The organism is Novosphingobium sp. fls2-241-R2A-195 (assembly GCF_030209485.1).
Taxonomy (GTDB): domain Bacteria; phylum Pseudomonadota; class Alphaproteobacteria; order Sphingomonadales; family Sphingomonadaceae; genus Novosphingobium; species Novosphingobium resinovorum.
Map to the genome: position 1 here is coordinate 54,935 of NZ_JARVRY010000013.1, position 54,873 is coordinate 109,807.

A 54,873-nucleotide genomic window follows, 5' to 3' on the forward strand; every position below is an offset into this window, starting at 1 on the left:
CGGGGCCGAGATCACCGTCGACACGCAACTCATCGGGCCGATGCTTCGCATCACCGTCTCGGACACCGGGCCGGGCTTGCAAAGTCCCACGACCGACAACAGGCTATCGGGCATGACCTACGATGGAGGGGAGCCGGTTTCCACCGGCGTGGGATTGTCCAACATCCGCGACCGCCTGTCGCAGGCCTATGGCGAGAACCACCGTTTTGAAACGATCGAACCGCTGGAAGGCGGCTTCGCAGTCGTGATAGAACTCCCTTTCGAGCGCCGCGAAACCACCGAGGACATGTCCGAACCAGCGCGTCAGCCCGTTCAGATGGCGCGATGAAACAATCTGGCCCCGTGCGCGTTAGCCGCACCGGAGAAAAGCACCTATGACAATCCGCACGATTCTTGTCGACGACGAGAAACTCGCAATCCAGGGTCTGCAACTGCGGCTCGAGAAGTACCCCGACGTCGAGATCATCGACACTTGCGCGAACGGGCGCGAGGCGATCCGCAAGATCAAGACCGAGAAGCCAGACCTCGTCTTCCTCGACATCCAGATGCCCGGCTTCGACGGTTTCTCCGTCGTGAAGGGCGTGATGGAGATCGAACCGCCGCTGTTCGTCTTCGTCACCGCCTACCAGGAACACGCCGTCCGCGCCTTCGAGGCGAACGCGGTGAACTACCTGATGAAGCCGGTCGACGAGAGCAAGCTGGACGACACCCTCGCCCGTGTGCGCCAGCGCCTTTCCGAAAAGCGCAGTTCCGAGGAAGCGGAGAAGCTCAAGACCGTCCTCGCGGAAGTCGCCCCCGACGCGGTGGATCACATGCCCGAGGAAACCGACCCCAACGCCGACCGCTACGAAAAACTCATCAACATCAAGGATCGCGGCCAGATCTTCCGGATCGACGTGGACTCGATCGAGCACATCGAAGCCGCCGGCGACTACATGTGCATCCGCACCGCAGACAACTCGCTGATCCTGCGCGAGACGATGAAGGACCTCGAACGCCGCCTCGACCCGCGCGTGTTCCAGCGCGTGCATCGCTCGACGATCGTGAATCTCAATCAGGTGCGTCAGGTGAAGCCGCATACGAACGGCGAATGCTTCCTCGTGCTCGATTCGGGCGCGCAGGTGAAGGTTTCGCGTTCATATCGGGACGTGATCGCGCGGTTCGTTCACTGAGAATTGAAGGGTAGAAGCAGGGGAGCATAGCCCCCCTGCACCCCCAGTACCGTCGTCGTCGTGCACGCCGCTTCGTGGGGTGCTGACCTCAACCTTCGTCATTGCGAGCGTAGCGAAGCAATCCAGGGCGGCCTTCAACTGCTCTGGATTGCTTCGCTACGCTCGCAATGACGAAATGAGTTGGAGGCGCCGCAGGCTATGTGATCTCCCATCCATCACCCCAGACGCCGCTGCACGCGCGACGACGACAGTTCCGGGGTCTGGGGCAATGGCCCCAGGACTTCCCTTTTCTTCACTCGACAACCTGCAGATAAAGCGCAAATAACCCGGCCATGACCCAGTTCGCGCTTCCGGCTTTCGACCTTACCGCATTCGTCACCGCCACCCTGGCCGAAGACCTTGGCGAAGGTCTTCCCGGCGGCGGCCGTGACGTCACTTCGGAAAGCGTGATCGACGCCGACGCGAGGTTCTCCGGCGTGATGGATTCGCGCGATGCGATCACCGTCGCGGGCCTGCCAATCGCAGCGGCGTTCTTCCGCCAGCTCGACCCGGCGATGGAGATCGAGATTCTCATCGAGGAAGGCGCGCGGGTCGCTCCCGGAACGCAGTTGATGCGCCTGACCGGCAACGCCCGCGGCATGCTGACGGCTGAGCGCAGCGCGCTCAACACCGTGCAGCACCTGTCGGGCATCGCCACGATGACCCGCGAGTACGTGGACGCCATGGCCGGGCACGCGACCCTGCTCGACACCCGCAAGACGATCCCCGGCCTGCGCCATTTGGAGAAGTACGCAACCCGCATGGGCGGCGCGCAGAACCACCGCATGGGCCTGTGGGACGCGGCGATGATCAAGGACAATCACGTCCTTGTCGCCGGCGGTGTCGGCCCGGCGGTGGCCCGGGCGAAGGCGGCGGGCGTGGCGCAGATCATCTGCGAGGTCGACCACCTCGACCAGATCGAGCCGGCCATCGCGGCAGGCGCCCATCACCTGCTGCTCGACAACATGGGACCGGACGTGCTGCGCGAGGCCGTCGCGCTGGTGGCGGGCCGGGTGCCCACCGAGGCATCGGGCGGCGTCAACCTCAGGACCATCGGCGCGATTGCCGCCAGCGGCGTCAGGTACGTATCGGTGGGCCGCCTGACCCAGAGCGCCCCTGCCGCCGACATCGGGCTGGACTTCACGCCCCTGTGAGCCGGGTCGTAAAGCTGGCGGCCGCCTTCATAGCGGCGCTGACCGTGCTTCCGGCTCCGGCGCTGGCACAGGCCTACCAATGCTCCGTCCCGCGCCAGATTGCGCCGGTGAAGCCACTGACACCGGATGGCCCGATACGCCGCACGGCGATCGCGGGCTACACGCTGTCCGCCAGCTGGTCGCCCGACCACTGCAAGACCAGCGGCGATACCCGCTCGATGCAGTGCAACCGCGCCAGTGGCCGCTTCGGCTTCATTCTGCATGGCCTTTGGCCTGAAGCGGCGCGCGGTCCTTCCCCGCAATGGTGCGGGGCGCAGACCGTACCGTCGCCGCAGGTCCTGCGCGAGAACTTGTGCATGACGCCCTCGCCCGGCCTGCTCGTGCACGAGTGGGCGAAACACGGCAGTTGCATGGTCGCCAGCCCGCAGAAGTATTTCCGCGTCAGTGCGATCCTGTGGCGCTCGATCCACTGGCCCGACGCCGATCGACTCTCCCGCAGGCGCGACCTCACGGTGGGCGACCTGCGCGAGGAATTCGTCGCGGCGAATCGGGGCTGGCCGCGCGAGGCGGTGGGGGTCCAGATCAGTCGCACCGGATGGCTGCGCGAGGTTCAGCTTTGCTACGGCAAGGATTTCCGCCCAGCGCGGTGCGGGGCGCGGCAGTTTGGTCCGGCCGATTCAGCTCCGCTGAAGATCTGGCGCGGGTTATAAACGTCGTCCCGGACTTGATCCGGGACGACGTTTATCGTTTGGCCCGGAAGAACCCGCGCAGCATCTCCGCCGCCTGCGCCTCGCCGATCCCCGCATAGACCTCGGGCCGGTGCAGGCACTGCGGGTGCTCGAAGACCCGCGCGCCATGCTCCACCGCGCCGCCCTTGGGATCGGACGCACCGTAATAGACCCGCGCGATCCGGGCCTGAGCGATCGCCCCGGCGCACATCGCGCAGGGCTCCAGGGTTACCCACAGCTCGCACCCTTCCAGCCGTTCGTTACCGAGAAGCCGAGCAGCCGCGCGAATCGCCTCGATCTCGGCATGGCTGGTGGGGTCGTGGCGTTCGCGCGGGGCGTTGCGGCCGGTGGCGATCACACGGCCGTCCTTGACGATCACCGCGCCGATGGGCACTTCGCCGGAATCGGCAGCAGCCTGCGCCTCCTGCAGGGCAAGCGCCATGGGTTCGGGAAGAGGCCAGCGAGTCATTCGTCCGCGCTAGCCCTTCAAAAACCTGTGTGCAACTTGACCTTGGGTAGGGGAATCGGTAAGGGCGCGCCTTCCCGTACTTAACGGCAAGCAATTTTCGAGCGAGAAAGACTATGTCCCGCATCTGCGAACTGACTGGCAAGGGCCGCCAGGTTGGCTGCAACGTCAGCCACGCGAACAACAAGACCAAGCGCGTCTTCCTGCCCAACCTCCAGAACGTCACCCTGATGTCGGAAGGTCTGGACCGCAGCTTCAAGTTCCGCGTCTCGACGCACGGCCTGCGTTCGGTCGAGCACAACGGTGGCCTCGACAACTGGCTGCTGAAGACCTCGGACGCCAAGCTGTCGCCGCGCGCCGCCAAGGTGAAGCGCGACCTCAAGAAGACCCAGGCCGCCTGATTGCCTGCTCCTCCTGACGGGGGAGCGCATCGGGAATACGGGTTTTGAAAAAGCGTGCGAAGCTCTGCTTCGCGCGCTTTTTCGCGTTCTATTTGGATTCTTACTTCGGCCAGGGCAACTGCTTCGGATCGACCGAAAGCTTCCACAGCAGGGTGCGCTGAAGCACCCGCATCGCATTGTCGTCCGACATCAGCCACACGGTGATTCGTCCGTCAGGCCGGGGCACCGCCGCGATCGCCTCGAAATTGTCGACCGGCAGAACGGAAGCTAGCGAGGCAAGAGGCACCGAGTGCCAGACCTTGCCCGGCCGGATCAGGGCGGTGTCGGCAATGACGATCCGCCCGGCGAATCGCATCGGCAACGGCCAGATAAGCCGTCGCATCAGGATCAGTGCACGTCCGTCGGGTAGTAGAGTCATGTCGACGACCGAAAAGTTGTCTGGCCCATCGAAGAAAAACTTCCGGGGATTCGGATGCTCGATCGGATCGCCCGAGAACAGCACCGCTTCGTGGAGACGAGGTTCACCCAACGAAGGCGGTATCTCCCGGATCGCGACGAATCGCCCGTCCGGAAGGCGGGTCATGGCTTCGGCACCGGTATTGATGCCCCACAAAGCCATGGCGCGGGGAGCGACCTGGTCCGTTTCTTTCAGGATCGGGGAAAGCCGGACAATTCTATTGCTGCCCTCAAGCGCGGCCCAATAGCGACCGGTGGCAGGATCGGTCGCGACGGATTCGACGTCCCGACCCGCTTTTTCCTCTCCGGAAGAACTGAACATCAGCCACAAAGCTCGCGCTTTTACCGACCGTTCGCCAGGAGGGGCGAAGTAAAGAGCCCCGCCTGCATCGCTAAAGGCAAGAAGCCTCCCGCCCGGCTTCGCCACAAGGGCCGAATAGCCCGCTACCCTGGGATTCTTCGATCGATATTGCCAGGCTGATTCCATTCGGAATGGACCGAGGTAACGTGCAAGGATCTTATTTGACGGCAGGACCTGTCGCTCGACTTCCAGGCCCGCTATCGGGGTATGCCCGCCCGGCGGCACGGCCGTCCGCCCCCAGGTCACCCATAAAAGCGGAACGGCGAGGGCCAGGAGGGGAATGCTGCGGCGCACCAAGCGTGCTTAGGTCATCTTTGCGGAATGGCAACCGGCCGTTCGACGATCAAGTCATCGGCCCTGTGAACAACAGCGGATCCAGCCGCACGTCATTCCATTTGATCGACCAGTGCAGGTGCGGCCCAGTGGCGCGGCCGGTCATGCCGATGCGGCCGATTATCTGCCCTTGCTTCACATGCTCGCCTTCCTTCACGAGGATTTCGGAGCAGTGCAGGAACGCGCTGTTGAGGCCCATGCCATGGTCGAGCATCAGCAGGTTGCCTTCCAAGGTGAAGGGTTTCTCCGCCGCCAGAATCACGACGCCGTCCGCCGGAGCCACGAAGGTCGCCCCGCTGCCGCCCGGTGCGAGGTCCAGGCCGGAGTGATAAGCACCGGGCTCTCCGCGATAAATGCGCTGCGAGCCGAAGCGGCCGGAAATGCGCGCCTTGATCGGCCAGACGAAGCGCTGCCGCCAGCCTTGCGCGTCATTGACGAGGGCACGCGCCGCCTCGATCCGCGCAAGTTCGGGGCGACGCAGCGCCATGAACGCCTCGGATGGACCGCCGGGCTTGCGGGGGATGTTGACGTTCTCGATCTGCCACGCGCGCGGCGCCACGGAGAGACGCTGCTCGCCGAGCGTGCCGTTGGAATAGGATATGCGCAGTACCGCCTGAGGCCCGGCATCGCGGTCGAAGGCGACGAACCAGCCACCGTCAGGCGCCACCTTCACCGGATTGCCGTCCAGCGAGAGCGAGCGCACTCCGGCGGGCAAAGTCCCGCGCAGCCAGCCGCCTTGCGTCAATTCGCCAACGAACGGGAGGGTCACGGCGCGCGGCGGCGCGGCCGGGGCCACCGGCGCTACGGGCTGTGCGGCGCGCAGGGCCACAAGCGGCAGCGACACGGCCGCAGCGACCGCGATCACCGCCAGCGATACGAGCCCCTTCACGCGGCGCGTCATGGTGGCGGGCTCAGACCTGTCCGAGGAGACGTTTCGTCGCGATCTCGGCGGTCGCGTAGGCTTCCTGGCGCTCGACGCTCCAGTAACGGAGGGTTTCGAGCGAAATCTGCTCGCCGGTTACGGCGCACGTGACGTAGTGGCCCGGGCTGAGCACGCGAAAGCCGTTCGGGCCGTAAGCGAGCTTGGCGGGGCGGTCTGCGGAGGACATCAACATGGGCCTGATCCTAGCAGAGCCGCCGCCTCAGAACAAATCGCCCTGTCGTGGTGGGCTTGAAGACTGTCGCGCGGGCTTGGCCGGTGCTGGCCGCGGCGTGGCGGCCTCGGTGCCCTCTCGCGTGGTGACCGGCAGTTCGCCGTCGCGGAACTCTATCACCAGACTGCCCTCGCGCTCCGCCGCTTCGCGCGTGGTCAGCGCGGCGCCCGAAGAGGACTTCACCAGCGCGTAACCGCGCTGCAGCGGCAGGCGCGGGTCAAGCTGTGGCAGCACCCGGTTGACCGGGGCGAGGGCGTCGCGCGCCAGTGTCCAGCGCCGTTCGAGCAGGCGCGGCGTGAGGCCGATGCGCGCCAGCCGCTCGTCACAGACCTGCACGCGGTGGCGCAGCAGCGGCAGCGACAGACGGCCCGCGACCTGTTGCAGCGAACGCCCCTTGGCGGTGGCGCGGTCCTGCAGGCCCCGGCGCAGGCGTTCGGACAATTCGTCCAGCTTCTGGGCCTTGGCGGCGAGGATCGCCTCGGGTTTGGGCAGGCGCTGGACACGCGCCTCAAGCCGCTCGCGGCCGAGCACCACCGGGCGCAGCGCGCAGCGGCGCATCCGCAAGCCCATCTCGTCGATCTGGTTCACCAGTTCGGCACGCACCGGCACCGCCATTTCCGCAGCGGCGGTGGGCGTCGGCGCGCGGCGGTCGGCGGCATGGTCGCACAAGGTCGTGTCGGTCTCGTGCCCGACCGCCGAGATCACGGGGATCGTCGAATCGGCGACGGCGCGCACGACGATCTCTTCGTTGAAGCTCCACAAGTCCTCGATCGAACCGCCGCCGCGCGCGACGATCACGAGGTCGGGGCGGGGAACCGGCCCGCCGGGCTCGATGGCCGAGAAGCCGCGCACCGCGTTCGCCACTTGCGCCGCCGCGCCCTCGCCCTGCACCAGCACCGGCCAGACCAGCACCCGGCTGGGGAAGCGGTCGGCCAGACGGTGGAGGATGTCGCGGATCACCGCGCCGGTGGGCGAGGTGACGACGCCGATCACTTGCGGCAGATAGGGCAGCGGCCGCTTGCGTTCAGGCGCGAACAAGCCCTCGGCGGCGAGGCGGGCGCGCAGTTTTTCGAGCAGCGCCAGCAGCGCGCCTTCGCCCGCGATCTCCATCGTCTCGATGACGATCTGGTATTTCGAGCGGCCGGGATAGGTCGTCAGCTTGCCGGTGGCGATGACCTCGACGCCATCCTCGGGGCGGAAGGCGAGGCGCTGGGCGCCGCCTTTCCACATCACCCCGTCGATCACCGCCTTGTCGTCCTTGAGCGCGCAGTAGAGGTGCCCGGAGGCCGCGCGCTTCACGCCCGACAGTTCGCCGCGCAGGCGCACGAAGCCGAAGCGGTCCTCCACCGTGCGCTTGAGGAGATTCGAAATCTCGCTGATCGAGAGCGGCGCGGCGTTGTCCCCGGCCGACTCCTTCGCTACCAGCCCCCCCGAACGACCGTCGTTGTAATCATCGTCGTAGAATTGATCGGAAGGCACGGGAAATGAACATCCTGCTACTGGGCTCGGGCGGCCGCGAACATGCGCTGGCCTGGAAGCTGGCGCAATCCCCGCGCTGCGATACCCTGTGGGCCGCCCCCGGCAACCCCGGCATTTCGGGCCTCGCGACGTGCATCGACCTCGACGCGACCGACCACGCCGCCGTGCTGGCCTTCTGCGAGGTGAACGTCATCGGCCTCGTCGTCATCGGCCCCGAGGCGCCGCTGGTGGACGGCCTTGCCGACTCGCTGCGCGGCGAAGGCTTCGCGGTGTTCGGCCCCAGCAAGGCAGCGGCGCAGCTCGAAGGCTCCAAGGGCTTCACCAAGGACTTGTGCGCCCGCGCCAATATCCCGACCGGCGGCTACGAGCGCGTCTCCAGCGAAGCGGCCGCAATGGCCGCACTGGCCAGGTTCGGCGCCCCCGTCGTCATCAAGGCCGATGGCCTCGCGGCGGGCAAGGGCGTCACCGTGGCGATGACCATGGACGAGGCCGAAGCCGCCGTGCGCGACATCTTCGCCGGGCGCTTCGGTGAAGCGGGCGCGGAAGCGGTGATCGAGGAATTCCTCGAGGGCGAGGAAGCCAGCTTCTTCGCGCTGACCGACGGCTCCACCATCGTCCCCTTCGCCTCGGCGCAGGACCACAAGCGCGTCGGCGACGGCGATACCGGCCCCAACACCGGCGGCATGGGCGCCTACAGCCCGGCCAAGGTGCTCACCCCCGAACTGCAGGCCGAGGCGATGACGAAGATCATCGCGCCGACCGTGCGCACCCTCGCCAACGAGGGCATGCCCTATTCCGGCGTGCTGTTCCTCGGCCTGATGCTGACCGCCAAGGGGCCGCAGTTGATCGAGTACAACTGCCGTTTCGGTGACCCGGAATGCCAGGTCATCATGATGCGGCTCGAATCGGACCTCGTCGAACTGCTGCACGCCTGCGCCGAGAACCGTCTTGCCGCGATCGAGCCGCCGCGCTTCTCGGACGACGTCGCGCTGACGGTGGTGATGGCCGCCGACGGCTACCCCGGCACCCCGGCCAAGGGCGGCGCGATCCGCAACGTGGCCGAGGCCGAGGCGGAGGGCGCCAAAGTCTTCCACGCCGGCACCGCGCTGAAGGACGGCGAACTGGTCGCCAGCGGCGGGCGCGTGCTGGCAGTCACCGCCCGTGCGGGTAGCGTGACCGAAGCGCAGGCCAAGGCGTATGCTGCCGTCGATGCCATCGACTTCTCCACCGGCTTCACCCGCCGCGACATCGGCTGGCGCGAAGTGGCGCGCGAAAAGAGCCATGCTTAAGCACGCCGACCCGATCCTGAAGCTGTGCCTCGCGCTCGGCGCCCTGATGGGCGGGGCGGGCGTGGGGTACTACTACGGCATCTACCTGCCCGCGCAGGACATCCACCAGCAGACGCTGGCGATGGCGGAGAAGCAGTCGAAGGCCGCCGAGCAATCGCGCGCACTGGCCGAACGCGCGCGGCGGGAACAGGAGGCCCAGGCGGCCTACGACCAATGCACGGATCTGGCCGAAAGCGCTTATCGCCAGCGCTGGACGCAGGCCTGCCAGGCGATGCACGACGCCGACCAGGCCGCCTTCGACGACTGCGCCGACGACCTGTTCAGCACCCGCAGCGGCTGCCTCGCCAAGCACCCGATCCGCCCGGCGCAGGACTGCGCGCTGCCTTCGCAGGCGGCGCAGTCGCTGTCGGCGGCGCGGGATCAGAGGAAGGCGCAGTGCGCGGGCCAGTTGCAGGCAGCGCAGCGGAGTGGGCAGTAAAACGTCGTCCCGGACTTGATCCGGGACCGCTAGCCGTGAACAGCCTTGCCATCGACGGGGCGCCTCGGCGATGGCCCTAGCCTAAAGACAGCCACCGGTCCCGGATCAAGTCCGGGACGACGGTTCCACCTCGCCGTCCACCAGCAGCTTGACCACCATCGCCAGCCGCTTGGCATCCTCGCGTGCCAGATGTTCCTTGGGGAGCAGGCGCTTCGCCTCTTCCAGCGCGGCGACCACCTGTGGGCGCGAATAGCCGCCGTCCTTGAGGAATTCGCCGAGGTAGTACACCGGAAACGGCAACTTCGCGCCCACCGCCTGACACAGCACTTCGAGCCAGAATTCGTCGAGATCGGCGTCCGCATAGACCGGGCACCCGGCCACGAATTCGGCCATTTCCGCCAGAACCTGCGCGGGTGGCAGGCCCTCGTCGTCGAGCATCTGCCGGCTGATGCCGTGCAGCGCCTCGGCCTCGTCCGACCAGTCCCAGTAGCGCCAGGCCTCGGCGGGCTTGATGAGCCAGGCCCGGTTCGAGCCGTCGATCCGCGCCACCGCGACTTCGATGGGATAGGACTGCCCATATTCGGGCAGGCAGCTCGCTTCGAAGTCGATCAGCGCGGGACAGCTCAAACCGGGTATCTCCTTACATACGTGCAGCGACGAAGTCCGCGAGGTCACACTCAGGACGTGCGCCGTAGTGCGAGATGATCTCGCTCGCGCAGATTGCGCCCATCTTGAGGCTTTCCTCAAGCCCCTTGCCGCGCACGTGGCCGTAGAGGAAGCCCGCCGCGAACAGGTCGCCCGCGCCGGTGGTGTCGACCACGCGCTCGATCGGCTGCGCGGCAACTTCGGCACGCTCGCCGCCCGAGAGCGCCACGGCGCCCTCGGCGCCCTTGGTGACGACCAGCACCGCAACCTTGGCCGCCAGCATCGCGATGCCGTCCTCGAACGAAGACAGGCCGGTCAGCGTCGCCAGCTCGGTCTCGTTGCAGAAGAGGAGGTCGATCAGGCCATCGTCGATCAGCGACAGGAAATCGCCGCGGTGCATATCGATGATGAACGATTCCGACGGCGTGAAGGCGATCTTGCGGCCGGCGGCGCGCGCCGCCGCGATCGCCTTGCGCATCGCCGCGCGCGGCTCGACCGGGTCCCACAGGTAGCCTTCGAGGTAGAGCACGGCCGCCTCGGCGATCGTCGCGTCGGCCACCATGTCGGCGGACAGCAGGTGCGAGGCGCCGAGGAAGGTGTTCATCGTGCGCTGGCCATCGGCGGTGACGAAGATCAGGCAACGCGCGGTCGGCGTCTCGCCGGCGCGGGCGGGAACGTCGAACTCGATGCCACCGGCGCGGATGTCATGAGTGAAGACCTCGCCCAGCTGGTCGTCGGCGACCTGGCCGATGAAGCCGCACTTGGCGCCCAGCGCGGCGAGGCCCGCCAACGTGTTGGCGGCCGACCCGCCCGAGACTTCGCGGGCCGGGCCCATCGCGTCATAGAGGGTGCGGGCCTGATCGCCGTCGATCAGCTGCATGCCGCCGCGCACCAGGCCGAGTTCCTCGATCTGCGCGTCCGAGCAGTTGCCGATGACGTCGATGATGGCGTTGCCGATGGCGATGACGTCCAGACGGGGTTGCGTCATGGGGTGGGTAAGTCCTTCAGTGGAGGCCGGAAACAGGTCCGGGAATTTCGATTGCCCGAGCGACTAGCGCGCGGCCGGATGCGCTGCAAGGTGACGCAGGTTTACACGGTTGACACGGTCCAGAGGGAAAAGGTGTCACCTTGCGGCGATTTTGAGCCATTTCGGGCCCGAAAGTGTCACCTTGTAAGCCCCGATGTGTCACCTTGTGCCGCAAAGGTGTCACCTTGTGCAGGCGATGTGTCACCTTGCAGGCGCAAAGTGTAACCTTGCGCGCGGCGCAAGTTGACAGGTGTGGCATGGGGGAAATCCGAAACATGGCGTCAGGATACCCGGGCCCCGCACTTGTAGGAAAGCCGCCGTTCCCCGCAGGTGCAAGCGCTCCGGGCGCTGGCCCGTTGACTCGGCCGCGCCGCCGGGCGATGCCGCAGGCGATCATGAGCACGACGTCTTCCCCCCTGCAGCCCCGCTTCCTTCTTCCGCTCGGTGCGGCTGCGCTGGCGCTTGCCCTGTCGGCCTGTTCGTCGACCGGCGGCAGCGTGGCGAGCACGCCCGCGCCGCCACCCGGCAAACGGATCAAGGGCGTCCCCGTCACCCGCCAGCCGACCCGCGCCGCACCGCGCGACGCCGCCGTGCAGATGGCGCCGGGCCTCGAAGGCGTGATCGGCGCCAACCAGGGCCAGCTCACCCGCATGTTCGGGGAGCCCCGCCTCGACGTGTGGGAAGGTGACGCGCGCAAGCTGCAGTTCACCGGCACCGCCTGCGTGCTCGACGTGTTCCTCTATCCCAGCACGACGTCGAAAGAGCCGCACGCCACCTACGTGGAAACGCGGCGTTCCTCGGACGGGCAGAACGTGGACCGGGCGGCGTGCGTGGCGGCGCTGCGACAGAGGTGAGGATCGGTTCTGCCGATGCCCTTATTCGTGAAGTGTTTCAGGGCTACCCCGGGATTGGGTGGTGACTTGCGATCACCCCACCCTGACCGCTCAGGCTGATTTGGGTGGAAAGTGTACTTTTCCCGATAGGCTTCGTCATCCTGAACTTGTTTCAGGATCCATCGGGCGGTTGGTGCCGGTGATATTGAGTCGCAAACTGCTATCTCGGTTTGCTGATCGGGAACCTGAACTATCGGCTTGATGGACCCTGAAACAAGTTCAGGGTGACGGTGGGTTTGGGTGGATAGTTGCCGCTCCGCCGAAGCGTTACTGCTTCCTCGAGCGCTTGATTGCTGATGTGAACAGGCTGACCGAGACGATTGCGAGCGCAAGGCCGAGCATCGACCCAAATGCGCCCATGGTCGCTTGGGCAAATAAGGCCAGAACAAAAGCTAAGCAGCCCGCTGTGACCGAAACGCTAATTGGATAATTGTCTAAACCTCGCATGCCGCACACATGCCAGTGGCATCAAACGGCCGCAATGGGGCGTAAGCCGCCACAATTGCATCAACCCACCCGGATCGGCGGCAGCACGTCCAGCCCCGCATCCCCAGCCTCGTCCACAAGCCCTTCCGGGTCGGGATGGATCAGGATCTCGGTGCCGGGAAATTCCGCCTTCAGCCGCGCTTCCAGAGCATCCATCACCTTGTGCGCCTCGCGCACGGTCATGTTCGCGTCGACCCAGACGTGGAACTGCACGAAATCGCGGTTACCCGACGTGCGCGTGCGCAAGTCGTGGACGCCGGTGATGTCGGGGTTGCGGGCGAGCACCTCGAGGAAGCGCTCCTTCTTTTCCGCCGGCCACTCGTGGTCCATCAGCTGGTCGAGCACCTCCTCGGACGCCTTCCAGGCGCCCCAGGCCAGCCACAGCGCGATGCCGAGGCCAAACAGTGGGTCCGCGCCCGAAACGCCGAGGTACTGGTCGATCACCAGCGCCGCGATCACCGCGACGTTGAGCAGCAGGTCCGACTGATAATGCACGCTGTCGGTCGCGATCGCGAGGCTGCCGGTCCGGCGGATCACATGGCGCTGCCAGGCGATCAGCGCGAACGTCACCACGATCGCCGCCAGCGAGACGCCGATGCCGGTGCCCGCCGCCTCGACCCTTGCGCCCGCGAAGAAATCCTCCACCGCCCGCGCGGCGATGCCCAGCGCCGAGATCGAGATCAGCACGATCTGGAACAGCGCCGCGATCGCCTCGGCCTTGCCATGACCGAAGCGGTGCTTGTCGTCGGGCGGGTGTGCGGCGATCCACACGCCCAGCAAGGTCGCCACGCTGGCGACGAGGTCAAGCGCGGTGTCGGCCAGGCTCCCCAGCATCGCGGTGGAGCCGGTGGACCATGCCGCCCAGCCCTTGATCGCGATCAGCAACGTTGCCGCGCCGATGCTGGCGAAGGCTGCGCTGCGGTTCAGAGCGCCCCAAGAGGCCGAGGCGTCGCTCACGGGTAGAGGAGGCTGCTGGCCCAGCCGTCCGGGCCATGCTCGAAGCGGCGGCGCTCGTGGAGGCGATAGGGGCGGTCGTGCCAGAACTCCATCGCCTGCGGGCGCACGCGCCAGCCGCCCCAGTGCGCGGGACGCTCGACCTCGCCGCCCTCGAAGCGGGCACGCACGTCCTCATAGCGGGCGAGGAAGGTTTCACGCGAATCGAGCGGGGCGGACTGGTCGGACGCCACTGCGCCGAGCTGCGAGTCGCGGGCGCGCGAATGGAAATAGGCCTCGGCCTCGGCCTCGCTGACGGGCGAGAGCGTGCCTTCGATGCGGATCTGGCGGCGCAGGCTCTTCCAGTGGAACAGCAGCGCGACCTGCGGGTTGGCGGCGATCTCCTGCCCCTTGCGGCTGTGGCCATTGGTGTAGAACACGAAGCCTGAGGTGTCGTAGCCCTTCAGCAGCACCATGCGCACCGAGGGCTGGCCGTCCGGCGTCGCGGTGGCGAGCGCCATTGCGTTGGAATCGTTGGGTTCCGTCTCGCGCGCTTCATCGTACCACTGCGTGAACAGCGCGAAGGGATCGCCATGCGGGATAACCTCGCGGGCGTCGGTTTCGGAAGGATGCGCTATGGTCACTGTGCGAATTCCTGCGTTTCGAGATGGGAACCCTTGCGCGGATGCCCGGTTGCACGGGAGATGGCCTTGATCGCGGACAAGTCTCCTGTGCGAACTAGGGAACGCAAACGTTCCGCGCAACCTGCGAGAGCGCTTGTCCAAACCCGCCACGCAACCTAGCTAGGGGCATCATGGCAGCAGATCCCTATACCACCCTTGGCGTGCCCCGCGGTGCGAGCGAAAAGGACATCAAGTCCGCCTACCGCAAGCTGGCGAAGGAACTCCACCCCGACACCAACAAGGACAACCCGGCGGCGGCCGCGCGCTTCAACGACGTGACGCGCGCCTACGACCTGCTGTCCGACAAGACCAAGCGCGCCCAGTTCGACCGGGGCGAGATCGACGCCGAGGGCAACCCGGCCAGCCCCTTCGGCGGCGGCTTCGGCGGAGGCGGCTATGGCGGCGGTCCCGGCGGCCAGCGCGGCTTTGGCGGCGGCTTCGGAGCCGAGGAAGGGATCGACCTCGAAGACATCTTCGGCGGCATCTTCGGCGGCGGCGGTGCGCGCGGCGGTATGGGCGGCATGGGCGGCGGTCGCCGCGCCGCGCCCAAGGGCGCCAACGTGAACTACCGCCTTGCCGTGCCGCTGACCGACGCGGCGGAACTCAAGCCCCAGCGCATCACCCTGTCCGACGGCAAGACCATCGACCTCAAGCTGCCTGCGGGCGTCGAGGACGGCACCCAGATGCGCCTTGCGGGCAAGGGCGAGCCCGGCCCCGGCGGCAATGGCGATGCCACCGTCACCGTCCACATCCAGCCGCACGCCTTCTTCCGGCGCGACGGTGACGACTTGCGCCTCGACCTGCCGATCACGCTGGACGAAGCGCTGCTCGGCGCCAAGGTCAAGGCGCCGACGCCTTCGGGGGCGGTGATGCTTTCGGTTCCGGCGGGCTCCAGCTCGGGCAAGGCGCTGCGTCTCAAGGGACGCGGGATGACGCGCAAGGACGGCACGCGCGGCGACCAGTTGATCACCCTGCAGATCACGTTGCCCGAGGGGGACGCAGACCTCGCCGCCCGCCTCGAAGGCTGGCATGACAGCCGCGACGTGCGCGGGAAGTTTGGCGTCTGATCCTGACCATGAGGCGCTGAGCAAAAAGCTGCGGCGCAAGGCGGGACCGGGCACCCGGACCTTCCGCGTAATCGGCCGCGTCGTGTCGGGCACCTGGGACGACGGGTTCATCCATGCGGGCAACCTTGCCTACATGAGCCTGCTGTCGCTGTTCCCCTTCTTCATCGCGCTGGCCGCGATCCTCTCGGCGCTGGGCGAGCAGGACCAGATGGGCGCCTCGATCGACACCATCCTGCGCGCCCTGCCTCCGCGCGTGGGCGACGTGCTGCGCCCGGTGGCCCACGACGTCGCCGCCGCGCGCCATGGCTGGCTGCTGTGGATCGGCGGCTTCCTCGGCATGTGGACCTCTGGCAGCCTGATCGAGACCATCCGCGACATTCTCCACCGCGCCTACGACGCGAAGAAGCGCCACCGCTTCTGGCGATCCCGGCTGGTGTCGAGCGCGGTGATTTTCGGCTCGGTGCTGCTGCTGCTGATCTCACTGTCCTCGCAAGTGCTGCTCTCGACCGCCGAGACGGTGCTGGCGACGCTGTTCCCCAGGCTCGACAGCCTCTCCGAGCAAATGGCGCTCACTACGGCGATGAGCGGAGGCGGCATTTTCGTCTCGATCTATCTGCTGTTCTATCTGCTCACCCCTTCGGCATACCAGAAGCGGCGCTACCGCAAATGGCCCGGAGCGGCGTTCGTCACGCTATGGTGGCTGCTGGTCGCCTGGGCGCTGCCGAAAGTGTTGCAGAGTTTCCTCATGTACGATTTGACGTACGGAAGCCTCGCCGGAGTGATGATCGCGCTTTTCTTTTTCTGGCTTGTCGGCTTAGGGATGGTCATAGGCGCGGAGTTGAACGCGGCGCTCGCGCAGGCGAACGAGGGTACAGGTGTCCCCGTGGAATTCGGCGCGGGTTCCGGCCCGGCGAACGGGCCCAACGATTAAAGTGGTTACAGGAAGAAACGAATGACCGGTCTGATGCACGGCAAGAGGGGGCTCATCATGGGCCTCGCCAACGACAAGTCGCTGGCCTGGGGTATCGCGAAGAAGCTGCACGAACAGGGGGCCGAACTGGCCTTCGCCTATCAGGGCGAGGCGCTGGCCAAGCGGGTGAGGCCGCTGGCGGAAAGCCTCGGCTCCGATTTCCTCATCGACTGCGACGTGTCGAACATGGACGCGATCGACACCGCCTTCGCCACTCTGGCGGAGCGCTGGGAGACGATCGACTTCGTGGTCCACGCCATCGGCTTCTCGGACAAGAACGAGCTGCGCGGCAAGTATGTCGACACCAGCCTCGACAACTTCCTGATGACGATGAACATCTCGGCCTACTCGCTGGTCGCCGTGACCAAGCGCGCGATGGCGATGATGCCGAATGGCGGCTCGATCCTGACGCTGACGTACTACGGCGCCGAGAAGGTCGTGCCGCACTACAACGTCATGGGCGTGGCCAAGGCGGCGCTCGAGGCCTCGGTGAAGTACCTCGCCAACGACCTCGGCCCGCAAGGCATCCGCGTCAACGCGATCTCGGCCGGCCCGATCAAGACGCTGGCCGCCAGCGGCATCGGCGACTTCCGCTACATCCTCAAGTGGAACGAGCTGAACTCGCCGCTGCGCCGCAACACCACGATCGAGGACGTGGGCGGCTCGGGCCTGTACTTCCTGTCGGACTTGTCCTCGGGCGTGACCGGCGAGACGCATCATGTGGACTCGGGTTACCACCTCGTCGGCATGAAGCAGGAAGACGCACCGGATATCGCGCTGGCCTGAGGGCTGGACGATCCGTTGAAATTAAAAAGGCCGGGGCTGATGCTCCGGCCTTTTCCATTTTCGTCGTCCCGGACTTGATCCGGGACCGGTGGCTGTCTTTAGAAGTAAGCGATAGGCAAGGCACCCTGCCGTGGGCCGGGTCGGTCTCGGCCAGCGGTCCCGGATCAAGTCCGGGACGACGAAGTCTCAGCGAACCTCCGCCGCCTTGGCCGGAGCGATCACGTCCACCTTCACCTTCTCCGGCGTGCCGGCCTTCACGAACAGTTGCCATGACGAGACCGCCAGCACCGCCGCCAGCAGCGGCTGCAGCACTTTGTCCGGCGCGCGGGAGGACAGGTAGCTGCCCACCACCACGCCCGGAATCGAGCCGATCAGCAGGTTGGTCAGCAGCGTTCCGTTGACGTCACCCATGATCCAGTGCCCGGTGCCCGCGATCAGCGTCAGCGGCACGGCATGGGCAATGTCCGACCCGACGATGCGCGCCACCGGCAGGCGGGGATAGAGCACGAAGAGCACGGTGACCCCGATCGCTCCCGCCCCCACCGAGGACACCGAAACGGCCACACCGATCAGCGCACCCAGGGCGATCGTGCCGCCGAGTTCCACCATCGGCGAACGCTGTGCGGCGCCGTCATGGGCATGGCGGAACAGCCACTTGCGCCCGATGACCGCGAGCGAAGTCAGCGCCAGAAGGCAGGCCAGCGAGAGGAGAATGACGTGCTCCGTGGACTTGCCGACCGAACCCATCCGGGCCATCACCAGCAATGTCACCACGGCGGCGGGCACGCTGCCCATGGCCATGCGGCGCACGATCTTCCACTCCACGCTCTCGCGCGAGCCGTGAACCGCCGATCCGGCGATCTTGGTCACGGCGGCGAACAGCAGGTCGGTGCCCACCGCCGTCTTGGCGCTGACGCCGAACAGCAGCACCAGCAGCGGCGTCATCAGCGAGCCGCCGCCCACCCCGGTCAATCCGACCAGCAGACCGACGAGCAGCCCCGCGATGGCATGGAAAAAATCGATCGAACCCGTCACGCCCATCGCGAACCCGTATCCTTGCCTGGCTTATGTTGTCGGGCGCCGTTCCAGCCGGTTTGCCCGCCCAAGACAAGCGGAATTCGGGTTTCAGGGGGTGAAGAGGGGCTTGTGAGGCGTCTGCCCCAGCAAAACCGGAACCCTCCTCAACTCGTCATTGCGAGCGTAGCGAAGCAATCCAGGGGAGTATGAAACCGCTCTGGATTGCTTCGCTACGCTCGCAATGACGAAGGTCTGGCGCGTTACTTGACGCTTGGCGGCGGCGGGGTAGCGCCGGCAGCCGCATCCTGCTGCGCCTCCTGGCGCTGGCGCTGCTCGAAGTAGGCCTTCTCCGCTTCCTCGACCCGCGCCTGGTCGGCGGCTGCATCGGCATCGATGGTGGAGAGGCGCTTTTCACGTTCGGCCTGGATCAGTTCGCTGAAGCGGACCTCGGAACCGTTCGCCTTCTCCGCGTAGGCACTGTTGATGAGCTGCTGCGTGCAGCCCAGCCAGCCGCCCGAACCCGTCGGCGAACAGCTCTGCGTGCCGAATCGACCCACGGTTTCGTAAGCCTGAACCTTGTTCGCCCATGCCTCGGACTGGGGCTGGTCGATGCCGCGCAGCGGCTCGGGGATGCGGTAGCGTTCCTCCTCGGGCTTGCGCGCGCAGACGGTGATGTCGCCCGAGGCCGATTGCGGGCACGGATCGTCGCCGTAGATGATCAGCTGGTTGACCTTCTCCCCGCCCGGATCGGTAAGCCCGGCGTCCTGTGCGAATGCGGCGGGCGCGACGGCTAGCGAAAGAGCGGCAGCTGCAGCAGTGAGGAGAAGGCGGGTCATCGGTGGCTCCAGCAGGTATCGGCCCGGAGGCGTCATGATCGGGTCGCACCCGATATAGGCAGGCTACGGGTTGAATGACAGCTTAAGAGCGTTTTCTAATCGGGTGGAAACACCCGATGACTCGGAAAACGCGGCAAATACAACCAGACAACCCGCGAGAGGTCAGATCCGTTCCGACAGCTTGATGGCCACGCGGCAGCCCATGCGGATCGCGTGGAACAGCAGCGGATAGGCCGGGGCCTTCTCCGCGCCCGCCGCCAGCGCGGCATCGCGGTGCTCGCGCTCCTCGTCGCGGAACTTCAGGATTGCGGCGCCCAGTTCGGGGTCTTCGTCGCCCAGTTCCTCGAGCTGCTCGGTATAGTGGCGGTCGATCTCGGTCTCGATCGCGGCGGTGCAGGCCATCGCCGCCTCCGGCCCGATCAGTGCCGTCGCCGCGCCCAGCGCAAAGCCCGCGGCCGACCACACCGGCTGCAGCAGCGTCGGACGCACGCCGCGCTGCGCGATCATCGCGTCGAACTTCGCCTGATGCTCGGTCTCCTGCGCGGCCATGCCGGCGATCTCGGTCGAGTGCGGACCGCGCGTGCCCATCACCGCCAGTTGGCCCGCGTAGATTCGGTTGGCGCCGAATTCGCCCGCCTGATCGACCCGCAACATCCGTTCGCTGCGCTTGCTCATCGCGTTCATCTCAAGCCTTTCGGTCGCTGCGGGCGATGAGGGCGAAGACCGCCAGCGCGCCCAGCGTCGAGAACAGGAAGTTGAAGCCCGCCAGCGAAATGCCCAAGAGGCTCCACGGCGCCACGTCGCAGCGGATCACCGGCGCCTTCATGATCGCGTCGAGCGGATCGCCGCCTGCCGCGAAGGGGCTGGCGGTGCAGGCGGTCACGCCTTCCCACCACTTATATTCGACCCCGGCGTGGAAGCCGCCGATCAGCCCGGACACCAGCACCGCCAGCGCCGCGACGGCCACCAGCGGGCGCACCGGCCGCCAGAAGAACGCCAGCAGCGCGAAGACGATGGCCAGCATGTGCGGATAGCGCTGCCACCAGCACATCTCGCAAGGGTTGAGCCCGAACACGTACTGGCTCACCAGCGCCCCGCCGAGGGCGATAACGGGAATGCCAAGCGCCAGCATACGCGCGGCGCGCACGGACGGTGCGGCGGAAACGGCCATGCCCTTCGTGCCCCTGCCGTCAGTTCTTGGAAACGGCGGCAAGCGCGGGCTTGCCCGCCGTACGCTGCAGCGTGGAGATCGCGTAGTGCAGCTGGAAGTCCTTGATGCCCTGCTTTTCCAGTTCGGCGGCGGTCACCTTGAAGCGCGGATCATCCTGCTTGTCGGTTTCCAGATCCTTGTCCTTGAGCGCCGCCTCGTTGATGAGGTGGCCGCGCAAGTCGGACTCGCGCACCGCACGTTCGGCGCGGGCACGGGCGTCGGGATCGGACAGCTGCGGAACCTTGATGTCGGGGGCGATGCCGCCCTCCTGCACCGAGTGGCCGGAAGGCGTGTAGTAGCGCGCCGTCGTGATCTTGATCGCGCTGTTCTGGTCGAGCGGCAGGAACGACTGGACCGAGCCCTTGCCGAACGTGCGCTCGCCCATGATCACCGCGCGGTGCTGGTCCTGCAGTGCGCCAGCGACGATCTCCGAAGCCGAGGCCGAACCCGCGTCCACCAGCACGACGACCGGCAGGCCCTTGGCGACGTCGCCCTTGAACACCGATTCGGCGCGGTAGAACTGGTTCTCGTTCGCGTTGCGCCCGCGCTGCGAGACGATGTCGCCATGGTCGAGGAACAGGTCGGACAGCGCCACCGCCTCGTCCAGCGAACCGCCGGGGTTGGAACGCAGGTCGAGCACGAGGCCGGTCAGCTTGCCGCCCTTCACCGCCGCCTGCTTCTTGAGGTCGGAGATGGCGTTGTTCACGTCGTTACCGACATCGCGCGAGAACTCGTTGACCGAGATCACGCCGACGTTGTCCTTGAATTCCCAGGTCACCGGCTCAAGCTCGATCACGCCGCGCGTCACGGTGACGTCGAACGGCGCGTCGCGGCCCGGACGGAAGATCGTCAGGCGGATCGAGGAGCCAGCCCCGCCGCGCATCTTCGATACCGCCTCGTCCAGATCGCGCTCGTAATAGAGCACGCCATCGAGGTGGGTGATGTAGTCGCCCGCTTTCAGCCCCGCCTTCTCCGCCGGGCTGCCCTTGAACGGCGAGACGATCTTCACCGCGCCGTCATCCTCGACCACCGAGAGGCCGAGGCCGGTATACTTGCCGTCGATCATCGTCTCCAGCCGCTGCAGCGACTGGCCGTCGAGGTAGTTCGAATGCGGATCGAGGCTGGCCAGCATGCCGTCGATCGCGCCCTTGAGCAGCTTGTCGTCGCTCACCTGGTCGACATAATTGTCCTTCACGATCTGGTAGATCGTGAAAAGCTTGTCGAATTCATGGCTGGTGCGCGTGTCCACCGCCGACAGGCCAGAGGTCGCCACAGGCAGCACGGCCACGGCGGAAACCAGCAGGGTAGCGCGGATTAGCGGGGCAATCTTCATCGGGCGTGATGCCTCTTCAATGCGTCGGTCCGGCGCGGTGGCCGGCGGGGGTTCATGACCGTCATCCTATCGTCCGATGACCGTGAACGCCAGCGGAACGGCAGGATTTGCGTTCATATAGGAGGCATCAGGCTAATTGCCCGAAAAAGCGGCATCGTCGTCCTCCACCCTCTACTTTCGTCATTGCGAGCGAAGCGAAGCAATCCAGGGCAGTCTCGCGTCGCCCTGGATTGCTTCGCTTCGCTCGCAATGACGAATATCCTCCTGCGCACAAGGCTACGATCAGCCCTGATGCGGAACGACGCCTTACAATGCCCGGATATACTGAAGCGGATTGACCGGCGCCCCGCCCTGCCGCAGCTCGACCATCACGCGCGGATCGCCCGGCCCGGTCACGCCGATCGGAGACCCGGCGACCACTTGCGCACCCACTGCCACGTCCAGCCGCGCCAGGCCCGTGACAAGCGAGGTCCAGCCGCCGTCGTGCTCGATGATGACGATGCTCTGGAAGCCGCGATACGGCCCCGCGAAAGCCACTCGCCCCGGCGCCGGAGAGACCGCCTGCGCATACGCGCGCGGGGCCATGACCAGCCCGTTGGAGCGCGCCTGCCCCGGCGCATCCTCGCCGAATCCGGTTACCAGCCGCCCGGTCACCGGCAGCATGTAGCTGGACAATCCCTCGGGCAGCGGCGTGAACTGCCCGGCGCCGATGACTTGCGCATCCTCCGGCCGGGCGGGCCGCATGATCGGCCCCGGCAGCGCCGCGAGGCTCGCCCGCAGTTCCCCCTGCCGGCCGACCTGCACCACCAGATCGCCCAGATCGCGCGCCTTCTCCGCCAGCGCCAATGCCCGGTCGCTTTCCCGCGCGGCGATACCGCTGGCTTCGCGCCCGGCCAGCCGCTGGCGCGATTCGATGGCGGCGAGTTGCCCGCGCCGCTCGCGCATCTGCGCCTGCGCCTGCGAGAGCCCGGCCGCGGCGGCCTTGGCCTGCTGCTCCAGCGCCCGCCCACGCTCGATCGCTACCCGCAGGCCCGCCGTGCGCGCCTCCACCTCGGGCAGCATCGTGTCGAGCAATGCCCGCATGTAAACCGCATCGCGCACCGATCCCGGCCGCAACAGGGCCAGCAACGGAGGCCGCCGCGACAGCCGCTGCAATGACCCGGTGAGTCGCGCCAGAGGCCCCTGCTTCTGCGCTAACTGCGCCCTCAGGCCCTGCCGCTGCGAAGCGATCAGCCGGATCTGCGCGCGCTGCACGGCGATCTGCGCATCGGTTTCCTGAATCCGCGCGGCGATGGCGGCGGCCTCACGCGCAGTGGTCTCGGCCTGCTCGGTGACTTCGCGGGCACGCGCTTCCAGCTTTTCCGCCCGCTTGCGAGCCGCTGCACCTTCGCGCCGGGCGGCGATCATGTCCGCCTGCGCCTGCCGCGCATCGACCGCCGGGTCGAGCACCGCAAGCCCGCCCTGCTGCGTCAGCGCCTGCGTGGCAAACGCAACGGAGCCCAGCGCGGTGACGGTCAGGAGAATGCGGTGGGCTGGCTTCACGGCGTCGTGTTAGGACAGCCGGAGTCACGCGGGAAGAGACGAAATGCGCCTTTATCCTCCCTGTTCCGCAGGAATGGGGAGGGGGACCGCCGACGAAGTCGGTGGTGGAAGGGGAGAAGACCCCTCCGTCGGCGCTTCGCGCTGCCACCTCCCCATTCCTGCGGAACAGGGAGGATAAAATGCCTTCACCTTGGATGGCGCGCGGCCAGCGCAATTCCGGCAAGGTTCTGCTCACGCTTGATCCACCGTATGCGCGCAGGACGAACCTGAGCCGCCAGCGCAAGGAAGCGCGCCGCGTGCCGCCCCGGGCCATGCCCGTCGCGCAAGGCCCGGTTGGCCTGACGCACAACCTCCACCGCATCGCCGATCAGCTCGACCTGTTCCAGCCCCTGCTCCCGGCAGAGTTCCAGTGCATGGATCAGCGCCAGCCACTCGGCATCGCTGTTGGTGCCGCAGCCGCAATCCTCGAAGACATGCGCCACCCCGCGGATCACCACGGCGACCTCGATGGGGCCGGGATTCGGGCGGCAGCCGCCGTCGAAGAAGGCCTTCAGGCGCTTCATCCCATCTCCCCGGTTTCGTCATTGCGAGCGCAGCGAAGCAATCCAGGGCCGCGTAAACCGCCCTGGATTGCTTCGCTGCGCTCGCAATGACGGATGAGTCGGCGCTTCATCAGCCCGAGCGGTGGTAAGGATGCCCGGCAAGGATCGCGGTGGCGCGCCACAGCTGTTCGGCGAGCATCGCGCGGACCATCAGATGAGGCCAGGTCATGCGGCCGAAGCACAGAAGGTGGTCGGCCTGCGCCCGCGCCTCGTCGCCGTGGCCGTCGGCGGCGCCGATCAGGAAGCGGCATTCGCGCACGCCCTCGTCGCGCCAGCGGCCGAGCAGCGCGGCGAACTCTTCCGAGCTCATCAGCTTGCCCCGCTCGTCGAGCAGGACTTCACGGACCGGGGTATGGGCGGGAGGAGGCACCTTGCCGCCGACATCGGGCAGCTCGCTGTGCCTGAACGGCCAGGTGATGCGCTTCGCGTAGCGATCCAGCATCTCACCCTCAGGCGAGCGGGCGATCTTTCCGCGAGCAATGATGTGCAGCAGCATGGGTTCAGGGTGCAATCAGGCCGGAACGCGGGGACGGAGCAGGGCCCCCGCGTGATTTCCTTGCGATTTTCCGGTCACCGTCGCGACCGGAGGATCATCCTCTAGGCAGCGATCAGGCTGCCCCGGACGGGCCGTCGAAGCCCCACATCCGCTCGAGGTTGTAGAACGTGCGCACTTCGGGACGGAACAGGTGGACGACCACGCTGCCCGCATCGACGAGCACCCAGTCGGCCGCCGGAAGGCCCTCGATACGCGGATGGCCGAAGCCGTTCTGCTTCAGTCGCTCGCCGAGTTTCTGCGCCATGGACGCAACCTGGCGGGTCGAACGGCCCGAGGCGATCACCATGAAGTCGGCGATGCTCGATTTGCCGTCGAGGTCGATCGTCACCAGCTCCTGCGCCTGATCGTCGTCCAGCGACGAGAGCACGAGGTTCAGCAACGGATCATCGCTTTCGATCGTGACCGGAAGCGGGGTGGCGCCGGTTGATTCCGGCTGTAGTTCTGCCTGTGGCATCTTGGTTGGGTTCTGCTCCTTTCAAAACCGACCGGGCAGGATGAAGGCCATCCTGCCGCGTTCGATCGTTTGCCGTGTAAGCCGGGTATGCGGGAAGATGGCCTGAAAGCCGATCATTCCGCCGTTCCGGGGATCAAGTGGTACGTGACCGCGTCACGCGAAGGTCGATCTGAGAACCTTCGTGCCCAGTCCGGATCGGCCTGGCGTATCGCCGTTGCCGACCGCGTATCGGGGTCGAATCGCAATGTCACCAGCGCGGGTGCGCTCCACTCTTCCGGACCGCGAAGACTGGTCAGGGGTCTCCGGAATTTCCCCAGCCAGGCCATCGCGGGGCTCGCGAGGGCAGCGCCATCATACCCCGGACGCGCGATTACCGCAATCGGCATGAGTCGGCACAGCGTCCGCCAGTCCTTCCAGCGGTGCAACTGGGCGAGGTTGTCCGCCCCCATCAGCCATACGAAGCGCCGTTTCGGGTAGCGGTGAAGGAGCGCGCGGAGGGTGTCGACGGTGTATCGGGTGCCCAGTTCGCGCTCGATCGCGGTGGCCCGGATGCGGGCGCCCCGCGCCTGCCGCTGCGCCGAACGCATCCGCGCGGCCAGCGGGGCCATCCCGGCCTTGGGCTTGAGCGGATTGCCCGGCGAAACCAGCCACCACACTTCGTCGAGCGCAAGCGCCTCGACGGTGAACAGGGTGACGCGGCGGTGTCCACCGTGGGCCGGGTTGAAACTGCCGCCGAGCAGGCCCGTGACGGGGCCGGGGCGGGTTCGGGTCCGCCTCAGAACCAGATTCAGGGCCGGGCCTGCCCGGTTCCGCGCACCTGCCACTTGTAGGTCGTCAGGCCCTCCAGCGCGACGGGACCGCGCGCGTGCAGGCGGCCGGTGGCGATACCGATCTCGGCGCCGAGGCCGAACTCGCCGCCGTCGGCGAACTGGCTGGAGGCATTGACCATCACGATCGCGCTGTCGACTTCGGCAAGGAAGCGCTCGGCCGATTCCGCGTCTTCGGTAACGATCGCATCGGTATGGTGCGAGGAATGCGCGGCGATGTGCTCAAGTGCCGGTTCGATGCCGTCGACCACGGCGACGGCCAGCACGGCGTCGAGGTATTCGGTGTCCCAGTCCTCGTCGCTGGCGGGCAGCACGCGCGGGTCGAGCGCCTGCGCACGGGCATCGCCGCGCAGTTCGCAGCCCGCGTCGAGCAGGCCGGCAACGACCGATTCGCTCTCGGGGAACTGGGTGTCGAGCAGCAGCGTCTCCATCGCCCCGCAGATGCCGGTGCGGCGCATCTTGGCGTTGAGCGTCAGGTCGCGCGCCATCCCGGCATCGGCCGAGGCGTGGACATACGTGTGGCAGATGCCATCGAGGTGGGCGAGCACGGGCACCCGCGCATCGGCCTGCACCCGCGCGACGAGGCTCTTGCCCCCGCGCGGCACGATCATGTCGATGAGGCCCGCCGCCGTCAGCATCGCGCCGACCACCGCGCGGTCCTGCGTCGGGACCAGCTGGATCGCCGCCTCGGGCAGACCCACGGTGGCGAGACCCTTCGCGAAGGCGGCACGGATCGCGTGGTTGGAATGGATCGCCTCGCTGCCGCCGCGCAGCAGCACCGCGTTGCCCGAGCGCAGGCACAGCGCGGCAGCGTCGGCGGTGACGTTCGGGCGGCTTTCGTAGATGATGCCGATCAGGCCGATGGGAATGCGCACGCGCGACAGCTTGAGGCCGTTGGGGCGTTCGCTGGAAGCGATCACCTCGCCCACCGGGTCGGGCAGGCCCGCGACCTGATCGACCGCACCGGCAATGCCGGCCAGCCGCGCGGCATCGAGCCGCAGGCGGTCGAGCATCGCACCTGACAGTCCCTTAGCCTCGCCAGCCGCGATGTCCTTCGCGTTGGCTTCGAGAATTTCCCCTTCAGCCTCGCGCAGCGCCGTGGCGGCGGCGCGCAGGGCGGCGGCCTTATCGGCGTCCGTCAGCTTCGCCAGTACGCGCTGCGCGGCCCGGCCGTCGCGGGCCAGTTGCTCGACAAGCGCCTCGGGCGAGAGCGCTGCAGGTTCGGCGGTCAGGGTGCTCTGCAAAGTCATGGGCGCGGCCTATCATTCCAGCGTGCAGTTGTCACCGGAATGCAGCCGCCAAAATGCACGCATGCAATCGATTCGTATGTCGTCTCACGGTCGCGCCAAGGTAAGGTTCCTCGGCTCACCGCTATCTGTTTTCGACTCGCCCCGATTCCGCAGAGGTTCGGGCCAAGCCGATTCGCTTTGGTAACTACCGCCTGCTACCGGCGCGATCCGGGACTGAGACATAGATTTCAAGCGGGGTCGTTTTGCTTTCCAAGTCAACCGGGGCGTTCATCCAGCGCCTCAGGACGGCGTTCCCCGACCGCGAGTTCATCATGCGGTCGCAGGGACAGGTCCGTTTCATCCGCGTTTCCGCGCGGGCACAGAAGATCGCTGCGGGTGCAGCCGTCGGCGTGCTCGGCATGTGGGCCGCATCGGTCGGCGCTCTGGCGCTCTCGCAGGCATCCGTCGGCAGCGAAAGCGCTGCCCTCGCCGAGCGCGCGGCCAATGTCGCCAAGGCCGAGAAGAGCGTCGCGCAGTACCGCCGCAACGTCGATTCGGTAGTCGCTGACCTTCAGCGGCGCCAGGAATTCATCACCCAGGTGGTCGATGCCCATATCGACGATGTCCCTGAAGAGGCCGATGAGGGGCAACCTACGGCCCGAACCGTAGCGACCGCCAAGAAGGTCAGCGCCGCCGTTCCCGGCGTCGGCAACCTTGCCGACATCGAGGCGAAGCAACTGGCGCTCGTCGATCGCCTCACCCGCTACGCCGACCAGCGTTCGGACGCGGCGATGGCTTCGATTCGCAAGCTGGGGCTCAATCCCAATGCGATGATTTCGCGCGCGCACATGGCTGAGGGTGGTCCGTTGGTGAAGCTGGCGACCGGGGCCGACGGCAGCGTCGATCCGCGCTTCCTGACGATGGGCAAGAGCCTTGCCCGCATGGACGCGCTGGAGAACGGCCTCGCCTCGATCCCGCAGGTGAGCCCGGCGCACGTCGCCTACGTCTCGTCCAGCTACGGCTATCGTTCGGACCCCTTCACCGGCGGCGCCGCGTTCCACGCGGGCCTCGACTTCCCGGGGCCGATGGGCTCGCCGATCTACGCCGCCGCCAAGGGGCGCGTCACGTTCGTCGGGCAGAAGTCCGGTTACGGCAACTGCATCGAGGTGACGCACGGCAACGGGCTGATGACCCGCTACGGGCACCTTTCCGGCTTCCGCACCCGCGTGGGTCAGGACGTCGATGCCGGGGCGCTGATCGGTGCAATGGGCAGCACCGGGCGCTCGACCGGCCCGCATCTCCACTTCGAGGTTCGCGTGAACGACCGTCCGGTCAACCCGCGTCCGTTCCTCGAAGCGGCACGTCTTCAGGGGGCGAACAACAGCAGCAACAGGGGCCAGGAGGAGAACCACTGACATGGCCAAGGCCTTCATAAGCTCGCGTGCGAGCATCAACAGTTCGAGCTTCTCGATGCTGGGCGGCGACACCGTCATCAGCGGAGACATTTCGGCAAGCGCCGACCTGCACGTCGACGGCAGCGTCAACGGCGACATTTCCTGCAAGGCCCTGATCCAGGGCGAAGGCAGCGAGATCAACGGCGCGGTGCGGGCCGAATCGGTACGCGTCGCCGGGCTCGTGCGCGGATCGGTTTCGGCGCGCGAGGTCGTGATCCTCAAGACCGCGCGGATCGAGGGCGACGTGTCCTACGACACGCTGACCATCGAACAGGGCGCGCGCCTCGAAGGGCGCCTGTCGCCCAATGGCGGACAGATGCCGCCGTCAATCGCTCGCCTGCCCGCTTCGGCGCCGATCGAGGTCATCGCCGAGGAAGACGAAGAGGAGCTTTCCGCAGCGGCAGAGTGAGGGCTCAGCCGTGACCCTTCGACAAGCTCAGGGTGAGCGGAAGTAGTGTAAACCTCAAACCCCGCTCAGGCTGAGCTTGTCGAAGCCCCCCGAGAGCGGACACGAAAAAGGGGACATGGGATCAACTCCCATGTCCCCTTTTCGATTCAGCCGTCAGGCTGAAGCAAAGTTACTCGCCGCGGGCCTCGGCGGCTTCGGCAGCACGCTTGGCTTCGAGCCAGGCGGCGACTTCGGCTTCCTGCGCGGCTTCCGACGCGGCCTGAACCTGCGCCTGACGCTCTGCGCGCAGTTCGTCGATCAGGGCCTGACGGTCATCGACCAGACGCTCATCACCCTCGCCGGTGTCCTGGATGCCCGCCTTCTTCGCGGCCTTGGCGACGAGGGCGTCCAGCTCGCGCTGCGAGCACAGGCCCAGCGTGACAGGGTCCTTGGGGGTGATGTTGGCGATGTTCCAGTGCGAACGGTCGCGGATCGCCGCGATGGTGTTGCGCGTGGTGCCGATCAGCTTGCCGATCTGCGCGTCCGAAACCTCGGGGTGGTTGCGCAGGATCCAGGCGATGCCGTCAGGCTTGTCCTGGCGCTTCGACACCGGGGTGTAGCGCGGGCCCTTGGTACGGTTCTGCGCGAGCGGCACCTTGTGCATGCGCAGCTTGTACTCGGGGTTGGCCTGCCCCTTCTCGATCTCTTCCATCGTCAGCTCGCCCGAGCGAACGGGGTCGCGGCCGGTATACTTGCTGGACGCCAGATCGTCGGCCATCGCCTGCACTTCGAGCATGTGCAGGCCGCAGAATTCTGCGATCTGCTCGAAAGTCAGCGAGGTAACGTCGACCAGCCACGAGGCGGTCGCGTGCGGCATCAGCGGAGTGGGCTGGCTCATTCTCTATCTCCGGCGGAAACAATAAGGGCCGCCCCTTCGCGGAGCGGCCTCACGGTTTCGATTTAGGGAATTTTTGCCGAAGGAGCAAGCAAAAGGGGCCGAAAATTGCGTCATTCCGTCGATGCGTTTCACGTGGAACGCAATTTGGGGCATGATTTGACGGCACTCAAAGGCACTCAAGGGTACCATAAGTGCACCTTCACACCTCCAGCACGATCTTCCCGACGTGGTCTCCGGCCTCCATCCGCGCATGCGCGGCGGCGGCTTCGGCGAGCGGGAAGCGCGTGTCCATCACCGGGCGCAGCAGGCCTTCCTCGACCAGCGGCCAGGCGCATTCGAGGATCTCCTGCGCAACCGCTTCCTTGAACGCGTCCGTGCGCGGGCGCAGGGTCGAGCCGGTCAGCGTGTAGCGCCGGGTCATGACCACCGCCATGTTCACCTCCGCCTTCGCGCCGCCCTGCACCGCGATGGTGACGTGGCGGCCATCGGGCGCGAGGCACTTGAGGTTGCGCGCGACGTAGCTGCCCGCGACCATGTCGAGCACCACGTCGACGCCGCGCCCTCCGGTAATCCGCGCGACTTCCTCGACGAAATCGGTGGCCTTGTAGTCGATCGCGTGATGCGCGCCGATCTTCAGCGCCGCCGCGCACTTGTCGGGCGAGCCGCAGGTGACGATGACCGTCAGCCCGAAGTGCCGCCCCAGCATCGCCGCCATCGTGCCGATACCGCTGGTGCCGCCGTGGACGAGCAGCCACTCGCCCTCACGCGCCAGGCCGCGCTCGAAGACGTTGTGCCAAACGGTGAAAAGAGTTTCCGGCAGCGCCGCGGCTTCCGCAAGGGACAAGCCCTCGGGCACCGGCAGGCAGTGCCCGGCCTTGGCGATGCAGTATTGCGCATAGCCCCCGCCCGAAACGAGCGCGCAGACTTCCTGACCGGGGAGAAACTGACTCACACCTTCGCCCAATGCCGCGATGGTGCCGGAAACCTCCAGCCCCGGAATCGGCGAGGCGCCCGGCGGCGGCGGATAATTGCCAAGCCGCTGCACCACGTCGGGGCGATTGACGCCCGCGAAGGCGACCTTGACCAGCACTTCGCCGGGACCGGGCCGGGGCACCGGGACCGTTTCAGGACGCAGGACTTCGGGGCCGCCGGGTGCATCGTAACCCACGGCGGTCATGGTGACAGGAAGGTCAGCTAACATGAACCTCCCTGTGCCACAGGATGGAGGGGGTGGGGAACTCCCTTTCTTGGCCCTGCCTCCCGAAGTGGAACGGTGCATGCAGTCGCACTGACAAAGTCTCTCGATTTTATGATGATAGTGGTGTTCACTCCACTTCGGGTCGCAGCCGTACCGTGCGGATGGGTTCATCAGAGGAAGTACGGAAGTGGGCGTGTCGACTATAGCTCTGTCCGTCCTGTTGGCGGGCGGCGGAGCCAACCTTCAGGATCACCCGGCGATCGGGACGCCGGGCGCAGTGACGACTCCTGTGCAGGAAGTGGCGGCGCAGCCGTTGCCGAACGTCGCGGCACAGCCGTTGCCCGACCACGCGCCGATCATTCACGCTCCGGCCCCGCCTGCGGGAACGCCCCCGCCCGGCAGCGTGCCTGCGGCGGAGGACGAGAATGTCATCATCGTCAGTTCCAGCCCCCGCCAGATAGAGGCCGACCCGTTCTCGGGCGTCAATGCGGCCAGCTTCGCGGTGGTTGAGGCGGTGGACAAGGTGGTCGTCGCCCCGGTCGCGGGAACGTACGAGCGGGTCGTGCCCAAGCCGATCCGCAACGGCCTGCGCAACTTCCTCATCAACCTCGCGGAGCCGATCGTCTTCGTGAACTACCTGCTGCAGTTCAAGCCGGGCAAGGCGATGGAGACGGCAGGCCGCTTCGTCATCAACAGTACGGTCGGCGTCGCCGGGCTGTTCGACATGGCCAAACGCAAGCCGTTCCGCCTGCCTTACCGCGAGAACGGTTTCGCCAACACTTTCGCCTATCACGGCATCGGCAACGGGCCGTACCTGTTCGTGCCCGTGCTGGGTCCGACGACGGCGCGCGACCTCGTCGGGCGCGTGCTCGATCTGGCAGTGTTGCCCACGCTGGTCGGCAAGCCGTTCAACAAGCCGGTCTACGGGCTTTCCACCGGCATAGTGAAGTCGATGAACGACCGAGTCGCCTTCGACGAGCAGATCAAGGCCAACCGTGCCGCCGCCGACCCTTACGTGGCCACGCGCGATTTCTACCTCAAGCGTCGCCAGGCCGAAGTGGACGCACTGCACAGCCCGGAATACCGCGCGCGCAAGGGCATTGCGGAGCCGGTGGTGGGTGATGAAAAGCCCTTGCCCGAGCCGAGTGCCCAAAAGCCGTAACCTTCCCACCTTCGTCATTGCGAGCGCAGCGAAGCAATCCAGAGCGGCGTAGTGCTGCCCTGGATTGCTTCGCTGCGCTCGCAATGACGAAAACAGTTCCACCGTGGGTCATATCCCCCGCTCTTCCAGAGCCTGTCGAAGGACCCATTGACAGCCTCGCATTCCAGTCCGATGCTGCACCGCAATGGACGAAGAAGACCGACCTCTGCGGCGGTCATCCGAGGGCGACTTCGGAGCCGCCAGCCACCTCGCCGGTGAAAGCCTCGATCGCTATTCGCTGGACGAACTCGACGCGCGGGTTGCGCTTCTCGAAATCGAGATCGCCCGCATCCGCGCGCACCGGAACGCATCATCGGCTCACCGCCTCGCGGCGGACGCCCTGTTCAGGCCGCGATCATCTTGAGAATCGCAGCCTCCTCTGGCAGCCTTCGGGCGACCTCGGGCGCTTACCCCCATGGCCACCCTCGCAACCATCCTGAACGTCCCTATATCAACCTCGTAACCCTGACCCGCCAATCTCCCCTGCGGGCCGGGAACCTCCCGGGAGAGCCGTCCCTCACGATGAAGGTCGCCTAAATGCCAAGTTTCGCCCAAAGCCTTGAAAAGACCCTGCACTCGGCTCTGTCTCACGCGTCTGAGCGGAGCCACGAGTACGCGACGCTCGAGCACCTGCTGCTCGCGCTGATCGACGACACCGACGCGGCGCAGGTCATGCAGGCCTGCGGCGTGGACCTTGGCGACCTCGGCGACGTGGTGCGCCAGTATCTCGATCAGGAATACCAGTCGCTCAAGACCGAGGAAAAGGGCGATCCCGCCCCGACCGCCGGTTTCCAGCGGGTGATCCAGCGCGCGATCCTGCACGTGCAGTCGTCCGGCAAGGACACCGTGACCGGCGCCAACGTCCTCGTCGCGCTGTTCTCCGAGCGGGATTCCTACGCGGTCTACTTCCTGCAGCAGCAGGACATGAGCCGCCTCGACGCCGTCAGCTACATCAGCCACGGCATCGGCAAGGGCGGCAAGCGGATCGAGGATCGCACCGCCAAGGGCTCGTCCGACGAGACCCCGCCCACGCCCGAGGACAAGGCGGAGGCAAAGGCGTCCGCCAACAAGAAGGACTCCGCGCTCGACCAGTTCACCGTCAACCTCAACGAGAAGGCGCTGGCGGGCAAGGTCGATCCGCTGATCGGCCGCGGCCCCGAAGTGGACCGCACGATCCAGATCCTGTGCCGCCGCTCCAAGAACAACCCGCTCTACGTGGGCGATCCGGGCGTGGGCAAGACCGCCATCGCCGAAGGCCTGGCGCGCAAGATCGTAGAGGGCGAAGTGCCTGAAGTGCTGACCGAGGCGGTGATCTACTCGCTCGACATGGGCAGCCTGCTGGCCGGCACCCGCTATCGCGGCGATTTTGAAGAGCGTCTGAAGCAGGTCGTCTCCGAACTGGAGAAGATGCCGCACGCGGTCCTCTTCATCGACGAGATCCATACGGTGATCGGCGCGGGCGCCACCAGCGGCGGGGCGATGGACGCTTCGAACCTGCTCAAGCCGGCGCTGTCGGGCGGGACGATCCGCTGCATCGGCTCGACCACCTACAAGGAGTTCCGCAACCACTTCGAGAAGGACCGCGCCCTGCTGCGCCGGTTCCAGAAGATCGACGTGAACGAGCCCACGGTCGAGGATACCATCAAGATCCTCAAGGGCCTGCGCACCGCTTTCGAGGATCACCACCGCGTCAAGTATACGCCTGACGCGATCAAGACGGCGGTGGAGCTTTCGGCCCGCTACATCAACGACCGCAAGCTGCCCGACAAGGCGATCGACGTGATCGACGAAGTCGGCGCGATGCAGATGCTGCTGCCGCCCAGCCGCCGCAAGAAGACCATCACCGCGCGCGAGATCGAACAGGTCATCGCGACGATGGCCCGCATCCCGCCCAAGTCCGTCTCGTCCGACGACAAGAAGGCGCTGGAGAACCTCGAACGTGACCTGAAGCGCGTGGTGTTCGGCCAGGACAAGGCGATCGGCCTCCTCGCCACCGCGATGAAGCTGAGCCGCGCTGGCCTGCGCGATCCGGACAAGCCGATCGGCTCGTTCCTGTTCAGCGGTCCTACCGGCGTCGGCAAGACCGAAGTGGCCCGTCAGCTCGCCAGCATCATGGGCATCGAGCTGAAGCGCTTCGACATGTCCGAATACATGGAGCGTCACTCGGTCAGCCGCCTGATCGGTGCGCCTCCGGGCTATGTCGGCTTCGATCAGGGCGGGTTGTTGACCGACGCGATCGACCAGAACCCGCACTGCGTCCTCCTGCTCGACGAGATCGAGAAGGCACACCCCGACCTGTTCAACATCTTGTTGCAGGTGATGGACAACGGCCGCCTGACCGATCACCACGGCAAGACCGTCGATTTCCGCAACGTGGTGCTCATCATGACCACCAACGCGGGCGCCTCGGACATGGCCAAGCAGGGCATCGGCTTCGGCGACACCTCGAAGGAGGATGCCGGCGAGGAAGCGGTGAAGCAGATGTTCACCCCCGAATTCCGCAACCGCCTCGATGCGATCGTGCCCTTCGCGTACCTCGCCAAGGACACCATCAGCCGGGTCGTGGACAAGTTCATCCTCCAGCTGGAACTGCAGCTGGCCGACCAGAACGTCCACATCCAGTTCGACTCGGACGCACGCAGCTGGCTGGGCGACAAGGGCTATGACAAGCTCTACGGCGCGCGCCCGATGGGCCGCGTGATCCAGGAGAAGGTCAAGCAGCCGCTGGCGGAAGAACTGCTGTTCGGCAAGCTGGCCCACGGCGGCGAAGTGCACGTCTCGGTCAAGGAGAACGCGCTGAACTTCGAACTGACTCCCTCGGCGCCCAAGGTGTCCAAGACGAAGAAGAAGGTGCCGGTGAAGCGGGCGAAGAAGCCCGGTCCGCAGGCGGATACCAACGCGGACGATTGAGGGTCATTGCTCACTTCCCGACTCAGGGGGCTTCGACAAGCTCAGCCTGAGCGGGAGGAGGGGATAGCGGCCTTACACCAACACCGCTCACCCTGAGCTTGTCGAAGGGTCTGCGCCACATTGAGACATTGGGGCGGGAACCACGCGGTTCCCGCCCCATTTTCATGACATGCCCCGCGATTTCTCCTGGATCAGACCCGAACCCTGGGGCATCCACGTCGTCCCCGCCGACTGCTGGATCGACCCGGCCCGCCCGGTCGATCGCGCGCTGGTAACGCACGGCCATGCCGACCACGCACGCGGCGGCCACGGCGAGACCTTCGCCACCCCCGAAACCCTCGCCATCATGAAACTGCGCTACGCCACCGAGGAAGGCGCGGTGCCCGTCCCCTACGGCGAGCGCATCGCCCTGCCCGGAGATGTCCACGCCACGTGGATTCCCGCCGGACACGTCCTCGGCTCCGCACAGATCCTGCTGGAGCACGCGAGCGAGCGGATCATCGTCACCGGCGACTTCAAGCGCCGCGCCGATCCCACCTGCCCGCCCTTCGAGGTCACCCCTTGCGACGTGCTCGTCACCGAGGCGACCTTCGGCCTGCCTGTCTTCCGCCACCCACCGGTGGAGGAGGAGATCGCCAAGCTGCTCTCCGCCCTCGCCGCCAATCCGGAGCGCTGCGTGCTGGTCGGCGCCTACGCGCTGGGCAAGGCACAACGCCTGATCGCCGAACTGCGCCGCGCCGGGCACCAAGACACGATCTGGCTCCACGGCGCGATGGAGCGGATGTGCCGACTGTATGAAGAATGGGGCGTCGATCTGGGCGACCTGCGGCTGGTGTCGGACGCCAGCAAAGAGCAACTGGCCGGCGCGGTGATCGTCGCCCCGCCCTCGGCGCTCAACGACCGGTGGAGCCGCCGCCTGCCCGATCCGATCACGGCAATGGCCTCCGGCTGGATGCGGGTACGCCAGCGCGCGCGGCAGCGGATGGTGGAACTGCCGCTGGTGATCTCCGACCACGCCGACTGGGACGAACTGACGCAGACCGTGGTGGACGTGAACCCCGCCGAGACGTGGATCACGCACGGGCGCGAGGAAGCCATGCTGCGGTGGTGCGAGTTGAACCAGAGGAAGGCGCGGGCGCTGGCTCTGGTGGGGTATGAGGATGAAGATGATTGACCTTCCGTCATTCCCGCGAAGGCGGGAACCCATCTCCTGCGGCTCCGTATTACGCGGTCATCAGATGGGTCCCCGCCTTCGCGGGGATGACACGAAAAAGGAAGTGAGCGCGAAACGAGGCTGCGCGCACGACCTCGACGGTATGGGGGTCTGGGGCGATGGCCCCAGGACTTCTACTTTCTAAATGGAAGCGTTCGCCGCTCTTCTCGACGCGCTGGTCTATACCCGCAGCCGCAACGCCAAGCTCAAGCTGCTGGCCGACTACCTGCGCGACACGCCCGATCCGGATCGCGGCTGGGCGCTTGCCGCGCTGACCGATGGGCTCGATTTCCCGGCAGTGAAGAGTTCCACCATCCGCAACCTGCTGACCGAGCGGATCGACCCGGTGCTCTGGACGCTCAGCCGCGAATACGTGGGTGATTCCGCCGAGACCGCCAGCCTGCTCTGGCCCGAACCGGCGGAGGCACCCTCCCCGCCCACGGTGTCCGAGGCGGTGGATGCGCTTTCCCGCATGACGCGCGCCAATGTCATGGTGGAACTGCCGAAGCTGCTCGACCGGCTGGATGCGAACGGCCGCTATGCCCTGCTCAAGCTGGCCACCGGGGCGATGCGCATCGGCATTTCGGCGCGTCTCGCCAAGACGGCTTTCGCGCAGGCCTTCGACGTCGCGGTGGAGGATGTGGAGGAGCATTGGCACGGCCAGACGCCGCCTTATGCCCCGCTGTTCGACTGGGCCGCGCACGGCGCCGAGCCTCCCAATTCCGACGATCTGCCGCTGTTCCGCCCCTTCATGCTGGCGCACGGGCTGGAGGACACGGAGGTCGATCTGGCCGACTATGCCGCCGAATGGAAGTGGGACGGCATCCGCGTGCAGGTGGTTCGGGCGGGCGGAGAAACGCGCGTCTACTCCCGCTCCGGCGATGACATTTCCGCCACCTTTCCCGAGGTCGCCGAGGCGCTGCATATCGACGGCGTGCTGGACGGCGAACTGCTGGTGCGCGGTGCCCATCAGGGCGGCGAAGAGGGCGGCGCGGCCAGCTTCAACGCCTTGCAGCAGCGCCTCGGGCGCAAGACTGTCTCGAAGAAGATGCGCGAGGAATATCCCGCCTTCGTGCGCCTCTATGACGTGCTGATCCTGGAGGGGCAGGACTTGCGCCCCCTCCCCTGGAGTCAGCGCCGCGCCGCGCTGGAGGCGCTGTTGCCGCGCCTGCCCGCCGACCGGTTCGACATCTCCACCGTGATCCCCGCCGCCGACTTCGCCGACCTGTCCGCCATCCGCGAACGCGCGCGCGACGATGCGATAGAGGGGGTGATGCTCAAACGGCGGGACAGTCCCTATGTCGCGGGGCGCAAGACCGGGCTGTGGTACAAGTGGAAGCGCGACCCGCTGCTGATCGACTGCGTGCTGATGTATGCCCAGCGCGGCTCGGGCAAGCGAAGCTCGTTCTATTCGGACTATACCTTCGGCTGCTGGGACGGCGATCCCGATACCGGCGCGGAACTGCTGCCCGTGGGCAAGGCCTACTTCGGTTTCACCGACGAGGAACTGAAGTGGCTCGATCGCCACGTGCGCAACCACACCGTGGGCCGCTTCGGCCCGGTGCGCGAGACGGACAAGTCGCTGGTGTTCGAGGTGGCTTTCGATTCGGTCCACGCCAGCAAGCGCCACAAGTCCGGCGTAGCCATGCGTTTCCCCCGCATCAGCCGCATCCGCGCCGACAAGCCCGCGCACGAGGCCGACCGCATCGAGACTTTGCGCGCCCTGATCCGCGATTGACCGCGATCAATGCGTGCGTGCGGACGATACGCTAGAGGGGCAGCATGGAACAGCCCTCCCCCGTGCCGGACACCCCCTACCACCGCCTCGGCGGCGCTCCGGTGTTCGAGGCGATCGCCAACCGCTTCTACGATCTGATGGTAAGCGATCCGGCCTATGCCGAACTTCGCGCGATGCACGCGGCCGATCTGGCGCGATGCGGGCCTCGCTGCCGAAGTTCCTCGCCGGATGGGCAGGAGGCCCGCGCGACTGGTTCGAGGAGAACCCCGGCCGCTGCATGGTGAGCCTGCACGCGCCCTTCACCATCGAACCGCTGACGGCGGACCAGTGGGCCGAGGCGATGGAGCGCGCCATCGCCGAGGTGGCGCCCGAACCTACAGACATCGCCCGCTCGATGAGCGAAACGCTGGCGCGGATCGCACGCAGCATGGGGCGATAGCCCCTTCCACTGGCGGGAGAGGACCATCGCGGCTGTGAATTCAGAGCTTCGTGCCCGCCGTCGGGCCGGAGCGCAGGGTGTAGATGTCCTCGATGTGGATCAGCACCGCGAACTTGGGGGTCTTCATGCCCGCCGTCGCCGCGAAGGCCTCGGCGTTCTCGAAGGCCGCGCCTTCGGAAAATATCTCGGGCTTGCCGACGAAGCGGTAACCGTCGAGCGCTTCGCGATCGATCACGGCGATCGCCATCTTCGATCCGTCGCGAATGTTCTGCAGCGTCTGGCCGCCGGTGTTCTCGTTGTAGATCAGCGTGGCCTCGTCATAGACCCGCAGCGAGCGCTTGGGGCCGATGTCGGGCAGGCCGTCCTTGCTGACGGTGGCCTGGATCGGAAGCTGGACCGAGAGGATGCGCTTCATCTCTTCGTTGAGCATGTCGTCTTTCTGCTTTTGTCGGAAGGAAAGCGGGCACGGGCCCGCAAGCGTGGTGCGGCGCAGCATGGCATATTATATATTGATTCTCAATTGCAATAAACATGCAGAACAAAGGCGAAGCGGTTAGCCGGATACCCTGAACTGCTTCTCACGCGATGTTGCGCCGCGCAGCAGTTCCAGCCGCGAGGGCGCCACGCCCAGCGCGCGGGCGAGCAGGTCGCGCACGGCGGCGTTGGCCTTGCCGTCCTCCGGCTGAGCGCGGACTTTGGCAGTGAGGCGGCCCTCTACGATTTCCAGTGCCTCGACCTTTGCGCCCGGCGTTACCCGCAAGGCCAGCGCACCGTCGGCATCGACCATGGCCCGCAGCGCCTCGGCATCCGGCAGCATCGCCCTGGGCCGCGCCATCAGCCCTTCAGCCCGAGCGCCTCGGCATGCAGGCGGCCATTGAGGACATAGCCCTTCACGCCCGACTGGTTGGCGACGACGGCCTCGTCGGTCAGATCGCGCAAGTACTTTGCCGGGCGGCCCATCCAGAGCTGGCGAGCACCGATGCGCTTGCCGGTGAGCTGCGAGCCCGCCGCCAGCATGCCGTCGCTCTCGACATAGGAGCCGTCCATCACGATCGCGCCGAGGCCGATGAAGGCGCGGTCTTCCAGCGTGCAGCCGTGCAGCATGACCATGTGGCCGATCAGCACGTCCTCGCCGATGATCGTGGCGTAACCTTCGGGGCGGTGCGGCTTGGGGCTGTCGCAGTGGACGACGGTGCCGTCCTGGATGTTGGTGCGCGCACCGATGACCACGCGGTTGATGTCAGCGCGGATCACGCAGTTGTACCAGATGCTGGCGTCGGCGCCGATCTCGACGTCACCGATGATGCGGCAGCCGGGCGCGATGAAGGCGCTGGAATGGATGCGCGGCGCCTTGCCGTTGAAGGCGGCGATTGTGATGTCGTTACGGTCGGTCATGGATTCCCCGTCAGCCTGCTCCAGCGGACATACGGCAGGATGGAAGCGTGATCGTCCGTCCAGGGTTCCGGCGCCCGTTCTTCAAGCTTGCTCCATGGGGCATCGGGGCGCTGCCTTGCAAGCCTGTCGAGCACGCTCCGATCCGCCGAAAGCGCGATCCAGCGCGAGGGGGTGTAACGCACTTCGTCTTCGGGAAAGTCCAGCCGCGAAAGCGCCATGAGCCCGCTCGCTCGCGCATTGGCGCCGACCACCGGCGCAAGGTCGATGTAGCGGTTGGAGATGTGCAGGATCAGCAGGCCCCCCGGGGTCAGCGCGCGGCGGTAGACCGCCAGCGCCTCGGTCGTCAGCAGGTGCATGGGGATGGCATCGGAGGAGAAGGCATCGATCACCAGCACGTCGAAGCTGCGCGGCGCGACGTGTGCCAGTTCCAGCCGGGCATCGCCGATCACCACGCGGGCCTTCGGGGTGCAGTCCTTGAGGAAGGTGAACTGCCGCGTCGTGGAGAAGCGCAGCACGACCGGGTCGATCTCGAAGAAAGTCCAGTCCTGCCCCGGCTGCGAACGGCAGGCGAGCGAGCCGGTGCCGAGCCCGACAACGCCCACGCGCGCCTGCGGCCCCTCGATCGCGGGCACTGCCGCCAGCGCGAGGGCGACGCCCGAGCCGGGGCCGTAATAGGTCAGCGCATCGTGCGTGCGCGCGGGATCGAGCGCCTGCATGCCGTGTAGCGTCGTGCCGTGCGCCAGCGTGCGGAAGCGTCCCTCCGCGTCGTCGCGCAAGGTATAGATGCCGAAATAGCTGCGGGTGCGCTCGCCTTCCAGAGTGGCGCGCACGGTCCACAGGCCGCCCTGTCCGACCATGCCGATCAGCAGGACAAGCGCGAAGGCCCCGCGCCATGCCATGACCATCACCCCCACGCCGACGAGGAACACCGTCAGCATCAGGCTGAACAGCGCCTCCTCGGGGTCCAGCACGGTCTGCAGCAGTTCCCAGCCCAGGAAGCCCGCGAAGAGCAGCACCACGGTCAGCGCGATGCGCGCCATGCCGGGCTCCATATCGGTGCTGTCGCGCCAGTTCAGCAGCGGGCGCAGCGGCATCAGCAGCGCGGCGGCGAGGACCAGCAGCGGGTGCTCCCAGGCCCAGTCGAACACCAGCGGCGCGATCAGCGCGGTGAACACGCCGCCCAGCGCTCCGCCCGCCGACATGACGAGGTAGAAGCGGGTAAGCTGCGCCTCTCCCGGCCTCAGGTCGTAGAGCCGCGCGTGCAGCGTCGTCGCCACGCAGAGCAGCAGCAGGCAGGTGCCCGCCACGGCCCACAGGGTGCCCGAGCCATTCGACAGCATCGCGTAGCTGCCCATGAACAGCACCACCACCGGCGCGATGCGGCTGACGAAGGTAGCCGACCCGCGCCGGTCGGAGAACGCGATCACGAAGCTCAGCAGGTAGAGCCCCAGCGGGATCACCCAGAGCAGCGGCATCGCGAAGATGTCGGTGGTGAGATGCGTGGTGGTCGAGAGCATCAGCCCCGAAGGCACCGCCGACAGCGCCAGCCACAGGCCGATGGTGCGGGCGGGGATGCGCTCCGAAGCGTGGGCCTGTGCGATCGGCGCGGGGGTATTGCGGCGGCTGAATCCGGCCAGCGCGATCAGCAGCACCAGCACGGCGAAGCCGCCAGACCACGCGAGGCTCTGCAGACGGACGCTCAGCAGCGGCTCGGCCAGCAGCGGATAGGCGATGAGCCCCGCGAAGCTCCCGAGGTTGGAGGCGGCGTAGAGCGCCCAAGGTGCACCCGCTTCGGGCGCAGCGGCGAACCAGCGCTGCATGAGCGGCGCCTGCGCGGATACGACGAAGAATACCGGGCCGATGCTCGCGCCCAGTAGCAGCGGCACCCATGCGGCCTCCGGCAGCCCGGCGATGCGCGGCATGTCGATCAGGCCCACCGGCAAGGTCAGCGCGGCGACCAGCAGCAGCGCGAGGTGAATCATCGCCTGCCGCTTCAGCGCGAACCGGCCGAGCCAGTGCGCATAGGCGTACCCCGCCAGCAACAGCGCCTGATAGACCAGCATCGCGCTGTTCCACACGTTCGGCGCGCCGCCGAGCCGGGGCAGCGCCATGCGCGCCACCATCGGCTGGACGAGGAACAGCAGGAAACTGCCGACGAGGATGGTGGCGACGAAAAGCCCGCGGCGCGGCGGGGTTGTCCGGGCGGTTTGCAGCATGTGCTCGGCGGTGTCGGTCATTGCGGCAAGACAGGTACGTGGTGCCGGCAGGGAAGGATAGACCTTCACTCGTCATTGCGAGCGCAGCGAAGCAATCCAGGGCGGCTCAAGACTGCCCTGGATTGCTTCGCTACGCTCGCAATGACGAAATGTGGTGCCCTGTGGCTAGCGCCCCGCGCGCCCAATGCTCCGCCACGCCTCGGCGGTGATCGAATGGACGATCGTATCGCCCACCGGCGGCTCGAACCGCGCATCGACGAAGTCCAGTTCCGCGCGCCGCACCATGCCGAGGCGCAGCATCAGGCCCCAGCTGGCGGTGTTCTCGAGGTTGGTGATGGCGAAGATCTCCGCCGCCCCGAACCGCTCGAACCCGGCATCGAGCGAGGCGATGGCAGCTTCCTTGGCATAGCCCTGCCCCCAGGAATCCTCACGAAACCGCCAGCCGATCTCCATCTCGCCGGGGAACGTCGCCCCCGGCGCATCGATAACCTTAAGGCCGCAGAAGCCGAGCACTTCGCCGTCGTCCTTGCGCTGGGCGATCCAGAAGGTGTGGCCGAGACGGTTCTGGAAACCCAGCACCCGCTCCTCGAACAGCGCCACCTTGGCATCGTCCATCACGCCGCCGAGATGGCGCATGACGGCGGGCGTATTGGTGCCCTCTGCGAAACGCGCAATGTCGCCCTCACCCCAGTCGCGCAGGATCAGGCGGTCGGTCTCGATCCTAACCACGCAGCAGCCGCGCCGCATGGGCCGCATGGTATGTCAGCACGCCCGAGGCGCCGGCGCGCTTGAAGGCGGTCAGCGTCTCCAGCACCATGGCGTCGCGATCCGCCGCGCCCGCCGCGACCGCGTGCTCGATCATCGCGTATTCGCCGGAGACCTGATAAGCGAAGACGGGCACCTCGAACGTGTCCTTCACCCGGCGGATGATGTCGAGGTAAGGCAGACCCGGCTTCACCATCACCGTGTCGGCGCCCTCGGCGAGGTCCATCTCGACTTCGCGCAGCGCTTCCTCAGTGTTGCCGGGGTCCATCTGGTAGGTCTTCTTGTCGCCCTTGAGCAGCCCGCGCGAACCGACCGCGTCGCGGAACGGGCCGTAGAACGCCGAGGCGTACTTGGCGGCGTAGCTCATGATCTGGACGTTGATGTGGCCCGCGTCCTCCAGCGCGTCGCGGATCGCGGCGATGCGGCCGTCCATCATGTCTGAAGGCGCGATGATGTCCGCGCCCGCGTTGGCCTGGTTGAGCGACTGGCCGACCAGTGCCTCGACCGTCTCGTCGTTGAGGACGTAGCCCGCATCGTCGATCAGCCCGTCCTGTCCGTGGCTGGTATAGGGATCGAGCGCCACGTCGGTGAGCAGGCCGATTTTATCGCCCAGTTCCGCCCGGATCGCGCGGATCGCGCGGCACATCAGGTTGTCCGGGTTGAGCGCCTCGGCCCCGCCCTCGCTACGGCGATCGGGCTGGGTGTGCGGGAACAGCGCGAGCACCGGGATGCCGAGGTCCACCGCTTCCTTCGCCCGTTCGACGATGAGGTCCACCGACCAGCGCGACACGCCCGGCAGCGCGGCGATGGGCTGCTCCACGCCTTCGCCCTCGGTGATGAAGAGGGGCCAGATGAGGTCCGCCGGGGTCAGCACCGTCTCGCGATGGAGCGCGCGGCTCCAGGCGGTGGCGCGGGTACGGCGGAGGCGGGTGTGGGGATATGTGCCGGTCATGGCGGGGTGCTTGCCGGAAAACGAAGGCGGGGGCAATCGGGGGAGGGTTGCGATTTGCGCGGGTTGGGGTGCGCGGGACTGCCTTGATCCTCCCTGTCGCGAAGCGATGGGGAGGTGGCAGCCCGCAGGGCTGACGGAGGGGGCCGGCTCCCCCCTCCACCACCGACTTCGTCGGCGGTCCCCCTCCCCATTGCTGCGCAACGGGGAGGATAAGGCATCACCGCCCCAGCTTGTCGATCTCGCGCGTGGTCTCGACCGGATCGCTCGCCACCGGCTCGATCGATCCCAGCGCCGCACCCGGAGTCACGCCCAGCAGTGCATTGAGCCGCGCCTTGAAGGCATCGCGCTCGCGCCCGTCGATCTCGGGCCGCTGCATCACCGCGATTCCCGCCGGATTGATGGTGCGACCACCGCGATAGGCCTCGAAGTGGAGATGCGGTCCCGTCGAGAGCCCGGTGGAGCCCACATAGCCGATCACCTGCCCGGCTCGCACATGCGTACCATTGCTGACGGCGATGCGGCTCATGTGGCCGTAGCCGGTGCCGAGACCGCCGCCGTGCTGCAGCCGCACGTAGTTGCCGTGCCCGCCATGCCGCCCGGCGAAGGTCACCACGCCGTCCGCCACCGCATAGATCGGCGCTCCATAAGGCGCGCCGAAGTCGATACCGGCATGCATCCGCACATAACCGAGGATCGGATGGCGCCGCCCGCCATAGGGCGACGTGATCCGCGTGCTCGCCACCGGCTGGCCGATCGGCACGGCGCGGGGTTGGCCGATGGAACTGGCGGCGAACATCTGCCCGTCATTGCCCCAGCGCATCAGCTGCAGTTGCGGCTTCCCGCCCCGCGCGACGCCTGCATAGAGCAGGTCCCCCACCTCGCGCTCGCCCTTGGCCGAGCGTTTGTAGGACAGGATCATGTCGAATTCGTCGCCCGAACGCAGATCGCTGTCGAGGCTGAGGTACTTGTCCACCGCGCGCAGGTACGACTGGATCGCCGCCACCGGCGCCCCGGCATTGCGCGCCGAGCGGTAGAGGCTGGAGCCCACGGTGCCGCGAATGCGCAGCGGGGTCTCGTCGACCCGGATCGGATGGCGCACCGCCATAAGACCACCGGCACCGCGCTCGATGGAAAGATCGAGGTCGAACCGCGCCCGGAACGACAGCGAATCGAGTGCCCGCGCCGCGCCCTCGGCGGGACGGCGGCCCAGCGTGATGTCGAACTGCGTGCCCGAACCGATCTCTCCGGCCGGCACGACCTGGCCGACAAGCTGCGTCACTTGCGCCACCTCGGCCGATCCCAGCCCGGCGCGCTGGAGCAGGCCGGGGAGGGTGTCGCCCTGTCCCAGCGTCGAGGTCAGCTGCACGGTAGGTCGCTCGGGCGCGCCGGTCAGCGGGCTGACCAGCGGCGTCGCACCCATGTGGCGGCCGGTGTCGGCCCCCAGCGCGAGCGGGGCGATCGACTGGCTGCGGAATTCGCCCTGCTGGCTGGCGTCGAGCGGCATCGTCGCCGCAGCCTCGACCGCGCTGAAACCGGGGAGCAGCGCCAGCGCAGCGCCGCTCAGGCCCAGCATCGTGGCGAGCCCGCGCAGCCACTTGCGGCTGCCGATGTCGGCGGCAAGGTCGGGGGCCAGTTCGATGCGGTGGCACCAGTTCTCGACCCGGGCGCGCAGGGAAGGGCGGGGTGAAGCTTCGTCGTCCCGGACCTGATCCGGGACCGCTGGCCGAGAACGGCCTTGCTCTGCGGGAAACACCAGAAGCACGGCATCGTCGCGCCGCGTGGCCGCAGGCGTCAGCCCGTCCGGGTTCTGAGTTTCAGCGCGATCGTCGCGATCGCGCTGCTGCGGCTTGAACACCTTCGCGCGGTTCCCTCGTTGCAACCCTTTGGTCCGCGGCGGCGGACCTCGCGCAATTTCCCTGCCCGAACAAGGTTACGAACATCCTAAGACTGTGGATTCAGGGGGGTCTGCGGGATACCCCGAGTCTTGCGAGCGGCGGGCTGCGGTGCCACATTCACCGGCATAATGGTTCAGCACCGGAACGGCTCGGCATTAAAGGACGCTCCCGGCGCGGTGAAGGCGGTGCTTGGCCCGACCAACACCGGCAAGACACACCTCGCGATCGAGCGGATGTGCGCCCACTCCAGCGGCATGATCGGCTTCCCGCTGCGCCTGCTGGCGCGCGAGGTCTACGACCGCGTAGTCAAGATCAAGGGCGAGGCCAGCGTCGCGCTCATCACTGGCGAGGAGCGGATCGAGCCGAAGAACGCCCGCTACCTGCTCTGCACGGCCGAGGCGATGCCCGTGTCCGAACGCTCGATGGCCTTCGTCGCCATCGACGAGGCGCAACTGGCGGCGGATCGCGAGCGCGGCCATGTCTTCACCGATCGCCTGCTGCACGCACGGGGCAGGGAGGAGACGATGATCCTCGGCTCCTCCACCGCCGAGCCGCTGGTGAAGGCACTGGTGCCCGGGGTGGAGGTCGTCACCCGCCCGCGCTTCTCCACCCTGACTCACGCGGGCGCGAAGAAGCTCAGCCGCGTGCCGCCCCGCAGCGCCATCGTCGCCTTCTCGACCGAGCAGGTCTATGCCATCGCCGAAATGCTGCGCCGGTTCCGGGGCGGCGCGGCGGTGGTGATGGGCGCGCTCAGCCCGCAGACGCGCAACGCCCAGGTGGCGCTCTACCAGTCGGGGGAGGTGGACTACCTCGTCGCCACCGACGCGATCGGCATGGGCCTCAACCTCGATGTCGAGCATGTCGCCTTCGCGGGCCTCTCCAAGTACGACGGCCGTCGCCACCGCCGCCTGACGCCGCCCGAGATGGCGCAGATCGCCGGGCGGGCAGGGCGCCACCAGAAGGACGGCAGCTTCGGCACGCTCACCGGCACCGGCGGCCACGATTCCGAATTCGACCCAGAAGAAATCTACGCGATCGAGGAACACCGCTTCGCGCCCCTGACCAAGCTGTTCTGGCGCGAGCCCGAGCCCCGCTTCGACAGCCTCGCCACCCTAATCGCCGACCTCGAAACGCCGCCGCTGCGCCCCGAACTCGCGCCTGCGCCCGAGGCGATCGACCTCGCCGTGCTCAAGCGCCTCGCGGACGAGGGGCCGGTGGCGGACACCGTGCGCGGGTTCGGGCAGGTGCGCCGCTTCTGGGACGTGTGCCGTCTGCCGGACTTTCGCCAGCAGGGGGTGGAAACGCATTCGCGCTTCGTCGCGCGGCTGTGGCAGGACCTCCGCAGCGGCGAACTCGGGGCCGATTTCGTCGCCGGGCAGATCGCGCAACTGGACCGCACCGGCGGCGACATCGACACGCTGCAGGGCCGCATCGCCGCGATCCGTTCGTGGGCCTACATCGCCCAGCGTCCCGATTGGGTACTCGCGCGCGATGAAATGGCCGCCCGCGCCCGTGCGGTTGAGGCTCGACTTTCGGACGCACTTCACGGAAAGCTGACGGAACGATTCATCAACCGCAGGACGGCCGTTCTGATGAAGAAGCTGGGACCGGATACCGGACTGCTCTCGGTCCGGCTGGAAGACGAGGAAGTGCTGGTCGAGGGCGAGCACATCGGCTCGCTGCGCGGCTTCACCTTCCAGGTCGATCCCGGCGCGCGCCTGTCTGATCGCAAGCTGCTGCTGGCGGCGGCGGAAAAGCACTTGTCCACGCTGCTCGGCACGCGTGCCGATGCGCTGGTCACGGGCATTCACGAAGGCACCGCCGCGATCACCTTGGCCGACGGCGCGCTTGTCTGGGACGGGCAGAAGCTGGCGAGCCTCGCGCCCGGCCGCTCGCTGCTGGCGCCGGTGATGGTGCCCGACCGTGCGCTCGATGCCGTGCCCGACGTGTCGCGCAAGGCGCTCGTCGCCGCGCTGGAAGTGTGGCTGGAGGCGGCACTGAAGCCACTCGCCCCGCTCGCCAAATTGGACGAGGCAAGCCGCGCGACCGACGCCGGGTCGGACTTGCGCGCGCTGCTCATCACCCTGGTCGAGCGCGGCGGCATGACCGCGCGCGAGGAATCGGGGCTGGACCGACTCGACAAGCAGCGCCGCACGATGCTGGCGCGGCTGGGCGTGCGGGTAGGGGCGCTCGACCTCTTCGTGCCCGCCATGCTGCGCACGCCGGTCATTGCGCTGTGGCGGCAGCTGGCGAAAGTATCGGGCAAGAAAGAGGGCGGAGCGCCCGCTCCCGACATGCCGCCGGTGCTGCCCGCCGGAAACCATCGCCCGCCGCCCGGCTACCGCGCGCTTGGCAAGCAATTGCTACGCCTCGACATGGCCGAGAAGCTGCTGCGCGAGGCGCATGAACTTCGTGCGGCGGAAAAGCGCGGCAGCTTCGCGCTCGATCCGGCGCGGGCGGTCTCGATGGGACTGACGACCTCCAGCTATGCCCGGCTGCTCCGGCTCGGCGGATTCCAGCCGCTGATGCCGCGCGCGCTGGCGGAAGGACAGCACGGGCCGCCCGCCCCGGTGCGCTGGCGCTGGCGTCCGCCCCGCCGCCAGGCCGAGCCCGAGCGCGCGGCCCCGGTGCGGCGCGACGGCGCCTTCGCGGCGCTTGCGGACATGGTGCGGTAGGCCGGGTGCGGTAGGGAGGACCGATGGCGACAGGGATGCGCGTCGACAAGCTGCTGTGGTTCCTGCGCCTCGCCAGGACCCGGCCGGTCGCGCAGACGCTGGCCGAAGAGGGCCACATGCGGCTCAACGGCCGTCGCATCGACCGCGCCCACCAGAAGATCGCGGCGGGCGACGTGCTGACGCTTCCGATAGCTGGAGGCGTGCGGGTGATAGAAGTCCTATCCTTGCCCGAACGGCGCGGACCCTATAGCGAAGCTGTCAGCTGCTACAGAGTGCTTGACGGCAGGCCCGTCGATCCCATAGCTGCGCCCGAATCGAATGACGCCTGAAGGAAGGATACCGCACTCATGACGTATGTCGTCACCGACGCCTGCATCAGGTGCAAGTACACGGACTGCGTGGAAGTCTGCCCCGTGGACTGCTTCTACGAAGGCGAGAACATGCTGGTCATCAACCCCAGCGAATGCATCGACTGCGGCGTGTGCGAGCCCGAATGCCCGGCGGAAGCGATCCTGCCCGACACCGAGAGCGGCCTTGAGCAGTGGATGGAGATCAACGCCAAGTATTCGGCGGAATGGCCCAACCTCACCACCCGCAAGGACGCGCCGGACGATGCCGACGCGATGAAGGGCGAGGAAGGCAAGTTCGAAAAGTATTTCTCGCCCGAGCCCGGCGAAGGCGACTGATCCTGCTGCGGCGGGCCTGAGGCTCGCCGACCAAAACCCGCAGATTCCCGTGGTTTGCGCTTTGTGCAACAGAGCCACGGAAGACCCATGAGGCGCGAAACGGAAACGTTTACGCGCCTCTGGATTTTTTGGCATATTGCTGCTATATAATCGTTCAACTGCCCGAGCCTTCTGCTCGTTCGGCAGGCATTTTCATTGCGAGGCAGGGTTCGAAAGCAGACGGTTGGGAGAGTGATCTGACCGGGCGCGGAGACGATTCGTCTCCCTGTCGCACCCCCGGTTATCTCCCGATTTGAACAAACTGGAACCCTGCAGGTGAAAGGACGATACATGGCAACCAGGATCGATGCATTCGATGTTGGAGATTACGTCGTTTACCCGAAGCACGGTGTTGGTCGGGTTATTGAGCTGCAGAAGCAGGAAATCGCCGGGATGCAGCTCGAGCTTTACGTGTTGCGGTTCGAGAAAGAGCGCATGACCCTGCGCGTTCCCGTCAACAAGGTCGAATCGATCGGCATGCGCAAGCTGTCTTCGGACAAGACCCTGCGCGAAGCGCTCGATACCCTCAAGGGCAAGCCCAAGGTGAAGCGTACCATGTGGTCGCGCCGTGCCCAGGAATACGAAGCGAAGATCAACTCGGGCGACCTCGTGTCGATCGCCGAAGTGACCCGCGACCTGTTCCGCGCCGACGACCAGCCCGAACAGAGCTATTCGGAGCGTCAGATCTTCGAAGCCGCTTCGTCGCGCCTGGCCCGCGAACTCGCGGCGATGGAAAAGACCGACGAGCAGGCCGCGCTCAAGAAGATCCTCGCGATCCTCAACGAGCACGCGCCCAAGTACTACGACACCGCCGAGACCGCCTGATCCTTTCAGGCGTTCCACGTGGAACCATGGGGCCGCTTCCGCAAGGGAGCGGCCCCTGTCGTTTGTAGTCCGGCGTTTTGGAGACGATTGTTCATTGCGCTGTCATCTGGTGCGTGTGAAGCTGGCGGTATGAAGCGTCTTGTCGTCCCCTTCGCCGTGTTGATGGCCCTGCCGATGCTCTCGGGCTGCGTTCGCACCGCCGCCAGCATCGTCACCGCTCCGGTACGCGTGGCGGGCAAGGCGGTCGACTGGACCACCACCAGCCAGTCCGAATCCGACGAAAAGCGCGGCCGCGCCCTGCGCAAGCGGGATGAGGAACTGGGCAAGCTCAACCGCAGCTACGAGAAGAACACCCGCGACTGCCAGCGCGGTTCCGAAGCCGCCTGCGACCGTGCGCGCAACGATTACGGCGCGATGCAGGACTTGCGCGAAAAGGCGATCTGATCGCGCTGGGAAGGGCGGTGGCTCTTCCGTCACTACATCAACAAACTTCGTCATTGCGAGCGTAGCGAAGCAATACAGGGCAGTATCAAACCGTCCTGGATTGCTTCGCTACGCTCGCAATGACGAGGGGGTGGGGATGCGCCGTATCGGAGCCCCGATTTAGTCGAGCCTCAATGCACCGGCGGATCGACCGGCGGCACCTTGCCGACCGGCGACACCGGCTCACCCGGTTCGCGCGGAGGTAGAGCGTTTTCCGGCACTTCGTCGATCTGCATCGCCGGGGTCGGCACCTTCTCCAGATTGCGCGCGGTCACCCGGATCTGGTCGCCGTCGATCACGATCTCGTTGAAGCTAGGCGGTGTGGAGCGAATGCGCTTCGACAGCGTGCCCGCACCGATCATCCGAAGCGGCCCGGCGGATGTCTGCTCGGTCAGGTCGAACGGGTCGTGGATATGACCCGAGAGCACCGCCATGACCTTGCGCCCGGCCAGCACTTTCATCGTGCGGGTGCCGTTGATGGTCAGCAGCTTACCGTCCGCGCGGCGCTCAGGCAGCGGGTGGTGGCAGGTGACGAGGACGCGCGTGCCTTCGGGCAGGGCGTCGATCTGCGCCAGCGTCTGCTTCAGGGCATGATCGGTCACCCAGCCATTCGACCAGGGGAAGCGCTGATACTGCGCGCGCGTGGTCGTGCGCAGCGGCACGATGGCGAGGTTGGGCAGGTCCAGCTGGGTCTCGACCATCCGCTCGATCGCCTTGAACCGGCGATAGGGGTCGAAGAAACGCTGGTAGAGGTTGAAGTAGGGAATGTCGTGATTGCCCACCTCGACCGTGACCGGCACGTCGAAGCCCTGAATCCACTCGCACGCGGCCTGGAATTCGGGGTGGCGGGCACGCATGGTCAGGTCGCCGGTGATCGCGACGGCATGCGGCATCTCACGATCGATGCAGGCCTTGGCCCAGTCGATGGCCTGCTGATCGACCAACCCGAAATGGATGTCGCTCAGATGGAACAACCGCAACGGACCGTTGTACATCGAGGCCGTCTTGCCGTGCATTATCCGTCGAACTCCTTCGTCGTCACCAGGTCGACCTCGCAGGTGCCCAGTTCGAAAATTTCCTCGGCGGCGCCGTCGAACGGCTCGCCGTCTATCAGCAGGCCCATCGGCTCGCCCGTGGGGCAGACCAGCCGCAGCCTGGGGTGACGGCCCAGTTCGTCGTGCGGGCCGTCGCGAAAGTTACGGTTGAGCAGGGCGATGCCTTGCCCGGCGTAGTCCCCCAGCGACTCGGCATAATAGCCGTTCGCTCGCAGGCCGTCGTCCTTGGGAACAACCGTGATCGCGGCATAGCCTTCCTCTCGTCCCCCGTCGACCTCCGTACTACCGACCTCGGCGCACATGACTTTCGGGCCGTTCGCGGACTGGGCGATCGCCTCGCGCGTCGAGGCGACGAAATCGATCACGTTCATCGCGCGCATCGCCTCGCGCACTTCGTTCCACACCGTCCCCGGCCCGGCGAGCGCGCCGGTGAGGCCGATGCCGTGGCGGGAGACGATCACCGGCGGACGCACCGTGCTCAGGGCCGCGCCGGAAAGTCGCGCGACGATCTCGGGCGCAGGTACGTCGCCGTGCATGCGCTTGGCGAGGAGGTTCATCGTCCCGCCCGGCAGCACCAGCACGGCACCGCCCCAGCCATAGGCCTCCATGACCACCGAGTGCGTCGTGCCATCACCGCCGAATACCGCCAGCATGTCCACGCCCGCCGCATCGAGATCGGCGGGCTGAGGGGCGGGATCGTCGGGAAAGCGCAGCACCCGGTCAGAGCCGAGGCCAGCCGCCTCGAAGGCGGCGAGCAGTTCCTCCACCGCCGCGTCGTTGTTGCTGCCGCTGGCCGCGTTGCAGACGAGCCAGACCTTTGCCGAAGATGTGCCGTTTGAAGTCATGCCCGCACAAGCGCCCGAGCCGGGGCAGGGTTCCCCGGCGAAGTTCCCTTCAAACGCGCCCGCTGAAGACCAGCCAGGCGGACACGCCATTGAGGGCAGTATAGAGCGCGTAGAGCAGCGCCCAGCCGGTCGATCCCGACGCCGCGACGATCATCACACCCACCAGCATCACGAACTCGACGATGAGGCTCAGCCGCCCGCCAAGCGCCTGGAAGAACCACGGCACATGCATCAGCATCGGGTGGTTGCTTTCGAGCAGCGCCTTGTGCGCGGCGAAATTGACGATTCCGAGGCAGAATACGAGGATCAGGGGGGTCATGTGCGGCCAGTCTATCGACTGCGCGGCGGCAGCGCCACCGCATTGCGCACGATTCGATCGCCCGTGGCGCACGACGCGTCATCATCTTGCATGTCGTTCGTCGACTACAAATGTCGTTGGTCCGTCCGCCTGCGCCTTCGTCGGATCACTTCTGCCCGCAATCGACCTTCGCGTGATCGTGTGCCGGATGTGAGGCACATCACACTCATCGAGCCGGACGGAACACAGTTCTTCCCCACGGCTCACACCGTGAGGAGGAAAATACCATGTTCAAGACCGCACCCAAGACCGCCATCTTCGCCGCCGCAGCCCTCTGCACCGTCGGCCTGTTCTCGGCCCCGGCCGCCTTCGCCAAGAGCGTCGAAGTCCGCTACGCCGACCTCGACCTCGGCACCGTCGAAGGGCAGGGCATGCTGCAGAAGCGTATCAACAAGGCCGCCCGCAGCGTCTGCCGCGTCAGCCGCCCGACAACGGGCACCCACATCGACAGCAACGTCGACACCGAGTGCTACCGTCAGGCCCGCCTGAACGTGCAGCAGCAGGTCGCCGCCGCGATCGACAAGGCCGACGACACCCGCCTCGGCGGCTAAGGCTTAAACCCCATCAATCCAGGTCCCAAAAGAAGAAAAGACCCGGAAAAATCCTGATGGCGGGCTTAGCGGCCCGCCATTTTCTTTACGCCGGGAAGATACGTTCGACCGATCCGCAAGGCCTCTCCGTCCGCCGTTTCCGCCGACCAGACGCCAAGCCCCTCGTGACGCAAGCCCGAAACGTGGCTGCGCTGCAGGATGCAACTGCGATGGATACGGATGAACCGCTCAGGGTCGAGGCGCTCCTCCAGACTCGTGATGGTCTGGAGCAGCAGGTAGCTTTGCGTCCCCACATGCAGGCGCACGTAATCGCGCTCGGCATCGATGCGCTGGACCTCGGCGGCGGGCACGCGCACCAGTTCGGATCGGTGCGGCACCCAGAATTCGTCGAGCCACTGGCTGAGCGCCGGAACCTGAGCCCGCTCGCCCCGGCGCGACACCACGCGGGTCACGGCGCGCTGCAGGCGATCAGGCGCCACCGGCTTGAGGACATAGTCCACCGCATCGAGATCGAACGCCTCGACCGCGAACTCATCGTGCGCGGTCACGAAGATCACCGCCGGAGCGTCCGGCCGGCCGCCCAGCGTGCGCGCCACGGTGAGCCCGTCGGTCTCCGGCATCGTCAGGTCGAGCAGCACCAGGTCGGGCGTCAGCGCATCGATCAGGCGCAACGCGGCCTGGCCGTCGCTCGCCGTGCCGATCACGGAAATCCCTTCGATCCGGGAGCAGATCACCTGCATGCGCTCGACAGCCAGCGGCTCGTCGTCGACGATCAGGGTGCGCAGGGGAGCGGCGGGCGCGGCGCCTTCGGGCTCAGACATTACCCGCCTCCAGCGGCATGCGCAGGATCGTCGCGAAACCGCCGTTCGGGCGCTTGCCGTAGGAGATCGTCGCAGCCTCCCCGTAACGCGCCCGCAGGCGGTCGCGCACGTTGTTGAGGCCGATGCCGCAGCCCTCGGTCTTGATCTTCAACTCGCCGCTCATCTCTCCGGGTCCATCGTCATGGACGGCGACGACGAGCTGGCCACCCTCGCGCCGCGCCTCGATGGCAATGGTCACCGGCCGCTGCGTCGCGGCGACGGCATACTTCACGGAATTCTCGACGAGCGGTTGCAATATCATGCCCGGAACTTTCGCATCGAGAACGGCCTCGTCAATATCGATATGCGTTAGCAATCGATTGGGGAAGCGGACTGCCTCGATCGCGAAGTAAAGGCGCTGCAGCTCTATCTCGTCAACCAGCGAAAGATCGTTGGTGGGATCACCTGACAAAGTGCGGCGGTAGAACGTCGACAGCGTCTGGATCATCTCTTCGGCATCGTCCTGCCGTCCGACCATGACCAGCGCCGACAGCGAATTGAGCGTGTTGAACAGGAAATGCGGATTCACCTGATAGCGCAGCGAACGCAGTTCGGCCTGTTCGGCGGCGCGGCGGTATTCGCCCTCGCGCCGTTCTGCCGCGCGGGCCTCCTCGGCCTTGGCGAGCGCGAAGTAGAGCGCCACCCACGCGAGCACGAGGAAGTAGCGTCCGAACGCCGTGTCGGCGATGTTCGCCCAGCGCCCGAAATTGGCGCCGAGGGCAGAGTTGGTCTTGATCGTGATCGCCGAGGAATGCTGCGGCCGGGCTGCGCCGCTTTCCTCGCTCGGCGCATCCGTCGGCTCGTCCGGAACCTCGCTGGAGCCAGGTGCTGGCGGGGCGGGGGGAGCGGGCGGCGGCAGGATCTTGGGCAGGTCCACCAGGATGTTGCCGGCCTCGTCCTGCGTGATGCGCACGTTGCCCGCAGCCACCGCTGCCGCATCTTCCTCGCTGCCGTAGGCTGCCGGGCGTTCAATGTCGGAGAAGATCACGTCGTTGACGATGCTGAGCACCAGCGACAGCGGGAACGCGCCGATCAGCACGATGGCGAAGCGGACCCGGCCCGATTTGCGATCCAGCAGCTGCAGCAGCGGCCAGACGGCGGCCATTACCAGCATCGAGACGATGCAGATCGTCAGGCGCCGCGACAGGAACGACCAGTCGAGGTCGAACCCCATGACCAGACCGCGCAAGCTGGCCACGATGAAGTAGCAGGCCCACAAGGCCGCCAG

At 66.8% G+C, this 54,873-nt stretch carries 58 protein-coding genes and 1 pseudogene (2 of these 59 only partly in view); 25 read left to right on the plus strand and 34 right to left on the minus strand.

All coding sequences use genetic code 11. The annotated features are described in order from the left end of the window. The 4 genes from QRN25_RS11110 to QRN25_RS11125 all read left to right on the plus strand — a co-directional run. Positions 1–328 carry the end of a sensor histidine kinase gene (locus QRN25_RS11110; protein WP_271182647.1) on the plus strand. Its footprint begins 836 nt before the window's first position, so 328 of the gene's 1,164 nt are visible here — the last part of the coding sequence; its start codon lies beyond the left edge, outside the window; the stop codon is at positions 326–328. A gap of 46 nt (positions 329–374) precedes the next feature. Beyond that, positions 375–1,172, plus strand: a complete 798-nt coding sequence (locus QRN25_RS11115; protein ID WP_271182646.1) for a LytR/AlgR family response regulator transcription factor — start codon at positions 375–377, stop codon at positions 1,170–1,172. A gap of 332 nt (positions 1,173–1,504) precedes the next feature. Next, entirely contained in the window at positions 1,505–2,365 is an 861-nt protein-coding gene (nadC, locus tag QRN25_RS11120) for a carboxylating nicotinate-nucleotide diphosphorylase (protein WP_271182645.1), read from the plus strand. After that, positions 2,362–3,075 (plus strand): ribonuclease T2 family protein, encoded by a 714-nt coding sequence (locus QRN25_RS11125; protein WP_285019603.1) that lies wholly within the window; start codon positions 2,362–2,364, stop codon positions 3,073–3,075. Before nadC ends, QRN25_RS11125 begins: the two co-directional genes overlap by 4 nt. Positions 3,076–3,106: 31 nt before the next feature. On the opposite strand, the gene QRN25_RS11130 is transcribed toward QRN25_RS11125, so the two are convergent. Further along, entirely contained in the window at positions 3,107–3,562 is a 456-nt protein-coding gene (locus QRN25_RS11130; RefSeq protein WP_271182642.1) for a nucleoside deaminase, read from the minus strand. 113 nt (positions 3,563–3,675) lie between these two features. On the opposite strand from QRN25_RS11130, the gene rpmB reads away from it, so the two are divergent. Beyond that, the gene (gene rpmB, locus QRN25_RS11135) at positions 3,676–3,960 is read left to right on the plus strand and encodes a 50S ribosomal protein L28 (protein ID WP_008831830.1); all 285 of its coding nucleotides are present in this window, start codon (positions 3,676–3,678) and stop codon (positions 3,958–3,960) included. A gap of 100 nt (positions 3,961–4,060) precedes the next feature. Here the strand turns inward: rpmB and QRN25_RS11140 are convergent, their stop codons facing one another. The 4 genes from QRN25_RS11140 to xseA are packed head-to-tail and all read right to left on the minus strand — an operon-like array spanning position 4,061 to position 7,743. Beyond that, positions 4,061–5,071, minus strand: a complete 1,011-nt coding sequence (locus tag QRN25_RS11140) for an esterase-like activity of phytase family protein (RefSeq protein ID WP_285019606.1) — start codon at positions 5,069–5,071, stop codon at positions 4,061–4,063. 49 nt (positions 5,072–5,120) lie between these two features. Continuing rightward, entirely contained in the window at positions 5,121–6,011 is an 891-nt protein-coding gene (locus tag QRN25_RS11145) for a M23 family metallopeptidase (RefSeq protein ID WP_271182641.1), read from the minus strand. 10 nt (positions 6,012–6,021) lie between these two features. After that, positions 6,022–6,225, minus strand: coding sequence for a DUF2093 domain-containing protein (locus QRN25_RS11150; RefSeq protein ID WP_008830887.1), 204 nt, complete (start codon positions 6,223–6,225; stop codon positions 6,022–6,024). A gap of 27 nt (positions 6,226–6,252) precedes the next feature. After that, positions 6,253–7,743, minus strand: a complete 1,491-nt coding sequence (xseA, locus tag QRN25_RS11155) for an exodeoxyribonuclease VII large subunit (RefSeq protein ID WP_271182640.1) — start codon at positions 7,741–7,743, stop codon at positions 6,253–6,255. Positions 7,744–7,748: 5 nt separating this feature from the next. On the opposite strand from xseA, the gene purD reads away from it, so the two are divergent. Then, a complete protein-coding gene (gene purD, locus QRN25_RS11160) occupies positions 7,749–9,032 on the plus strand; it encodes a phosphoribosylamine--glycine ligase (RefSeq protein WP_271182639.1) in 1,284 nt (427 codons plus the stop codon). Beyond that, on the plus strand, positions 9,025–9,510 hold the full coding sequence (locus tag QRN25_RS11165; RefSeq protein ID WP_271182638.1) for a hypothetical protein: 486 nt from the start codon (positions 9,025–9,027) through the stop codon (positions 9,508–9,510). Before purD ends, QRN25_RS11165 begins: the two co-directional genes overlap by 8 nt. Before the next feature lie 105 nt (positions 9,511–9,615). On the opposite strand, the gene QRN25_RS11170 is transcribed toward QRN25_RS11165, so the two are convergent. Together QRN25_RS11170 and QRN25_RS11175 are read right to left on the minus strand one after the other, a co-directional pair. Then, the gene (locus tag QRN25_RS11170) at positions 9,616–10,137 is read right to left on the minus strand and encodes a 3'-5' exonuclease (protein WP_271182637.1); all 522 of its coding nucleotides are present in this window, start codon (positions 10,135–10,137) and stop codon (positions 9,616–9,618) included. Positions 10,138–10,150: 13 nt separating this feature from the next. Next, positions 10,151–11,143: an adenosine kinase gene (locus tag QRN25_RS11175; protein WP_008830882.1), complete on the minus strand. Its 993-nt coding sequence runs from the start codon at positions 11,141–11,143 to the stop codon at positions 10,151–10,153. Between the two features lie 434 nt (positions 11,144–11,577). Between QRN25_RS11175 and QRN25_RS11180 the strand changes: the two genes are divergently transcribed. Continuing rightward, a complete protein-coding gene (locus QRN25_RS11180) occupies positions 11,578–12,036 on the plus strand; it encodes a hypothetical protein (protein ID WP_271182709.1) in 459 nt (152 codons plus the stop codon). A gap of 546 nt (positions 12,037–12,582) precedes the next feature. On the opposite strand, the gene QRN25_RS11185 is transcribed toward QRN25_RS11180, so the two are convergent. Both QRN25_RS11185 and pdxH read right to left on the minus strand, forming a co-directional pair. Beyond that, positions 12,583–13,518: a cation diffusion facilitator family transporter gene (locus QRN25_RS11185; RefSeq protein WP_271182635.1), complete on the minus strand. Its 936-nt coding sequence runs from the start codon at positions 13,516–13,518 to the stop codon at positions 12,583–12,585. Further along, positions 13,515–14,138, minus strand: a complete 624-nt coding sequence (pdxH, locus tag QRN25_RS11190; RefSeq protein ID WP_271182634.1) for a pyridoxamine 5'-phosphate oxidase — start codon at positions 14,136–14,138, stop codon at positions 13,515–13,517. Before pdxH ends, QRN25_RS11185 begins: the two co-directional genes overlap by 4 nt. 170 nt (positions 14,139–14,308) lie before the next feature. Between pdxH and QRN25_RS11195 the strand changes: the two genes are divergently transcribed. Genes QRN25_RS11195 through fabI form a run of 3 tightly spaced genes read left to right on the plus strand, consistent with a single transcriptional unit; the run spans position 14,309 to position 17,000 of the window. Continuing rightward, a complete protein-coding gene (locus QRN25_RS11195; protein ID WP_271182633.1) occupies positions 14,309–15,244 on the plus strand; it encodes a DnaJ C-terminal domain-containing protein in 936 nt (311 codons plus the stop codon). Beyond that, positions 15,234–16,175, plus strand: coding sequence for a YihY/virulence factor BrkB family protein (locus QRN25_RS11200; RefSeq protein ID WP_271182632.1), 942 nt, complete (start codon positions 15,234–15,236; stop codon positions 16,173–16,175). The genes QRN25_RS11195 and QRN25_RS11200 overlap by 11 nt, the downstream gene beginning before the upstream one ends. A 21-nt stretch (positions 16,176–16,196) precedes the next feature. Then, positions 16,197–17,000, plus strand: a complete 804-nt coding sequence (fabI, locus tag QRN25_RS11205; protein ID WP_036525594.1) for an enoyl-ACP reductase FabI — start codon at positions 16,197–16,199, stop codon at positions 16,998–17,000. 186 nt (positions 17,001–17,186) lie between these two features. Here the strand turns inward: fabI and QRN25_RS11210 are convergent, their stop codons facing one another. The 11 genes from QRN25_RS11210 to QRN25_RS11260 all read right to left on the minus strand — a co-directional run bounded on the left by QRN25_RS11210 (position 17,187) and on the right by QRN25_RS11260 (position 26,627). Continuing rightward, a complete protein-coding gene (locus tag QRN25_RS11210; RefSeq protein ID WP_271182631.1) occupies positions 17,187–18,041 on the minus strand; it encodes a sulfite exporter TauE/SafE family protein in 855 nt (284 codons plus the stop codon). 236 nt (positions 18,042–18,277) lie between these two features. Beyond that, positions 18,278–18,853: a hypothetical protein gene (locus tag QRN25_RS11215; protein ID WP_271182630.1), complete on the minus strand. Its 576-nt coding sequence runs from the start codon at positions 18,851–18,853 to the stop codon at positions 18,278–18,280. A 162-nt stretch (positions 18,854–19,015) separates the two neighbouring features. Next, positions 19,016–19,537 (minus strand): demethoxyubiquinone hydroxylase family protein, encoded by a 522-nt coding sequence (locus tag QRN25_RS11220; protein ID WP_271182629.1) that lies wholly within the window; start codon positions 19,535–19,537, stop codon positions 19,016–19,018. 1 nt (position 19,538) lies between these two features. Next, complete coding sequence (locus QRN25_RS11225) at positions 19,539–20,024, minus strand: disulfide bond formation protein B (protein WP_271182628.1); 486 nt, start codon at positions 20,022–20,024, stop codon at positions 19,539–19,541. Between the two features lie 19 nt (positions 20,025–20,043). Beyond that, entirely contained in the window at positions 20,044–21,396 is a 1,353-nt protein-coding gene (locus tag QRN25_RS11230; RefSeq protein WP_285019612.1) for a S41 family peptidase, read from the minus strand. Between the two features lie 306 nt (positions 21,397–21,702). Further along, positions 21,703–22,938, minus strand: coding sequence for a murein hydrolase activator EnvC family protein (locus QRN25_RS11235; RefSeq protein ID WP_271182626.1), 1,236 nt, complete (start codon positions 22,936–22,938; stop codon positions 21,703–21,705). Between the two features lie 185 nt (positions 22,939–23,123). Continuing rightward, the gene (locus QRN25_RS11240; RefSeq protein ID WP_271182625.1) at positions 23,124–23,501 is read right to left on the minus strand and encodes a ribonuclease HI; all 378 of its coding nucleotides are present in this window, start codon (positions 23,499–23,501) and stop codon (positions 23,124–23,126) included. A 109-nt stretch (positions 23,502–23,610) separates the two neighbouring features. Continuing rightward, the gene (locus tag QRN25_RS11245) at positions 23,611–24,036 is read right to left on the minus strand and encodes a 23S rRNA (pseudouridine(1915)-N(3))-methyltransferase RlmH (protein ID WP_008831382.1); all 426 of its coding nucleotides are present in this window, start codon (positions 24,034–24,036) and stop codon (positions 23,611–23,613) included. Between the two features lie 112 nt (positions 24,037–24,148). After that, entirely contained in the window at positions 24,149–24,550 is a 402-nt protein-coding gene (gene rsfS, locus QRN25_RS11250) for a ribosome silencing factor (RefSeq protein WP_008831383.1), read from the minus strand. 113 nt (positions 24,551–24,663) lie between these two features. Beyond that, positions 24,664–25,374: a nicotinate-nucleotide adenylyltransferase gene (locus tag QRN25_RS11255; RefSeq protein ID WP_370423933.1), complete on the minus strand. Its 711-nt coding sequence runs from the start codon at positions 25,372–25,374 to the stop codon at positions 24,664–24,666. After that, positions 25,338–26,627 carry a glutamate-5-semialdehyde dehydrogenase gene (locus tag QRN25_RS11260; protein ID WP_271182624.1) on the minus strand — a complete coding sequence of 430 codons (1,290 nt, stop codon included), beginning with the start codon at positions 26,625–26,627 and terminating at the stop codon, positions 25,338–25,340. The genes QRN25_RS11255 and QRN25_RS11260 overlap by 37 nt, the downstream gene beginning before the upstream one ends. A 242-nt stretch (positions 26,628–26,869) precedes the next feature. Between QRN25_RS11260 and QRN25_RS11265 the strand changes: the two genes are divergently transcribed. After that, positions 26,870–28,021 carry a M23 family metallopeptidase gene (locus QRN25_RS11265; RefSeq protein WP_271182623.1) on the plus strand — a complete coding sequence of 384 codons (1,152 nt, stop codon included), beginning with the start codon at positions 26,870–26,872 and terminating at the stop codon, positions 28,019–28,021. 1 nt (position 28,022) lies between these two features. Next, a complete protein-coding gene (locus tag QRN25_RS11270) occupies positions 28,023–28,469 on the plus strand; it encodes a bactofilin family protein (protein WP_008831387.1) in 447 nt (148 codons plus the stop codon). A 169-nt stretch (positions 28,470–28,638) separates the two neighbouring features. Here QRN25_RS11270 and QRN25_RS11275 read toward each other — a convergent pair whose 3' ends face one another. Both QRN25_RS11275 and QRN25_RS11280 read right to left on the minus strand, forming a co-directional pair. Next, positions 28,639–29,346: a DUF1013 domain-containing protein gene (locus QRN25_RS11275; RefSeq protein ID WP_036525601.1), complete on the minus strand. Its 708-nt coding sequence runs from the start codon at positions 29,344–29,346 to the stop codon at positions 28,639–28,641. Between the two features lie 199 nt (positions 29,347–29,545). Continuing rightward, positions 29,546–30,547 (minus strand): NAD(P)H-quinone oxidoreductase, encoded by a 1,002-nt coding sequence (locus tag QRN25_RS11280; RefSeq protein WP_271182622.1) that lies wholly within the window; start codon positions 30,545–30,547, stop codon positions 29,546–29,548. A gap of 190 nt (positions 30,548–30,737) precedes the next feature. Here QRN25_RS11280 and QRN25_RS11285 point away from each other — a divergent pair, with 190 nt between their 5' ends. From QRN25_RS11285 to QRN25_RS11310, 6 genes and pseudogenes are all read left to right on the plus strand, one after another. Then, positions 30,738–31,706 carry an MlaA family lipoprotein gene (locus tag QRN25_RS11285; RefSeq protein ID WP_271182621.1) on the plus strand — a complete coding sequence of 323 codons (969 nt, stop codon included), beginning with the start codon at positions 30,738–30,740 and terminating at the stop codon, positions 31,704–31,706. Between the two features lie 184 nt (positions 31,707–31,890). Next, positions 31,891–32,109: a DUF1192 domain-containing protein gene (locus QRN25_RS11290; protein WP_036525606.1), complete on the plus strand. Its 219-nt coding sequence runs from the start codon at positions 31,891–31,893 to the stop codon at positions 32,107–32,109. Between the two features lie 173 nt (positions 32,110–32,282). Next, positions 32,283–34,655: an ATP-dependent Clp protease ATP-binding subunit ClpA gene (gene clpA / locus QRN25_RS11295; RefSeq protein ID WP_036525608.1), complete on the plus strand. Its 2,373-nt coding sequence runs from the start codon at positions 32,283–32,285 to the stop codon at positions 34,653–34,655. A 169-nt stretch (positions 34,656–34,824) separates the two neighbouring features. Further along, a complete protein-coding gene (locus QRN25_RS11300) occupies positions 34,825–35,829 on the plus strand; it encodes a ligase-associated DNA damage response exonuclease (RefSeq protein WP_271182620.1) in 1,005 nt (334 codons plus the stop codon). A 184-nt stretch (positions 35,830–36,013) separates the two neighbouring features. Continuing rightward, positions 36,014–37,606 (plus strand): cisplatin damage response ATP-dependent DNA ligase, encoded by a 1,593-nt coding sequence (locus QRN25_RS11305; protein WP_271182619.1) that lies wholly within the window; start codon positions 36,014–36,016, stop codon positions 37,604–37,606. Between the two features lie 44 nt (positions 37,607–37,650). Then, positions 37,651–38,045: pseudogene (locus QRN25_RS11310) on the plus strand (globin domain-containing protein). Between the two features lie 40 nt (positions 38,046–38,085). On the opposite strand, the gene QRN25_RS11315 reads toward QRN25_RS11310, so the two are convergent. From QRN25_RS11315 to QRN25_RS11345, 7 genes are all read right to left on the minus strand, one after another. After that, a complete protein-coding gene (locus QRN25_RS11315) occupies positions 38,086–38,475 on the minus strand; it encodes a pyridoxamine 5'-phosphate oxidase family protein (RefSeq protein ID WP_271182618.1) in 390 nt (129 codons plus the stop codon). Between the two features lie 123 nt (positions 38,476–38,598). After that, entirely contained in the window at positions 38,599–38,880 is a 282-nt protein-coding gene (locus tag QRN25_RS11320; protein ID WP_271182617.1) for a DUF167 domain-containing protein, read from the minus strand. Next, positions 38,880–39,440, minus strand: coding sequence for a gamma carbonic anhydrase family protein (locus QRN25_RS11325; protein ID WP_271182616.1), 561 nt, complete (start codon positions 39,438–39,440; stop codon positions 38,880–38,882). The genes QRN25_RS11320 and QRN25_RS11325 overlap by 1 nt, the downstream gene beginning before the upstream one ends. Then, positions 39,437–41,677 carry a spermidine synthase gene (locus QRN25_RS11330; protein WP_271182615.1) on the minus strand — a complete coding sequence of 747 codons (2,241 nt, stop codon included), beginning with the start codon at positions 41,675–41,677 and terminating at the stop codon, positions 39,437–39,439. Before QRN25_RS11330 ends, QRN25_RS11325 begins: the two co-directional genes overlap by 4 nt. Positions 41,678–41,821: 144 nt before the next feature. Continuing rightward, positions 41,822–42,385 (minus strand): GNAT family N-acetyltransferase, encoded by a 564-nt coding sequence (locus tag QRN25_RS11335; RefSeq protein ID WP_271182614.1) that lies wholly within the window; start codon positions 42,383–42,385, stop codon positions 41,822–41,824. After that, complete coding sequence (gene hemB, locus QRN25_RS11340) at positions 42,378–43,373, minus strand: porphobilinogen synthase (RefSeq protein ID WP_271182613.1); 996 nt, start codon at positions 43,371–43,373, stop codon at positions 42,378–42,380. The genes QRN25_RS11335 and hemB overlap by 8 nt, the downstream gene beginning before the upstream one ends. 217 nt (positions 43,374–43,590) lie before the next feature. After that, positions 43,591–45,228 (minus strand): M23 family metallopeptidase, encoded by a 1,638-nt coding sequence (locus tag QRN25_RS11345; RefSeq protein ID WP_285019620.1) that lies wholly within the window; start codon positions 45,226–45,228, stop codon positions 43,591–43,593. A 168-nt stretch (positions 45,229–45,396) separates the two neighbouring features. Here QRN25_RS11345 and QRN25_RS11350 point away from each other — a divergent pair, with 168 nt between their 5' ends. From QRN25_RS11350 to QRN25_RS11370, 5 genes are all read left to right on the plus strand, one after another. Then, positions 45,397–47,943 (plus strand): helicase-related protein, encoded by a 2,547-nt coding sequence (locus QRN25_RS11350; protein WP_271182611.1) that lies wholly within the window; start codon positions 45,397–45,399, stop codon positions 47,941–47,943. 23 nt (positions 47,944–47,966) lie between these two features. Then, the gene (locus QRN25_RS11355) at positions 47,967–48,272 is read left to right on the plus strand and encodes an RNA-binding S4 domain-containing protein (RefSeq protein WP_008830933.1); all 306 of its coding nucleotides are present in this window, start codon (positions 47,967–47,969) and stop codon (positions 48,270–48,272) included. Between the two features lie 18 nt (positions 48,273–48,290). After that, positions 48,291–48,629, plus strand: a complete 339-nt coding sequence (fdxA, locus tag QRN25_RS11360; RefSeq protein ID WP_008830932.1) for a ferredoxin FdxA — start codon at positions 48,291–48,293, stop codon at positions 48,627–48,629. 330 nt (positions 48,630–48,959) lie between these two features. Further along, on the plus strand, positions 48,960–49,493 hold the full coding sequence (locus QRN25_RS11365; RefSeq protein WP_008830931.1) for a CarD family transcriptional regulator: 534 nt from the start codon (positions 48,960–48,962) through the stop codon (positions 49,491–49,493). Positions 49,494–49,622: 129 nt separating this feature from the next. Next, positions 49,623–49,937, plus strand: a complete 315-nt coding sequence (locus QRN25_RS11370; RefSeq protein WP_271182610.1) for a hypothetical protein — start codon at positions 49,623–49,625, stop codon at positions 49,935–49,937. Between the two features lie 170 nt (positions 49,938–50,107). On the opposite strand, the gene QRN25_RS11375 is transcribed toward QRN25_RS11370, so the two are convergent. The 3 genes from QRN25_RS11375 to QRN25_RS11385 are packed head-to-tail and all read right to left on the minus strand — an operon-like array spanning position 50,108 to position 52,195. After that, positions 50,108–50,992: a metallophosphoesterase family protein gene (locus QRN25_RS11375; RefSeq protein WP_285019624.1), complete on the minus strand. Its 885-nt coding sequence runs from the start codon at positions 50,990–50,992 to the stop codon at positions 50,108–50,110. Further along, positions 50,992–51,876, minus strand: a complete 885-nt coding sequence (locus QRN25_RS11380; RefSeq protein WP_271182608.1) for a diacylglycerol kinase family protein — start codon at positions 51,874–51,876, stop codon at positions 50,992–50,994. Before QRN25_RS11380 ends, QRN25_RS11375 begins: the two co-directional genes overlap by 1 nt. Positions 51,877–51,925: 49 nt before the next feature. Then, on the minus strand, positions 51,926–52,195 hold the full coding sequence (locus QRN25_RS11385) for a hypothetical protein (protein WP_036525843.1): 270 nt from the start codon (positions 52,193–52,195) through the stop codon (positions 51,926–51,928). Between the two features lie 266 nt (positions 52,196–52,461). Between QRN25_RS11385 and QRN25_RS11390 the strand changes: the two genes are divergently transcribed. Then, positions 52,462–52,785 carry a UrcA family protein gene (locus QRN25_RS11390; RefSeq protein WP_008830926.1) on the plus strand — a complete coding sequence of 108 codons (324 nt, stop codon included), beginning with the start codon at positions 52,462–52,464 and terminating at the stop codon, positions 52,783–52,785. 65 nt (positions 52,786–52,850) lie between these two features. Here the strand turns inward: QRN25_RS11390 and QRN25_RS11395 are convergent, their stop codons facing one another. Further along, entirely contained in the window at positions 52,851–53,606 is a 756-nt protein-coding gene (locus QRN25_RS11395; RefSeq protein WP_036525632.1) for a LytR/AlgR family response regulator transcription factor, read from the minus strand. Continuing rightward, positions 53,599–54,873, minus strand: partial view of a sensor histidine kinase gene (locus QRN25_RS11400; RefSeq protein WP_285019628.1) — the 3' portion only. Its footprint extends 54 nt past the window's final position; only the last 1,275 of its 1,329 coding nucleotides appear in the window; its start codon lies beyond the right edge, outside the window; its stop codon occupies positions 53,599–53,601. Before QRN25_RS11400 ends, QRN25_RS11395 begins: the two co-directional genes overlap by 8 nt.

Bases quoted from the DNA above. Each gene is read 5' to 3' on its own strand.
- QRN25_RS11115 (WP_271182646.1), top strand. From the start codon at position 375: ATGACAATCCGCACGATTCTTGTCGACGACGAGAAACTCGCAATCCAG.
- nadC (WP_271182645.1), top strand. From the start codon at position 1,505: ATGACCCAGTTCGCGCTTCCGGCTTTCGACCTTACCGCATTCGTCACC.
- QRN25_RS11130 (WP_271182642.1), bottom strand. From the start codon at position 3,562: ATGACTCGCTGGCCTCTTCCCGAACCCATGGCGCTTGCCCTGCAGGAG.
- rpmB (WP_008831830.1), top strand. From the start codon at position 3,676: ATGTCCCGCATCTGCGAACTGACTGGCAAGGGCCGCCAGGTTGGCTGC.
- QRN25_RS11145 (WP_271182641.1), bottom strand. From the start codon at position 6,011: ATGACGCGCCGCGTGAAGGGGCTCGTATCGCTGGCGGTGATCGCGGTC.
- QRN25_RS11150 (WP_008830887.1), bottom strand. From the start codon at position 6,225: ATGTTGATGTCCTCCGCAGACCGCCCCGCCAAGCTCGCTTACGGCCCG.
- purD (WP_271182639.1), top strand. From the start codon at position 7,749: ATGAACATCCTGCTACTGGGCTCGGGCGGCCGCGAACATGCGCTGGCC.
- QRN25_RS11165 (WP_271182638.1), top strand. From the start codon at position 9,025: ATGCTTAAGCACGCCGACCCGATCCTGAAGCTGTGCCTCGCGCTCGGC.
- QRN25_RS11175 (WP_008830882.1), bottom strand. From the start codon at position 11,143: ATGACGCAACCCCGTCTGGACGTCATCGCCATCGGCAACGCCATCATC.
- QRN25_RS11180 (WP_271182709.1), top strand. From the start codon at position 11,578: ATGAGCACGACGTCTTCCCCCCTGCAGCCCCGCTTCCTTCTTCCGCTC.
- QRN25_RS11195 (WP_271182633.1), top strand. From the start codon at position 14,309: ATGGCAGCAGATCCCTATACCACCCTTGGCGTGCCCCGCGGTGCGAGC.
- fabI (WP_036525594.1), top strand. From the start codon at position 16,197: ATGACCGGTCTGATGCACGGCAAGAGGGGGCTCATCATGGGCCTCGCC.
- QRN25_RS11210 (WP_271182631.1), bottom strand. From the start codon at position 18,041: ATGGGCGTGACGGGTTCGATCGATTTTTTCCATGCCATCGCGGGGCTG.
- QRN25_RS11215 (WP_271182630.1), bottom strand. From the start codon at position 18,853: ATGACCCGCCTTCTCCTCACTGCTGCAGCTGCCGCTCTTTCGCTAGCC.
- QRN25_RS11220 (WP_271182629.1), bottom strand. From the start codon at position 19,537: ATGAACGCGATGAGCAAGCGCAGCGAACGGATGTTGCGGGTCGATCAG.
- QRN25_RS11225 (WP_271182628.1), bottom strand. From the start codon at position 20,024: ATGGCCGTTTCCGCCGCACCGTCCGTGCGCGCCGCGCGTATGCTGGCG.
- QRN25_RS11230 (WP_285019612.1), bottom strand. From the start codon at position 21,396: ATGAAGATTGCCCCGCTAATCCGCGCTACCCTGCTGGTTTCCGCCGTG.
- QRN25_RS11240 (WP_271182625.1), bottom strand. From the start codon at position 23,501: ATGAAGCGCCTGAAGGCCTTCTTCGACGGCGGCTGCCGCCCGAATCCC.
- QRN25_RS11245 (WP_008831382.1), bottom strand. From the start codon at position 24,036: ATGCTGCTGCACATCATTGCTCGCGGAAAGATCGCCCGCTCGCCTGAG.
- rsfS (WP_008831383.1), bottom strand. From the start codon at position 24,550: ATGCCACAGGCAGAACTACAGCCGGAATCAACCGGCGCCACCCCGCTT.
- QRN25_RS11260 (WP_271182624.1), bottom strand. From the start codon at position 26,627: ATGACTTTGCAGAGCACCCTGACCGCCGAACCTGCAGCGCTCTCGCCC.
- QRN25_RS11270 (WP_008831387.1), top strand. From the start codon at position 28,023: ATGGCCAAGGCCTTCATAAGCTCGCGTGCGAGCATCAACAGTTCGAGC.
- QRN25_RS11275 (WP_036525601.1), bottom strand. From the start codon at position 29,346: ATGAGCCAGCCCACTCCGCTGATGCCGCACGCGACCGCCTCGTGGCTG.
- QRN25_RS11280 (WP_271182622.1), bottom strand. From the start codon at position 30,547: ATGTTAGCTGACCTTCCTGTCACCATGACCGCCGTGGGTTACGATGCA.
- QRN25_RS11290 (WP_036525606.1), top strand. From the start codon at position 31,891: ATGGACGAAGAAGACCGACCTCTGCGGCGGTCATCCGAGGGCGACTTC.
- clpA (WP_036525608.1), top strand. From the start codon at position 32,283: ATGCCAAGTTTCGCCCAAAGCCTTGAAAAGACCCTGCACTCGGCTCTG.
- QRN25_RS11300 (WP_271182620.1), top strand. From the start codon at position 34,825: ATGCCCCGCGATTTCTCCTGGATCAGACCCGAACCCTGGGGCATCCAC.
- QRN25_RS11305 (WP_271182619.1), top strand. From the start codon at position 36,014: ATGGAAGCGTTCGCCGCTCTTCTCGACGCGCTGGTCTATACCCGCAGC.
- QRN25_RS11315 (WP_271182618.1), bottom strand. From the start codon at position 38,475: ATGCTCAACGAAGAGATGAAGCGCATCCTCTCGGTCCAGCTTCCGATC.
- QRN25_RS11320 (WP_271182617.1), bottom strand. From the start codon at position 38,880: ATGGCGCGGCCCAGGGCGATGCTGCCGGATGCCGAGGCGCTGCGGGCC.
- QRN25_RS11325 (WP_271182616.1), bottom strand. From the start codon at position 39,440: ATGACCGACCGTAACGACATCACAATCGCCGCCTTCAACGGCAAGGCG.
- QRN25_RS11330 (WP_271182615.1), bottom strand. From the start codon at position 41,677: ATGACCGACACCGCCGAGCACATGCTGCAAACCGCCCGGACAACCCCG.
- hemB (WP_271182613.1), bottom strand. From the start codon at position 43,373: ATGACCGGCACATATCCCCACACCCGCCTCCGCCGTACCCGCGCCACC.
- QRN25_RS11350 (WP_271182611.1), top strand. From the start codon at position 45,397: ATGGTTCAGCACCGGAACGGCTCGGCATTAAAGGACGCTCCCGGCGCG.
- QRN25_RS11355 (WP_008830933.1), top strand. From the start codon at position 47,967: ATGGCGACAGGGATGCGCGTCGACAAGCTGCTGTGGTTCCTGCGCCTC.
- fdxA (WP_008830932.1), top strand. From the start codon at position 48,291: ATGACGTATGTCGTCACCGACGCCTGCATCAGGTGCAAGTACACGGAC.
- QRN25_RS11365 (WP_008830931.1), top strand. From the start codon at position 48,960: ATGGCAACCAGGATCGATGCATTCGATGTTGGAGATTACGTCGTTTAC.
- QRN25_RS11370 (WP_271182610.1), top strand. From the start codon at position 49,623: ATGAAGCGTCTTGTCGTCCCCTTCGCCGTGTTGATGGCCCTGCCGATG.
- QRN25_RS11375 (WP_285019624.1), bottom strand. From the start codon at position 50,992: ATGCACGGCAAGACGGCCTCGATGTACAACGGTCCGTTGCGGTTGTTC.
- QRN25_RS11380 (WP_271182608.1), bottom strand. From the start codon at position 51,876: ATGACTTCAAACGGCACATCTTCGGCAAAGGTCTGGCTCGTCTGCAAC.
- QRN25_RS11385 (WP_036525843.1), bottom strand. From the start codon at position 52,195: ATGACCCCCCTGATCCTCGTATTCTGCCTCGGAATCGTCAATTTCGCC.
- QRN25_RS11390 (WP_008830926.1), top strand. From the start codon at position 52,462: ATGTTCAAGACCGCACCCAAGACCGCCATCTTCGCCGCCGCAGCCCTC.
- QRN25_RS11395 (WP_036525632.1), bottom strand. From the start codon at position 53,606: ATGTCTGAGCCCGAAGGCGCCGCGCCCGCCGCTCCCCTGCGCACCCTG.